Raw genomic sequence first — 57,671 nt, forward strand, 5'->3', positions numbered from 1 at the left:
CAATAGCCGCAACCGTCATTGCCTCTTTACAAAGTAATATAGATTCATCGGCTGATGGCCGTTTAGAAGCATGGTACGCGGGTATTTTGATGCTACTCGACAATCCTATATTTGGTGTGGGTATGGGGCAGTTTTTTGAAGAACACGGCTTAGTCGCACATAATTCGTTTATACACGTCGCAGGAGAGCTAGGCGTCCCTGGTTACTCTTTATGGGGAGGAATGTTAACATTTACCTTATTAACAGGATATTTTTTCATAAAAAATGGAAAAGTGCCCCAACATGAGACTGTTGACATTACTACTGAACCCGATGAGGTTGATGAAAATTTTCAAAATGAATTAACCTTAAATAAAACCTTATTCATGTCATTAATTGGCTTTATGATCACTGGTTTCTTTATCAGCAGAATGTTTACATTATTACTTTTTATCTATTTGGGTATGTTACTTGCCTCACACGTGCGCCTTGTAAAAATAAGGCCTCATTTAAAGGTGTACATGGATAAAAAAATAGCGATAAGAAGCATGGCCTATTGCTGGGTGGTTATTCTGGCAGTTTATGCTGCTTTAAAATTAGGATTGTAAACGAAATTGACTTACATGCTTCTGCATAATTCTCAGGTATGGACTAAGCTTTAAGTAGAAACAACCTAAATAGTACATAAGCATGTTGACTTATTCAAAAGCGTTACGGTTAACAACAGTTATTGACAGCAAAAACAATAATTTCAACTTAATTAGAATGGTAGCTGCTACGGCTGTTATTTTTAGTCATAGTTTTGCTTTAGCTCTCGGTGAACGAGGCTTTGAACCAATAAATAACATACTGGGGATGAGCTTAGGTGAAATAGCCGTTAATATATTTTTCATTACCAGCGGTTTACTGGTTACTCGAAGCTTATGCTTTAGAAATAATTTACGCCAGTTTATTATTGCTAGAGCACTACGTATCTACCCTGCTCTCATTGCTTGTACAGTAGTTTGTGCCACATTAGGCATAATAATATCTAACCTCAGTTTTAATGAATATATTACTGATAATAATTTCATTAAATTTATTTTTTATAACAGCACTATAATCATCACTGATTTTCAAATCTTACCCGGCGTCTTTGAGCAAGCCCCTTATGACGCTAGTGTGAACGGTTCTTTATGGACGTTACCTTGGGAACTAAGAATGTACTGTGTTCTCTTAGGAGTAGGTTTATTAATTTCAATATCTTCCCACTTTAAATTTAGAGTAAATATTATCCCATTTGCAATTATAGCTATTGCATTAATCAGTACCATTTATCACTTTCATTATCATATAAATAATGAGGTTCATTGGTTTTATAGCAAGGCATCTCGATTCTTATCCACTTTTTTCTTAGGGGCTTGCCTTTATATTATTAAAGATCACATTGTATTAAGTAAACAGGCTTTATTAGGGTGTGGGCTTTTTCTTTTGATAGCTCTGTTATTCAGTAAAGATGCTTTTTACGTATTTTTCACGCTAATTAGCCCATACATCATATTATGTGTCGCATATTTACCAAAAGGGAAAATATTGCAATATAACAAAGTAGGAGATTACTCTTATGGGACCTATATATATGCTTGGCCAATCCAACAAACATTAGCGATAACGCTTGTTGGTATTCAGCCTTTAGAAATGATGTTTGCTACTTTTATACTAACATTAATTTTTGCTATAACTTCATGGCATCTTATTGAAAAGCCAACCATGAAACTCAAGCGATGTTACACTTAGAGTATTTAGATTTTACTGCAACATTACGCTGATAAATATTTATTATAATATTGAAGAAAATTTATTAAAACTTTCCATATACGTATTTGTTAGTTTTATAGCGAGCTCATCAAGATCACCTTTAGGAGTACTCAATGCAATATTTATTGAGCTCTCCAATTCGTTAGGTAGAATTCCGTGAGGCATATGAGGTAGATCCCATGTTTTCATATAATTAATTTGTTTTCTGAGAGTTGGTAATAAAGCGACTCTCGGCACCGAGAATGACATTGAAGTAATTAGCCCGTGAAGACTTGTGCCGCAATAACATGATGTGTTACGGATAATATTCATCAAATCAAATATATTACCCGTTAAATAAGTTTTATACGTTACGTTAGGATCAAGAAATGAAATGACTTTATCAATTCCCGCTTTATCGTTATGTCCAGCAGCATTGCCTATAGCAATAAAAACAATAGGCAGTTGATTACTCTTACTTATTTTATTTAGCTCTTCAGCAAATACCTTTTCTTTTCCTCTAACGTGCGCTTGAGATATTTGAAATACTATGTATCCACCTTTTAATTCTTCAATCATTTGTAACGTTGATTGGCTCGATTTTCCATTAAGCTCTTCAATTGAAATTACTGAAGACATTATAGTTGCTGAATCGGGTGCTAGAACTGAATTCGTATAGCCAATCCTTATTAATTGTTCTTGAGAAAATGTATCACGAACAGAAACAAATTTAGCATCATTCATCGCTTCTCCTAACGACTTTATCTCTTCATCGTTAACTACACGAGAAACACCTGTTGCCCCCACAGAGTTATATATAATATTCCTCGCGGGACCTGTATTTTTTTGTTTGAGATTAAAAGGCAATTCTGAAGTTAAACCTGCCATTTTTGCCACAAGATAGTCAGTCTGCTTAGGAAAAAATCGGCAGGCGACCCGTTCATAAAAAGGAAAAATAAACGTCGGTAATAGATAACCATATGCTGATTGCCAATCACAAGCTACAACATCGCCTACAGCAAGAAGAATAGTTGCATCATCTTTACTGTTTTTAAGGGCTTTTTTGATGCTTTCAGTTTTAGGGGCACCAAAAACTGAAAGATCGCTATCAATTAACCCTGCGATAGCAATCGATTTTTCGGGAAAAGCCCTTGAGATTAGACGTTCCATTATGAGCGGGAACAATAAGTCGCCATAATTATGGCGATCAAAAGCTCCGTACAAAATAATATCATGCTTCATCTTTACAACTTCCTTATTTTTAATTAATCATTTGATTTTATAATATTTTTTAACTCAAAAATAGATTTTTTATCAAGTATAAAGAGCAGAAATAAAAACACACTTCCCCCGACAATCATTTGAATGATTAAATTAACCAATGAAATATCTACCCAAAATTGTTTACTGCCAAAAACTGCCAATAACATCAACAGACCAGCACAACAGGGTGCTATAAATAGTCTAGCAACAGTACTGAATTTAATATTAAATAACTGCGTATTACGATAAACCACAATAATAAAGGCGACTGGAAACCCAAATGCCCAAGCCATAGCTAAACCCGTAGCCCCATACTCAATGCCAAGAAAAATGCTCACTATCATAATAGCAATCATTATCCATAAGTTAATCATCATGTGCTTAACTTTTCGCTGACTTTTTAACGCAGGTCCAAAAAGTTCTTCACAAAAACGCAGAGGCATTACCAATAAAATTATCATGGTGGGAATTACAGCATCAACCCACTTTTCGCCCAATACAATAGGTATGATTAAATCAACTACCGAGGCTAACCCCCAAAAAACAGGCACCGTAATTAATAAGCTAAACTTTTGAGCTTTCAAGATATAGCTATTAATACGTTCTGGTTGATCTTGAATTTTTGAAAATGCAGGAAAAGCGACTTGCTTAAGTAGGGGTAACAATTTTTTTTGTGGCATAAGCGCAAATTGCAAACCGATGGCAAATAAACCAATTTCAACTGCCGACATATACCGACCAGCAATCGCCACATCCATATGTAAAAATATATAAGCTAAAGTAGCATGCCCAGTTAGCAATCCTCCAAATTTTAATAAAGCACTTATTTCCGAGAATTTAAAGCTGGGTAAGTATTTTATAGGGCTAATAAATAAGGTCATCGCTGTTCGTAAACTTATGGACACTATTTCACCAAAAATAAGCGCCCAAAAGCCATACCCTAAATAAGCCATAACTAACGTTGTAATAGCTGCCGAAATGTTTGCTATTGCTGAAATAATGGATACTTTTTTAAATTCCATGTTTCTTGCTAATAGTGCCGCGGGAATAATCTCAAAGGCAAGAATGAGAAAACACCAAGCATTTACTTTTAAAATACTGGCAACAATATCTGACTGATAATAAGCACCAACAGCATCTGCAATAATTATTTGTAAAACAAATAAACTGGCATGAACCATTATAATCATACCAAATATTTGCTTGAGTGTTTTTTGAGTTAACTCTTTCGATTGAATTAATGCCGGTGTGAATAAAGAGCCAATAAATAAGGTTAAGAAACTAAAAAAAACATCAGCCATGGCAACAACGCCATAGTCTTCTGGCAATAATAGACGTATTACCCAAAAGGTAATGGCCCAGCGAATCACTTGAGTAAGGACCTTACCTAATGCAACCCATTTTAATGAGTGAAGTACTTGGTTTTTAAGATTTGATGAGTCAGTCATATGTACTAAAAAATTCCAATAACAATCATTATGATGAAAACAAAATACGTTTGCTATTTTGTAATAATTTCCAAACAATATTTGGAGTCAATTTAAAAGCTATGCCTTTAACATAAAGTTGTAAATTATTTTTAGTTTGGTGCGCGCGAATAAAGGTATCTCCCGCTAAATTATAAAAACCTGAAAATATATATGATTTAGCATAACGTACATGCAAATGCTGCTTTATTAATGCCCAGTCTGCCGTTTTGTCATATTGTTTAGCTATAAGTTCAATTTTATTTAAACAAACAATTTCTGCTTCATGCATTTTTTCATCATTTAAAGAGTAATTATCCCCGTGAAATACATGAACAGCTAGATGCTCTTCAACATAGTCAAATTCGCAAACCATGGCTAATTTAAGCCATAAATGCCAGTCATCAACGCCCATGAGTGCTCTATCGTCATCAAACCCACCTACTTGCTCTAAATAAGTTTTTCGAGCAACTGCGGTACAACAAGTAAACATATTAAGTTTTACTAACTGACTAAAAACATCTCCTTTATATTTATTATCAAAGCTTGGCTTTGACTGCTTGTTATACATTTCATATTTTGCGATAGCACCACAATAAACTAAACCTATTTTAGGGTTATTGAAGAGGGGTATTTGTTTGCTCAATTTTGTTGCTAGCCATAAGTCATCTTGGTCACAAAAAGCAATAAAGTCTGCTTTCGCTTGCTTAATACCAAAGTTTCTAGCACAGGCAACGCCGCCATTTTGGTTATAAAAAGATCTTATTCTGGTATCTTTTTTTTCTAATTCCTGCATTATTTCTGCAGATTTGTCGCTAGAACCATCATCAACTAAAATCAGTTCAATATTTTGATAATTTTGGTTTAAAATAGATTCAACGGTTTTTGCTAAATATTGCTCACCGTTATACACAGGTACAACAATAGAGACTAATGATTGAGTCACAAAACTTCCTTTCTTTTGTATTAAAACTTACAAAAACATTGCATTTAGTTAAGTATTATCCTTACCATTATGAAAAAGGTAAATTAAAATAAAATACCTTTCACTATAGAATGCTGTAATCGTTTTACTTGATAGTTTCCATAGATAAACTGTTTATATTTCTAGAATACTTACTTTTAAATGGATTAGAATTTTTTTCTAAGAATAAACGTCCTAATAAAGCCGATCCTATTTCATTAAGATGGTCTTCATCTCTATATAATGGGATATCATTTAGGGTCATTAAACAATTATTACCACTACACATTAATTTATGGGGACTAATGATAATTAATTGTGGAAATTCGCTTTTCAGCGAAGTAGTTAATTCATTGAATAGCTCATTAGAGTCATGCTGTATTTCACAATTTAATTTTTCATTAAAAACTTTTTGTTTTATTGGACATTTAGGGCTTTTCCCGCGCAAAGTGGGTATATCTTCAAACATGACAGGAGTCGCACCAGAATCAATAATTGCTCTAATTGTTTGAGTAAGCTTTAACTGCAATAAAACAGCAATCTTTTGATTGTCTACTAGACGCTCATCATTAAAAATTCTACGTGTATTAAAACCAGGCCACGATGCTGCCATGATAACAAAATCAAAAGAATTTTCTTGAATATGATTTTCGGCCAATATATTTCGTGATTTACACTTTTCTGCTAAATGAATCGTTGACCCCCACTTAAGGTCAAATATAGGTAAACAACGATCTAAGGTGTAGTCTTGACCTAACAAACCAGCATCTCCAGAAAGTATTTTAATAAATGGAATCATATGGTTGGCATGTGAATCACCAAAAACAAATACATTCGTTTGCTGTTTATTTTTTGTGTTTTCGCCAAAGATACATTCATCTTCAGGTAGGTTTTTGCTATTTCTATAGGGTGAATGACAAGCCTTTCTAGATTTACTTGTGTGGGTATGTAATGCATGTTCCATCGCTACTATTGTGGTAGGAAATCTGTTTTTATATCCATCAAAAAAAACACCTAAACCAATCAATACTATTAATATTGATGATGGAACAATATATAGCTTAGTAGCAACGGCTTTGAATGAATCTGCGTTAAAATTCCTGAAGGGTTGTTCTATATAACGCCAAGATAGAATGGCGAGTATATACGTTAAAAGAATAAATGATATTTGGTTAACTAAAGTAAAGTCAACTGAGGTATATCGTGCAAAAACTAAAATGGGCCAATGCCATAGATACAGTGAATATGAAATATTACCCGAAAAAACCATCGGTTTTAAAGATAGAAGTTTATTTACTACCCCTGAAGAAGCATAAATAATTAAGGCGGTACCTATAACCGGATAAAGTGCGTTATACCCAGGAAAAGAATGATGTTCAGTTAACACTAACGCGCTAACAATAATTAAAAGTAAACCCACAATAGATAATATATGACTTGTAATTTGATTAGCTTTAGGGAGCTGGTTCCACATTAAAGCCAGGCAAGAGCCAACAAGTAACTCAAAAAAGCGAGTAGGCAATAAATAATATGCGGCTCCAATAGTTACTTCTGTACCCCACTGAGAAAACACTGTTGCAGCAATACATAAGGCAATGGATGCATATAAAGCGACTTTTTTCCCTAGATACCTATAGGCAGCTGCTAATAATAACGGCCAAATAAAGTAATATTGTTCTTCAACGGCAAGTGACCAAGTATGTAATAAAGGCGCTTCTTGTGAGCCCCCATCAAAGTAACCACCATGCTCTTTCCAGAAGAATATATTACCCGCATAAAAAACAACCCAAATAATGCTTTTATAAAATTTAACAAGGTCTTGTGGCAACATCACTAGAGTAAAAATACCCATAGTGATAAAAATAATAACAAACAGAACAGGCATTAATCGTTTAATTCGGCGGCTAATGAACCATGCAAACGAAAACGTTTTTTGTTGAATACGAGGATGAATTATGGAGGTAATAAGAAAACCAGAGATAACAAAAAAAACATCTACACCAACAAACCCGCCGGTAAAAAAGCTAAAACCCACATGATTAAAAATAACCAAAAAAACGGCAATGGTTCTTAGTCCATCTATGTCACTTCTATAATTCAATGCTAGAGTCCTTCAAGCTTTAGATATGAGATTCATCGGCCAATTACATTTTTGTAATTATTTATTTGAACGTAGTGTTTATTTACAAAACAAATTGTAATGATTTTTGATTGATTAAACAAATATTGTGTCAAGTTGTGAAACAAATAGATTCTTATCATTGATAAATTAGAAAATGGTTAACAACATGACAGTTGTCACTTCAACGAAAAGAAAACAATTCTATTCTATGGATGAAGTATATAATAAATGCGTTATCTTCTTTATTAAAATATTCCAGTTGATACTACAAAAATGTTACTTTCATTTGTATTTTTTGTTAAATTAAAGGCACTTATGCTCATTCATTCGACTTTAGGATTTTAGCAGTTATGTACGCTTTTATTTTACGACACTTGTTAATGCCTGTTTACGAAAAAATAAAAGGCAAAAATTTACTGCTTCACCTTAAAAATTACGAAAGTAATTTAGCGCTATCTAAAGAGCAACTTGCAGAGCAACAATGGCAAGCACTACAAATACTATTGAAACATTGCTTTGAACACACACAGTTTTACCCCAAAGTGTGGGCAAAAGTTGGCATACATAATACTGACGATATAAAAAGCTTGGCTGACTTTGCCAAGTTGCCCGTGGTTACTAAAACCGACATCACCGAACATTATCAAGAATTTTTAGCTGATAATTTTTCAAATAATATAAAAAAATCTACCGGTGGTTCTACTGGTCAACCGTTTAGCTTCGAATTAAACACCGACAGTAATACTAGGCGCGAAGCCATAATGTGGCGAGGCTATGGATGGTTAGGTGCGGGGTTAGGACAAAAAACACTTTATTTGTGGGGGGCTGATGTTGGCGAACCCACCCTTTTTAAAACAATTAAAACCAATCTCTACCATAAGTTTTATAATCGTAAAATGCTCAATTCATTTGCGATGAATAAAAATAATATGATTGAATATGTTAAAGAAATCCGTACTTATAAACCCAAGGCATTAGTGTCTTACGTTAACCCACTTTATGAACTAGCCTGTTATATTAATAAAAACAATACGCCTGTTTTTTCTCCTGACACTATTTTAACCGGAGCGGAGCCTCTTCACGACTTCCAGCGTACTGAAATAGAAAAGGCTTTTAACTGTAATGTTTACGACACCTTTGGTTGTCGAGAATTTATGTTAATGTCTGCAGAGTGTACCGAGTATAAAAAGTTACATACTAATAGTGATCATTTAGTGATTGAAACGCTTTCTGAACAGGGTGAATCTGTTACCGAGCAAAGTGGTGATTTAGTTATAACCGATTTGTATAATTTTGGCATGCCTCTCATTCGTTATGTGAATGGTGATAGGGCAACACTGATAAATGAACCATGTCGTTGTGGTAATCCCCTACCTCTAATGAGTAGCGTAGACGGAAGAAAACTAGACATTATAAAAACCCCCTCAGGGAAAACTATTCCTGGAGAATTATTTCCGCATTTATTTAAAGAATTTAAAGGCATTTCTCGCTTTCAAGTCAAGCAAAGTAAAATCGATGAAGTGCATATTTTTATTATCGCCAACGAGAAGTTTTCAAAAGAAGATCAAATCAGCATTACGGCTGAAATCAATAAATATGCTGCCAATGAACTTAATTTGAAGTTTGAACTGGTTGAAGATATCCCATTAACGGTCAGTGGCAAACATAGAGTGACTATTTGTGAAGTTTGATACGATAAATAAAAGGTCCTTAGTAATAATTACTAATTTATTTCCACTCCCTTGGGAACCTAATAGAGCAACCTTTAATCGTCAGCAATTCGCTCAACTTGATGAAGAGTTTGACAAAAGTATTTTAGTTCCGGTTGCCTTTCCTGAATGGTTTTCTCATAGAAAGGAAATAAAGCAAACTAAAAACTTAAGATATGTCCCTTATTTTTATTTACCTAAAGTTGGACGGCGTTTTTATAGTGTCTTTATGTTTTTGTCTATTTTGATGCACTCGTGTTGGTGGCTAATTAATAAAAAGCCAAAAATAATATTAGCTAGTTGGGCTTTTCCTGAAGCTGTTGCCGCAAGTTGGTTAAGTGAGTTATTTAGGTGTCGTTTCTTTTTTAAAGTTCACGGTAGTGATATTAACCTGCACGGAAAAATTCCCGCACGGGCTCAACAAATAGTAAAGGCAGCCGAAAGAGCATCGGGTATTTTATCCGTTTCAAAAGCACTAGCAAATGAAATGGTTGCTATGGGTATTGAGCGAAAAAAAATATCGGTTATCTATAATGGCGTCGATCACCAAAAATTCGGTGTAGAATCAAAAGCGCCATTAAACGGTGACTACCTTTTATATGTTGGAAATTTAAAGCATGACAAAGGTGTCGTCGAGCTTATCAAGGCTTTTGCAAACATCTGTGAAAATTATCCTGTGTTACATCTTGTCTATGCAGGGTCTGGCGTAGAAAAAAAATGTCTTGCTGAATTGTCAAAATCACTCAATATTGCTGATAAAGTGCAATTACTAGGCTCTGTTGAACATAATAAGTTACCCGCACTGATTACTCACGCTAAAGCATTAGTGTTACCTAGTTATAACGAGGGGGTTCCTAATGTTGTTTTAGAGGCTATGGCTTGTGGTACGCCCGTATTAGCAACAACAGTTGGCGGAATTCCGGAAGTAATAGACGAAAAAACATGTGGCAAGTTAATTAAACCTCGCTGTGAAATAGCGGTAGAGAATGGCTTAAATGACATACTCAATCAAGCTTGGGATAAGGACACTATCAAACAACACAGCAATCAATTCACATGGGAAAACAATAAACGTCAACTCATTGAGTTACTGTCGGTTAATAACTAATTTGAAAGATAAAGTTATATTGGCAAAGGTTTAATTACTGTTACAATGTTTTTATAAAGTTTCATTTTTCGACGGACTCGAAATTTAATGCGAAATAAAATTAAATATTTCATACGATCTAAGCTATTGCCCAATAGCATATTTTTGATCAATGAAAAAAGAGAATCAAAATCACTTTATTTAACTTTTGACGATGGCCCTGTTCAAGGTGTTACTGAAGGATTACTTGAATTACTTGAACAATATCAAGTAAAGGCTACTTTTTTTATTATTGGCTCTCGAATTAGCAAATCACCTAATTTACTAAAAAAAATACATGAACAAAAACATACCATTGCAAATCATTCATACAGCCACCCTAATTTCACTAAGTTATCCAGTGAAGCAATGCTTGAACAGATATTTGCAACCAATGAACTTATTAAAGAAACTACCCAACAAAATTGCCGGTTGTTTCGAGCACCCCAAGGGCGCTGGAGTATTAGGTTGATGTTTGAATTATTTCGTTTAAAAATGACGGCAGTACATTGGAGCCGTGACTCTGTAGATTTTCTTAAAGAGCAACCAGAAAAAATTGTGAAGCGCTTTATTGATAACCCAGTAAGAAATGGCGATATTATATTATTTCATGATGATAACTCTCGCTGTATTGATGCCTTAAAAATATTAATACCCCATTGGCAATCTCAAGGTTTTAGTCTCAACGCATTGGAGTGTAAATAAAAGTGAATATTCTATTTCATCATAGAACTCGCGGTCGTGGTGCCGAAGGCGTTCATATTAGAGGAGTAGTCAAAGGGTTAAGGCAGTTAGGTAATCATGTTAGTATATTATCTTTGCCCGGAGCAGAACCTGAAGCTGAAGAAGCAAAGGTGACTGATGATAAAATTAATCAAGCACCCACTAAAAAAAGTAGTTTTTCTATACTTTCTGATCTTACCAAACATGTACCAGAATTTGTTTTCGAACTTTTTGAGCTTGCTTTCAATTTAATCGCGGTAATACGTTTACGTAAAACCGTTAAAGAAAAAAAAATCACCCTTATTTACGAGCGTTATTCCTTATTTATGTTTGCCAGTGTTTGGTGGGCAAAACGTCATAACTTACCTATAGTGTTAGAAATTAACGACTCTTGCCAAGTTCAAAGAGTGCGTTCATTGACCTTTAAAAAGCTTGCTGCAAAAATTGAAAGTTGGATTTTTAAAAATGCGACCGGCCTAGTGTTTATTTCAACACGCTTTCAAGAAGTAGCTGAGCAAGCATACGGTGACATTGCAAACTCTGTTGTGTCACCTAATGGTGCTGATTTAGATAAATTTATCATTGATGAAACTTCTGGCTTAGCATTACGAAGTAAACTAGGTATTGAAGACAAAATAGTGCTTGGTTATGTTGGTGCATTCGTTCATTGGCATGGCATTGATTGGTTTGTTGATTTAGCTTGCCAAAAATTAAAGGAAACACCTGAGTTAGTATTATTGCTAGTAGGAGACGGTGTCGCTTTTGAGGGCATTAAAAGCCGTGTAATTGAAGCAGGTGTTGAATCTCAAGTTATTTTACCTGGTAAAGTCCCACATAACGAAGTTTCATCTTTTCTGTCTGCAATGGACTTGGGGATTTTGCCTGATTCAAATGACTATGGTTCACCTATGAAGTTATTTGAGTTTATGGCAATGGGCAAAGGCATGATTGCACCAGATTTCAGCCCTATTGCAGAGGTTGTTCAAGATAATGAGACCAGTTGGTTGTTTCCAGCAAGTAATAAACAAGCCTGTATAGACAAAGTTTTTAAAATTGTTAATGATAAAAAAGCCCACAAAAAAGTAGGTCTGAATGCTCGTGTCTATATTGAAAACGAGCGACAATGGAAACATAACGCCGAACAATTATTATCATTAGTTACTTCTAGTGAGAAAGATTGATGCAAAAAATAATAGCCGATTTAAAGCGTAAACAACAAATTTTTGCAGATGATGGTGCTAACGTAAGCATGTTAAGAATTTTGATGGCTGATGGCACCAGTGCAAACATAATTTATCGATGTATGCGCTGGTGTGCAACACATCGTTTAGGCCTAGTAGCCTATTTTTTTCAATGGCTAAATAAATTTATGAATGGTTGTGTGATCGGCAGTGGTGCAAAATTTTCCTCTGGTTTCGTTATTATGCACCCTGTTGGCATTGTAATTAATTCTAAAGTAATTGGTGGGCACAATATTACGTTAGAAAGTGGTGTTGTCATTGGTGATGAGAAGGGAAAGTCACCTTACTTAGAGAATAATATTTTTATCGGTTCTGGCGCTAAAATTATTGGCCAATTAACCATTGAAGACAATGTGAAAATTGGTGCAAATGCTGTCTTAACAAAAGATGCTAAATACGGCTCAACCATGCTGGGTATTCCAGCAAAAGCCTATTTAAAAAATAACAAAGGCACAAACTTATAATGGTAATTATTTTTTGGTTAAGTGTAGCTATTATCATTTACAGCTATTTTATTTACCCGCTGATTTTGATGATTTTTAGCGCAGTAAAGCAAGCGATTAGTGATACACGCTATCTTTGGAAAAAAAGCCAGCGTAGAATTGTAGACAAAAATAACCTCCCCCCTGTATCTATAATAATAGCCGCATACAATGAAGAGTCTTGCATCAAAGCAAGGGTAGAAAACTTACTTTCTCTCGATTACCCACAAGATAAATTGACTATATTAATTGGCTCTGATGGCAGCCAAGATAATACAGCAGATATTTTAACTTCGTTTGATGAGGTGAATTTAAAAGTTTATATATTTGAAGAAAATCGTGGAAAGATGAGTGTGCTCAATGATCTTGTTGAACAGGCAAACAGTGATTACATTGTTTTCTCTGATGCAAATACACATTTTAACAAAAATACCATTGATTACTTAGTCAGACACTTTAATCATGACGATATTGGCGCTGTATGTGGAGAGCTTCATCTAGTAGATGTTGATTCAGGCGATAATAAAGACAATATTTATTGGCGCTACGAACAAGTTTTAAAGTTTCATGAAGCTCGATTAAATGCATTACAAGGTGCAAACGGAGCAATTTACGCTATTCGAAAAGAACTTTTCATTCCCTTACCAGCTAACACTATTGTAGATGATTTTCAGATTGCAATGAATGTTGCTAAACAAGGGGCCCGACTAATTTATGATCCTGAAGCCATTGCAACTGAAGAGATAGCGCCAAATTTACAAGCCGAGGAAGGAAGAAGAGTTCGTATTGGCTTAGGTAATTATCAAGCATTATTCACTATGCCTTGGGCACTAAATCCTTTTTTAGGTTGGCGGTTTATAGCTTATATCAGCCATAAAGTATGCCGATGGTTTGTACCTCATTTGATGCTTATTGCCTTGGTTAGTAATTTATTACTCATTAGTAACCCTTTATATCAATTATTATTAATTGGACAAATTCTTTTTTACTCCATTGCTTTTTACGGTATTAATAAACAAAAAAAACAGCAGAACATTAGTTCAATTATAGGAATAATTGCCTTTTTTGTTTCTATGAATATAGCTTTAATGCGAGGGTTTATTCGGTATTTTAGCTCTAACGTCCAAGGCACATGGGAAAGAACAACAAGATGATTATTTTTTTTAGCTTACTTTTATTATTTCTATTACTAGTTTTTGCTTTTATATTTATTCTGAAAAAAAAGAATATGTCAGGTTGGTTGCCCCAATATATTAAACAGCGCTTAAAGAAACCGATAGAAATTAATGGCCCTACGCATATAATTTTTTCATTTGTTGATCATTATGAACCTCAATGGGGCAAACCTAATGACATTGATGTTGAGCGCTCTAGAGTTGACCGATGGTTAGCAGAATACCCTAAAATGGCAGAAAAGCACCAAGATGCCGATGGTTTTCACCCGCAACATACCTTTTATTATCCTGAAGAAGAATACCGTTTCGAGCATTTGAACAAAATAGCAAAAATGTGCCTAGATGGTTTTGGGGAAATAGAATTACACCTACACCATCATAATGATAATTCTGAAAACTTACGAGCACTTATTACTGGCTTTTGCCAGACATTGCATGACAACCATGGGGCCCTTAGTCACAACCCTGATACAGGCCAACTAAACTACGGCTTTATCCATGGTAACTGGGCATTAGATAATAGTGACCCAACCGGTAATAATTGCGGTGTAAATGACGAACTGATTATTTTAAGAGAAACAGGCTGTTATGCTGACTTTACATTTCCTTCAGCACCTCACCCTACTCAGCCTGATACCATTAATAGTATTTATTACGCAAAAGATGATCCAAATAGACCGAACTCACACAATACAGGTATTAATTGTAAAGTTGGCGGCAAACCTTGGGGCGATATTTTAATGGTTAATGGACCTTTAATGCTGAATTGGAAAAAGCTTAAAAAAGGCCTATTTCCACAAATTGAAAACTCAGATGTCCGTAAAGGAATGGAGCCCACACAAGATCGTATTGATTTATGGGTTGAAGCGAATGTCCACATTGAAGGTCGTCCTGAATGGCGCTTTATTAAAGTACATACCCATGGTACTCAAGAAAAAGATATGGACGTTTTATTAGGTAAACCGTGTGACGATATGTTTTCGTATTTAGAAAGTAAATACAATGATAGTGAGAATTATATCTTACATTATGTCAATTCAAGAGAAATGTATAACATCATAAAAGCAGCTGAAGAGGGGAATAAAGGCGATCCTAATAACTATCGTGATTACTTTCTCCCTCGTCCCCAGTTTAAAGTCGGTCCTCTATGAATATAAAGCATCAGCTCATTAAACGGCTTAATTTATCAAAGGTTTTATGGCCTTTTTTAACAAACGGTTTATATTGCTTTAACTTTCACCGTATTGGCTCATGGCAAGAAACAAGCTATGATCCTTGTGTATTTTCTTGTGACGCTGAAAATTTTGAAATCTATCTTTTTTTTATAAAAAATAATTTCAGAGTTGTTACTCTTAATGAAGTTAATAATATTGCTGAAAAAAACATTCCGATTAAAGAGAAATTAGCACTGATTACCTTTGATGATGGCTATAGTGATAATTACCATACTGCTTTCCCACTATTAAAATCGTTAGGATTACCCGCTACTTTTTTTATCACAACCAGCTTAATAGACTCTAACCTTATTCCATGGTGGGATGAAATTGCATGGTATGTAAGACAGTTAGCAAATAAAACCATTAAACTAGCACCATGGCATCATGCCTTAACTATTGATAAGAAGCCATCTAGACAAAACATACGTAATGTTTTACAACAAATAAAAATCAACCCTTCTTTAATTGAAAGTCAATTGGATGAATTAAGAGTATTGACCTCGGTAAGTATTCCTAATAATGAAAGTAATAATATATTTATGACATGGCAACAAGTTGGGGAGATGGCTAAAAATAATATGACAATTGGTGCTCATTCGCATACCCATAAAGTTTTTTCTTGTTTATCTGAGGCTGAACTGAATTTTGAACTTAAAGAATCAAAACGTTTAATAGAGCTTAATTTATCTAAAAATATCAAAAGCTTATCTTATCCCGTTGGTAGTGCGACAACTTACAATAAGAGTATGTATGGAGCTATTTCGTCTAACGGTTATAAGTTAGCATTTTCATTTAGTGCCATAATAAATAAGAGCCTTAATGAAAATCGTTTTGAAATAGGACGATTCTCAATAGATCAGCCTTTTAATGAAAGAGTCTTTAAAGAAATGATTTTAGGTGCAAAATCAAAATAACAGCTTAATGATAAATAAAAAAAGCAGGAATAAATAACTTTCCCCGCTTGTCCTGAGTTTGATATAACAACGTAAGGCGTTTAGCAAAGTCGGTGGATTACAAGTCAGAGTTGAATATGTTAGTAAAGTCCAAAACAGCTATATCAAGCAAATATTGGATGATACAGCATCTATATTTTGTATTAAAAACACCAAACCAAGTGCAAAAAAATATCAGGAGTGTAGAGACTAGCCTTAAAGTAAAGCTATCTTCCTTTACCAAATAACACAATCTCAACCGTTCGAATCAATATCAATATGTCCAAGAGAAAGCTGCGATGCTTAATGTAATACAAATCATATTTAAGCTTTTCTAATGAATCAGCTTCAGTAGCACCGTAAGGATATTTTAATTGCGCCCAACCTGTTAAACCCGGTTTAACATTATGGCGTTCGTTATAATAAGGAATATTCTTGATAAGACTTTGCACAAATTGAGGACGCTCAGGTCTTGGTCCAACAAAGCCCATATTGCCATGCAAAACATTCCAAATTTGTGGCAGTTCATCAATACGATATTTACGTAAATACTGACCAACTTTTGTAATACGGTTATCGTTTTCGCTTGCCATTTGGGCACCATTTTTTTCTGCATCTAAACGCATACTACGAAATTTGATCATATTAAACGGTTCGCCATCTAAGCCAACACGCTCTTGCTTATAAAAGATTGGCGCATTAAAACCTTCTGTAATCTTCATACACAACGCAGTAATAAGCATCACAGGCCACGTAAGTAATAACAAGATCAGTGCCATTACCGCATTAAATATCCAATCTAAGGTATTACGTAAATAATTATTAGAGGCAAAACCATTAGAATAAATGACCCAGCTAGGATAAATAAGGTTAACGGCTATTTGTCCGGTTTCACGCTCAATGAAATCCAATATATCTATAATTTCAATACCGCGGATCTTGCAAGCAAACAACTCATCTACAGGTAAGTTATTACGACGTTCATCATTAGCGACGACTATCTCATCAATATCATGGGCTAAGGTGTACTCAACTAGTGATTCATTTAAAGTGATGCGTGTTTCGCGCTGAATTCCATCAGGTGAATCACCTTGCATGATAACAAAACCATGTACAGTAAAGTCTTGCCTATCAACATCACGTCGCATACGTCTTTCTATAATTGATGCTCGTTGGCCAGAACCTAATACCAAAATATTACGCTTACCAAAACCAAAGAAATCTATTTTAAAGGTAAAATAACGAAAAGAACTGACGAGAAAAACACTAAGTAAAGAGGCTATAGCCAATAATTCTATTGGTAAATGATAAGGGCCATAAAAAGGATTGATGAGTGTTGTTGCACAAAAGCCCACAGAAACACACATCAACATGCGACGGAAAATACCTCGAAAACTTTCTCTCAGTTTTGAGTTGTACAAACCTAGCGCTAAGGCACTTAATTGATTAAGTAGCGCAAAAATAACAGCATAGAGTAATAAGAAACCATCAGATACCACCATAAAATCAACAATTTGATATTCCCCGTTCAAATGAACAGCTAACATCAAAGCACCAACAAATAAAATTTGCTCTACAATAATTAAAGATTTAGTACCTGCTGATAAATCACGAAATTTAGAACTAGACATAACTGGCTAGGTTTCCTTTAATTAATATTTGCTAATAAACAGCAACTTTTATACCGACAAAAAACAACGCTGATTCTAACAAAAAAACAACTAAAGTTAACGTTTAATTTACACACGTTAATTAACATTGCTAAAAGACAATAAAATACCATACAATTACACATCGTTTTTCAAACAAATTGTATTTAAAAAGGTATAAATTATGGATAATCGCTTTGCCAGCTCATTAAAAGTAGGTCTGCTATTGTTAGCAACTTTTCTTTCAGGCTGTAGTTCACACGATACTTTACCTAGTGCAACTTTGCATCCATCTAATACAGCCGATATAAATAGCTATAAATATTTAATCGGCTCTGGCGATGTGCTTAATATTTTTGTTTGGCGCAACCCCGAAGTTTCAGGTTCATTCGTAGTACGTCCAGATGGCATGATTACCACCTCCTTAGTTGAAGATATCGAAGTCTCCGGTAAAACCCCCACTGAATTAGCTCGCTCTATTGAAGAAATCTTAGCTACATATCTACGAGACCCTATTGTTACGGTCACAGTTGAAAATTTCGTTGGTCCTTTTAGTGAGCAAATTCGTGTTATTGGTGAGGCAGCACAGCCACGAGCTATTAATTATACTCAGCATATGACCTTACTCGATGTTATGATTCAAGTTGGCGGTTTAACCGAATTTGCTAATGGAAACGATGCAGTACTCATACGTATTGAAAATGGAGCACAAAGTCAATATCAAGTAATGATAGATCAGTTACTTAAAGATGGAGAAATAAGTGCCAATGTTGATATGTTACCGGGCGATATTATCATCATCCCTGAAGCTTGGTTTTAATATACCAAACACATAGTACATCAATAATTTAGCGCAAAATTAAAGGGTAGTAATGCAAGACATATTTGAAGAGATAATTGATTATCTAAAAGGAATTTGGTTAAAACGTCGTTATATCATCATAGCAACTTGGCTTATTTGCCCTATTGGCTGGTATTTTGTCGCTGCTATGCCCAATGTTTATCAATCAGAAGCAAGAGTATATGTTGATACCCAATCTTTATTACGACCTTTATTAAAAGGTTTAACTGTTGAGACCAATCCGAATACGCAAATTCGTCTTATGGTAAAAACACTGTTAAGCCGTCCGAATTTAGAACGTATTTCGCGTATGACAGATTTAGATGTACAGGCGAGCAATAGTGCTCAATATGAAGCAATAATCAAAAACCTAAAAGATAACATTAAAATATCAGGGGTTGGTCGACGAGAGAACATTTATACCTTAAGTATTGAAGATATAGACCCTGAAATGGCCAAGAATATTGTCCGATCAGCCTTGACTGTTTTCATTGAAAATACTTTAGGAGAAACTCGCAGTGACTCAGATAGTGCACAAAAGTTTTTAAATACTCAAATCAAAGATTATGAAAACCGCCTTTCAAACTCAGAAGCTAGACTGACAAGTTTTAAACAAAAATATAGTGGTATTTTACCTGATCAATCAGGTGGATATTATGTAAAACTTAATGGTAATAGAGAAAAATTAAAAGCAATTGAGTTAGATCTTTTAGAAAATAAAACTCGTCTTGATTCCGCTAAAAAGCAACTAGAACAATCTATTGTTGCTGACACTGGCAGTGATAATAAAATCAAAAGTGAAAGTTCAATACAAACCACTTACGATGACCGTATAAATGAATTAGAAGTTCAACTGGATAATTTAAAACTTCGCTATACCGACAAACACCCAGATGTCATCGAAATTAGCCGAAATTTAGAACATTTAAACAAATTGCGCAGCGCAGAGATTGAAAAGTACCTAGCACAAAATAATCAAAACTCTGGTAGCTTAAACCGTTTAAGTGCAAACCCTGTTATTCAAGAAGTACAAATTCAAGTGAATCAACTGGAGAACTTAATAGCCTCACTCAATGTTAGAGCTGATAATTACCGCCAGCGTATTATCGAGCTTGAAAATAGAGTGCATACCTTACCGGAAATTGAGGCTGAGTTAATTGCGCTAAATCGTGGATATGGTATTACAAAAGAGAAGTACGAAGAGTTATTATCACGTAAAGAAACTGCACAGCTAGCTCAACAAGCTGATGAAACTACTGATAAAATACAATTTCGCATTATTGACCCACCTCGTAAAGCAACTAAACCATCAGGGCCAAAACGCTTTATTCTATTTGGTGTAGTTACTCTTGTAGGTTTTGGTGTTGGCATTGGTTTGTCATTGTTAATGAGTCAATTGAACCCTGTTGCAACCTCTACAGCTCAATTATCTAAAATTACCGGCGTACCTATCTTTGGTGTTATCTCTGCCAATGAAAACTTAGGTTTACAACGATGGCACCAGAAGAAAACCTTCATTTTTATAGGCTCTAACTTGTTGTTACTCTGTTTATTATTGTTATTTGTCAGTTACTTTGTATTTCCTAACATTATTCAAGCACCATTAAAAAGGATCTTTTAGCCATGAGTACCATTGAAAAAGCCCTGGCTAAACAAAAATTAGCTCAACATGAAAAAGTCGACAATACTTCTGAACATGAAGTTAAAGCTGATAGTAATATTCAAGAAATAAGTAGCGTTTCGGCGTCTTTGGCAACAAAGAAAGTAAGCAGTAATAAAGAGAAAATAATATTAAATGGTGATAGGTTAAATGAACGTGGTTTTATTTATAGCCCTGACAGTGCTCATCATATTCAAGAAGAATTTCGCCATATTAAGCGAAAACTACTAAACAATGCTTTTGGTTTAGCTTCAAAGACACTGCATAACAGTAACTTAATTATGGTAACCAGCTCTCATCCTAATGAAGGAAAAACTTATGTAGCCATTAACTTGGCATTAAGCATCGCCCTTGAGCAGAATAAAACGGTACTATTGATAGATGCGGATGTATTGAGACCTAGCTTACATAGAGAACTAGAGTTTGAGAGTAAAAAAGGTCTACTTGAATACCTTCTTTCTGAAGTGTCATCGTTATCCGATATAATTTACAGTACTAACATCGATAATTTAAAGTTAGTTCCTGCCGGTAAGCCACATCATTTAACGAATGAATTATTGGCCAGTGAACGCATGGAAAGCTTAGCTAAAGAATTAGCAGAGCGCTACCCAGATAGAATCGTTATTTTTGATTGCCCACCAATAATTGGTGTGACAGAAACCCCTCTGTTATCTGATCTTGTTGGCCAAGCACTGGTTGTGGTTGAAGAGTCAAAAACTAAAACTGATGATGTTAAAACAGCGGTAAGTCAGCTAAATAGTGACATTGCTTTAGGCTTAGTAATGAACAAGACCATTAGATCTAAAAAGGATATATATGGCTATTATGGATATGGCTATGGCAGAAAAAATCAGTAAATTTCAACTAAAATTGCAAGGTTTTGCAATAGCGGGCTTACTTTTATCAGTCAGCTCATTTGCAGGCGAATGGCAATTTAATCCTAGTTTAGGACTTACCGAAACATATACCAATAATGTTGAACTGAATCAACTAGACAAACAATCGAGTCTAGTGAGTCAGTTCATTATTGGTGCTGATGCTATTTATAGTTCGAGAAAATTACAATTCTCATTTGCGGGCACAGAAACGCTTGCTGGTTACAGTCATAATAGTGAACTTAATGATGATTACCAGACTTTACGTGCTGATACTTCATACTCACTTTGGCAAAACAAGCTACAAATGATTGCCAGCTCAGCAATAACTAACGTTAGTCAAAACGATGGCAACAATAGTTTAGCCGATTTAGTTAGTGGTGATACCGTTCAGCAACGTAACCATTCTGCTGGTTTGCAATATAACACGGCTAACAGTGATTATTCACTTTCCTCTTCTCTCATCTACAGCCTAGTAGAAACGGAAGATAATATAGGTGAAAGTAATGGCTACACTGCATTAGTCAATAGTGAGAATGGTAATGCTGCTCGTTATGTTTTTTGGCAAGTAGATGGTTCATTTTCTAACAGAGAAAATGATGGTTTTACTAGTGAAAACTACCAATTAGAAACCAAATTAGGTGCTATAACGCCTTATAAAATAAACCCTTTTATTCGTTTATATAATGAAAGGGTCACAGGAAATTTAGCTGGTAGTAATCCTGATTCAATTCCCTCTTGGGGACCGGGCTTTCGCTATCAGGTAGCTAAGCACTTCATCATTGATGTATCGTACAACTATGTACGCGACAACACAGAAGCGAGTGATGACTACCTAGCCGCTGATATAGATTGGCAACCATCGTCACGTACATCACTAAAAGCAGGGTACTCTAAGCGTTTTTTTGGTGATTCTTATGAGTTAGACTTTTCCCACCGAACACGGCGATTAACCAATAACATTTCATATCATGAAACCATTGAAGTCTTTGACCGTAATAATTTTCAACAAAATACACCTGACAATTCACTTGAGCTAGCTGAAAACAATGAATTTTCGCTAAACAAACGCTTATCCTGGACGTCTCTGTTAGCTTTAACACGTACTACCTTTTCCCTAGACCTATCTAACCGTGATCGAGAAAGCTTAAGTACTGGTATCATTGATAATTACCTTGATGCGCGTTTTAGTGTTACTCGCCGTATGAGTACTAGAAGTGATATTACTGTCTATGTTGACTACAGCAAAAATGTTTTTGATAAAGATAGACCAGAAGGTCCAAGACAAGAAGATATTTATAAAACACTATCCACTACTTACAATAGAAGTCTAGCATCATCACTCAATGCTTTTTTAACGCTACAATATCTTGATCGAGCATCAAATGTTGAGCTTCTCACTTACACAGAAGCACGTGCTTCCATTAATTTAACAAAAGATTTCTAACATGTATGAAAGTTACTATGGTTTTAGTGAACGACCTTTTCAATTAAGCCCTGACCCTCGATTCTTCTTTGCTACTAATCACCATCAGCGTGCTTTATCTTATTTGCAATATGGCTTAGACCAAGGTGAAGGCTTTATTGTTATTACTGGACCTATTGGCACAGGTAAAACAACAATAGCCCGTAATTTATTAGCTAACATTGCCGATGAAAATATTGTAGCAGCACAATTAGTTACCACGAAATTAACACCCGACGAATTACTTGAGCTCGTTGCAGCTGAATTTAAAATTACTGTAACAGGTAACAGTAAGGCTGATGTCCTGCAAAGTATAGAAAAGTTCTTAATCAATTTGAATAAGCAAGGTAAGCGCGCTTTATTACTAGTCGATGAAGCTCAAAATCTACCCGTTGAAACGGTAGAAGAACTGAGAATGTTATCTAATTTTCAACTCGATAATAAACCACTTATCCAAAGTTTTTTGTTAGGTCAAGAAGAGTTAAAAGCCATTATATCTGCACCGGATATGGAACAATTTAGACAACGAATAATTGCTTCTGCGCACTTAAAACCACTGAATGCCGAAGAAGTAAAAAACTATATCAATCATAGATTAGCGCAAGCTAACTGCAATAGAGAAGCCTTATTCTCAGATGAAGCGTTTCAGCTTATTTTTGAAAAAACGCTAGGCGTACCAAGAAAAATAAACATCTTTGTTGACCGCTTATTATTGTTTGGTTTTCTAGAGGAGTTAAAGAAAATTGATTGTAATGCCATCAATGAAGTTGCCAAGGAAATGTCTGTTGAGCTGACCGGTTCACTGAGCGGAAGTGCCCTTGAAAATGATAACCAACACCAACCATTAGTCATAAATTCAACAGAACATGTTGAAAATATTAAAAATGTTTTACGCGAAGTAGAAGAAATATTAGAAAGTTCAATTCAACAGAAAGTTAAAATGACACGTTATATTGATAAGCTATTAAAACAAAAAAATCGTGAATTTGCTGAATTACAGAGTAAAACTGCTGATAGTAAATAACTATCAGCAACTTGGTAGTTAAACGTTAATCGCTATCTGATATTTTTCAATCAAAGAATAAAGCGTCGGTCTGGTAATACCTAATAATTCCGACGTCTTCGACATATTCCCATCCGTAAGCGCATAGGCTTTTTGAATAGCTATAGTTTCGGCTTGTTCACGCACTGCACGTAAATTTAGTGACAATTCATACTCTGCATTTTCTTTATCGAAGAAACCTAAATCAAAAGCCGTTACTTGATTACTTGTACTCATAATAACCGACGATTTAACTTTATTTTGTAATTCTCGAATGTTGCCAGGCCACTTATGGTGCCGTAAACCATATAAAGCATCATCAGCAAATGACTTTGCATTACGTTTATATTCAGCGGCATATTGCTGTAAAAAGAAATTAGCTAATATTAGTACATCTTCATCACGATCACGTAATGGAGGTATATTTAAAGTAATCTCTGTAATACGATAAAAAAGATCTTCACGGAACGTTTTTTCTGAAACCATCACTTCAAGATTTTGGTTGGTCGCACATATGACACGAACATCAACCGGTATTTCTTTTCGTCCACCTAAGCGTTCTATTATTTTTTCTTGTAAAAAGCGTAACAATTTTGCTTGCAAATGATAAGGCATATCACCTATTTCATCTAAAAATAAGGTCCCGCCTTGAGCACACTCTATTTTTCCTAAAGTTGTTTTATGAGCGCCAGTAAAAGCTCCCTTTTCAAAGCCAAATAACTCACTTTCTAATAAGTTTTCAGGAATTGAAGCACAGTTAATCGCAATAAAAGGTTTATCACTACGATCACTCACTTTATGAATAGCTTTAGCCGTAACTTCTTTACCAGTACCACTTTCACCTAGAAGCAGCGCTGTAATCTCCGTAGGAGCAATACGTTGCACCATAAGGCGTAATCTATCAATACTTTCACTACTACCAATAATGCCCGTATCACAGCCTACAATAGACTTCATACTACGGTTATCTGTCTCAATCCTTGCTAAGCTAAAAGCGCGAGAAACAATGACATTAATAACATCAGCATCAACTGGTTTTTGGTAAAAATCATAAGCACCCATTTCAATAGCTTTTAGGGCATTACTTCTATCATCGTTACCGGTAATAACAATCACTTTAGTATGGGGAGCAATTTCTAATATTTGTTTTAATGCCGCTAAACCTTCGCTAGCATTAGCAGCATCTGGCGGCAGACCTAAATCAAGTGTTACCACTTTAGGCTCATGACGTCTCACTGCAGCAATAGCACTTTCACGAGTATCAGCAAGTACTACTTCATAGTCAGCCAAACTCCATTTAAGCTGTTTTTGTATACCTAAGTCATCATCAACAATTAATAATTTTTCCATAATACTGCCATTTCCTTTATTTTTATTCTTTTTTAATCATTGTTACCACAAGGAATAACAAGTGTAAAAATACTACCTTCATTTTCAAAGCTAGTTACCTGTAAAGTGCCACCAATACTTTCAACAAACTGCTTAGCTTCGTAAACGCCAATCCCCATGCCCGCATTACCTTTGGTGGTATCAAAAGCTTTAAACAAACGGTTTTTAATAAAATCAATCGACATACCGCACCCATTATCCACAATAGCAATATGTAAATTGTTGTTTATCCTTTCTGCACTTATTTTAACCCAGCCACTTTCAATTGTCGCTTCTTGTGCATTCTGTAATAAATGATTTAATACTGAAGAAAACCTTTCCTCATCAATTGAAATCATTTGTTTGATAGCTAATTGAACACAAATATGTGGTAACTGTACATTACGCTGCTCAACTACCGTCTGAATTAACGTCTGTACGTCTGTACTCTTTTTCGTTGACTCTAGCACTTGCTTATTACGTAACTGTGTTAATACTTTATCAAGTCGCCCCGTTGCTGATTCTATGGTTTCAAAAACATCATCAATAAAATCTGGGTTATCTCTGTGACGTTTAGCATTACTATTAATTAACGCCAGCTGTGCTTGAATATTTTTTAAATCGTGAACTAAAAAAGCTGACATGCGATTAAAAGCATCAAACTGCTTAGCTTCAGCCAAACTCTCATTCGCTTCATTAAGTGACAAGTAATTACTGAGTTGTTTGGAGATAGAAAAGAGTAAATCTCTGTCTTCCCAATTTAATACGCCTTGCTCTTCGGGGAGTGCTAACAAGAAAAAACCGTAAACTGATTTATTCATAAAAATGGGAATGATTATATCAATATTCTTTTGCTCACATGCTCGAGCATCTAATTCTAAGCCAGGATAGCTATCCTCAACCATTGCCAACTCTCTAATATCGATAATCCAACCGTGTTGTTGACAGAATTCATCTACCGAAACTAAGAAATTTAATTCATTTTGCTCAAGCTCGAAGTTTTTCTGATAAAGAGGTTGAAAATGACTCGATGAGATTTTTTTGATTAATGCACCTTGATGAATGTTCAACGATGAACAAATAACATTGGTTGCAGTATGGTAGCAATCATCATTTTCACCAATTTCAAGTTGCTCAATTGACTTGAGCCATTCAACTCGATAATCATATTTATTAGCGAAAAAGTGTTTAGTGATAAACACCTTAACTTCTCTACGTAATCTATCAGTGATTAATAAGGCCGCTAAAACACAACCACCTAAAATAATGAACGCAACGCTTATAACGTCGCCCCAAGCACCACCAAAGTAATTAATCACGTAACCGGCTATAGCTAATAAGAGTAGATAAACACCTGAAATGAGTAACATTGAACTATAAAAAACCATTTCACGTGAAACGAAAACATCCACAGACCAGTCTTTAATGCGTCGAGTACTTACCAGGATTAATGGCATACCTATGGCAGTAATAAAACCCCGCGCATACCAGTAAGAAAAATCTAATTGGTTAACCATGGCCGCCTGAGCAAAAAGCACAAAGTCAAAAACAGTGGCCATGCCCAAGGCAATAATTAAAGACCAAATGGCCCATTTAACTTTAACATCGGCATTTCGGTATAACTGTTCAAGTAAAACAAGTAACCATAAGTTAAGTAATAAAAATAATGAAAACAGAAACTTCATACTTTCAGGTATAAATAGCGCAGCTCCCCAACAAAGCACAGATAAGCCGCTAAAGACTTGAAGGTATTGCTTAACTTTGGGATGGGAAATGAATGCTTTAACAGACGTGATATTTGATTGTGTACAAATAATTAATAGCGACCAAACGGCTACTTTAAAGGTTTCTATTGCCATGACGATAAGCAATGAAAAACCTTGTTTAGGTTGTAGTGCTGCACTAAGAGAGGAAGAAAAAACTAATATTGCCGCTAGTAGCATTAAACCACCGGCTAAGGTTTTATTACGTGCAGCTAAAAGCAATAAAATAAAAACTGCATAAGCACAGGCTGCTAAAAAATAACCTGAGGTGCCAATTACTTCCATTTATCAAAATCCTAAAATGTTGGTATTACTAAGGTGACATCTTTGTTGGAATAGAAATTATTATATAGTAATTCATCATGATGTCTTAGCTTTATTGGCCTAATTTATACCCATGTTACCTCAAGATACAGGATTCAGCTGGAATTAGAAGCGTCTTTAGGCAAGGTATTGATTGAAGATAATGGTTGTTCCCTTATCGAAATTAATAACGGAGCATAAAGCGTTTCTAAACCAGCCCTACGGGGATGTCTGAGAGAATAATGCTCTTCCTTGCATCTCTTTTTAAGGGAACAACCCTTAATAAAAAGATGCGCCTCGATCATAAATCGCACAGTCATCCTGAAACTCGCATCTTGAAGTATCATGGGTATAGCAATAAAACAGCCTAGCTAGCTCTATTTTCGGATGCTCTTTCGGTAAAGAGTTCAGTTAAAATAGGTACCAATAAAAAGCTCGAAAGTGCAGAAACACATAAACCAGAAATAAGTACCACACCCAGTGGCTGCCATAAACTGCCACCATATAATGTTAATGGAATTAAACCGCCTATGGTCGTTAGCGTGGTCAACAATATAGGAGTAAAACGAACAGCACTAGCCTTTAATACTGCCGAATGCTTGTCTAAACCTAAACGTAAATTAACATTGGTACTATCAATCAAAATAATGGCATTGTTAACAACAATGCCAAACAAACTGATCAAGCCTACAAAAGCCATCATAGAAAAAGATAACCCTGTTAAATACAGCCCTATAATAGAGCCTGCCATTGCAAAAGGGATTGAACTAAAAATAATCATTGGCTGCAAAATAGATTTAAACTGCAACACCAATACCGCAAAAATACCCATGGCCGTAATCAACATAACTTGTGTTAAGCCAGCAAAAGTCTTCTGTCGAGATTCTTCTTCGCCACCTAGAGTAAAATGCATACCTGCAGGCAGATCATACTGTTCAAGGTAATTAATCAATTGTTTAGTGATTTCGCCAACTGAATAACCGGTTTCAACATCGGCAGATACTTTAGCCATACGTAGCTTCTGGTAATGAAAGAAGTCACTGCCACCCTTTTTTAATTCCATGGTAGCAAGTTGCTCAAGGGGAATTGAAACCCCTTGATTATTGCTAATTTCAATGGCTGATAAACTATCAATACTGGGATTTTTTTGACGAATCATAATAGGATAATCTTCGCCGTTTATATCATTAAACTGGCCAACAGTCGTACCTGATAAAATGGTACTAATAGTTTTATCTAATCGTTCAACACTAACGCCACTCAATGCTGCCTGCTGGTAGTCAATCGTTAGCGCCAACTCAGTATTTGCCATACCAATAGGGTTATCGATATTTACAATACCTGATAACTGTCGCATTTTAGCCGAAAGATCATTGGCAACATGCTCTAAGTCAGTTAAGGATTCGCTTAACAAGCGAATAGCAATAACCTGATCGGTCACCGGACCCTGAGTAAACTCTTTAACAGTGATTTCCGCCTGCTGCCAGAGATTAAAATCATCACGTAAGCTTTTGACTAACGCCGTAACTTCATCTGCTTGATAATCCTTTAACACTAATAATGCTTGGCCAAAACGAATCATACCGCGCTTGGGTACTTCATTATAATAAATACGTGGATTTGAATTACCAATATTTAGCGCTACTTTATCAACTAAATCATACTGTTTAACATGCAGACGAACTTGCTGCAGTACCTTATCTGTATATGCTAGAGATGAATTACCCGGCGTAGTAACATTAATTAATAACATCGGCTTTTCTGCTTTAGGAAATAAGCTCACGCCTACTTGCCCAAACAAAGAAAACATAGCAACTAACATCAATAAACTAACAATAATAACAGCTGTTTTATTACGCATTAAAATCGTTAACGTATTGGTATAACTCTTTTCAGCAAACTTGTTGGCGTAATGTTGCAGGGTCTTAAATTTAACCTTTTTAGGTTTAGCGTCTTTTTCAATAACAACAAGTAATTTGCTGGCTAAAAGTGGGGTTAACGTTAACGCCACTAATAACGAGGCAAATAATACTAACACCACAGTTACTGGCATTGAGCGAATAAAATCGCCGGTATCACTTTGAATCATCAGCATTGGTAAAAAGGCTAGCATCGTAGTGATAGTGCCACTGGCTATAGCCCAAGCTACTTTACTTGTGCCCGATGCTGCGGCATCTTTTATATCTTTACCCAGCTTACTTTCTCTATGAACACTCTCGGTTACTACAATGGCGTTATCAACTAATAAACCCAACGCTATAATTAAACCAACAATCGACATTTGCTGTAAACCATAACCACTAAAATCAAGCCAACCAATAGCCATTAGGAATGAGATAGGAATAGCGAGGATCACCACTAACGCTTCTCTGAACCCCAAAAACAGTAAGGCCATCAAACCAACAATAACCAGACCTTGCGTTAAATTATCAAAAAAACCATTAACACGCACATTAACACTGTCAGCTTGTTGAAATAATTTAGCCAGTTTAAGTCCACTAGGCAAACTTTGTTTAAACTGCTCAACCTCTTGGTTTATTTGCTCAGTTAAGACAAATATATTAGTTTTTTCACGCTGCTCTACCGTAATAAATATCGCCGGTATATCATCAAAGTAAGCTAAATAACTCGGTTCGGCATCAGTAAAACTAACGCCCGCAATATCTTTAACTTTTAATACGCCATTCGCACTAGCGATGTTGTTATCACTAATAACAGTATTTTCAATATCAACTAATTGAGTAAAGTTACCACTGGCTTTAACATTAAAACGCCGTGTGCTGGCATCAACAAATCCAGGGGTTATATTTAATGCTCTACCTTGAAGTACTTGCGTAATATCAGTAAGCGCTAGGCCATAGTATTTTAATAACGGTAGATTAATATCTATCGCAACAATTTGTCTTGGATATCCCCATATGCTCGCCTTGCGAACACTTGCTATCGTTTCTAGTCGTTTTTCTAATAATTTGGCATGCAATTCCATCGTTTTGTAATTGGTCGGCTCAGACCACAAAGCCAACTGCATTATGGCAACACTGCTTGGTGTTGCTTTTAATACCAACAACTCCGCAATGCCTGCAGGTAAGTTAGGTCTTACAGTTGATACCGCCTGCTTTACTTTATTAAACGCAGCTTCACCGTCTGTGCCATAAAGAAAATCTATAGTAATTCTAACTGCACCATTATGGATTTTGGCTTCAATCTTTTTAATATTTTCAATATCAGCAATTTCTTTTTCAAGCGGATCAACCACTAAGGTTTCAATATCACTGGGTGAAGCACCAGGATAAACCACTTCAATTAAGGTGACCGGTAAATCAAACTGAGGATCTTCTGAGCGAGGCATATTCAAATAGGACACAACACCCACTAAAACCAACAATAAAAATATTGTTAAGGTGAATTGTGCATTATCTATCGCTAATCTAGGGAGTTTCATTGGTTATTTCTCTTTACTGAGCTTGATCTAGCGGCTTATTTTCAATTAACGCTAGATGTTGCCAGCCCCGTGTGACAATAGTTAATGGGGGAGAACTTGGCTGAGCAGATAAATAGATATATTCATTTGAAAGTTGTTTAATCAAAAATTCTTGCTGGCGATAACTTTTGGTCTCTGTTGAGTTCGTATCTAACACCATAACTAACGCTTTTCCTTGGCTATCAACACTATTAAGCGCCTCAAGAGGTAGTCGATAAGAAAACGTATCTGTCATAACCTCAGCTAATATATGCACTAATTGTCCAACAACAACTTGATTCACTTTTAAATTTTCCAATAATACTTCAATAGTAAATAAATGACTTTGTTGATCAGAAATAGCTGGAATTTTACTCACAGTGCCAGTAACTAAGCCATATTGCGTTAAATTCAGGTCTATTCTTTGCTGTAAATTAACTAGATTGACTTCCGATGCCGTTAAAGCGACACGTACTACTAAATTATTTTCTACTGCGGCTATTTTTAAAGCGCTTTGGTTAGGGCTTTGCAGTTCACCTAACTCAGTATATCGAGAGAGTACTACACCATCAAAAGGGGCAATCAACTGCGATTTAACAAGATTATATTGGGCAATTTTATGGCTAGCACGGGTCGTTTCAACTAAGGTTTTAGCATCATCTAGTGCTTGTTGTGAGCTTAACTTTTTACTGAGCAGCGTATTAATACGCCTAATTTCACGTTTTGCCTGTAACAAACGGGCATAACTAGCATTTTTTTCCGCGGTCAGTTCTTCGCTGTCAAGCTGAGCTAATAACTGGCCTTTAATAAAACTATCGCCTTCATCAATATTCAGTTCTTCGAGATAACCACTACTTTTAAAAGATAAATTTAACGTTCGCTTAAAAGTTAATTTGCCCGTGCGATTGATTTTCTTAACAATAGGTTCAGCTTTAATTGTTTTAGTTTCAAGTTCTTGCGCAAAAACAGGCGCACTTGAGAACAGATTGATAAAGCATAAAAAAGAAAGTAATCCGAAAAGGCGTGGTTTCATTGTAGGGTTATAACCGCAAATTTAATAAGAGATTCATAACTTTAGGCAGTTTTAGCCGTAAAGTATATAAATATTAATCATATGGTAAACATAAGTTTTACCGACCAAATAAACGGGCTAATTAATTAGCCTTTTATTGATTGATGACAGTAATATCGCGTAGCTAAAGCTTTTAACCTCAGCTACGCAGAGGGGATTCAACGACATGTTTGCCGTTAGAAATTAAAAGCTAGACCAACCACTGTACCGTGAGTGATGGTGTCATAACCAAAATATCCCTGTTGTCCTGCACTACCTTCTTCATAATCGACCCAAGTCGCTTTATATTTAAGGTCCAAAGTCATTAAATCACTAATTTTATACATAACGCCACTTTGAACAGAAGAAGTGAAGTCAGATCCAAGACCAAAACCGCCTATATCTGCTTGAGCTAAAAACGTCCACTTATCATCGATATTACTTATCCACCTAACACCAATAACAGGGTCTACCCAATCAGCCTCAACCTCTTTTTCAAAATTATTTTCAGGGCGAATTGCAAAATCAAGCGTTACGTCTATATCGTTATCCCACCACCTAACACCGGCAAAGTAATCAAGAAAGCCATCACCCAGTTTATTTCGATACAAGGCCTGTAGTTCAAGTACACCTTGACGAACGCTAACATCAGTAGAATTGCCATTAGCATCGGTTTTATCTCCGCCAAGGTCCATAAAGCCATAATCAAACACAACACCCCAACCTGAATCATGGTGAGCTTCAAAATGAACCATAGCTGCAGCGTCCAAATTATCTAATATGGTATCAAAATCAACATCCACATCAGCTTCGTTAGTACGACCAATGGTTGCATCACCTTTAATGGAAGTGACCATCAAATACGGCTCTAGTTGATAACTCCATTCTTGGGCAGACACACCGGCAGAATAAGTACCTATTGCTGAGAGTAGTAAACTTAATAAAACTTTATTTTTCATCTTATTTCCCTTTAATTTATTATCCTAAAATTTACTTGAAATTGAACTTATCCAAAGAGATGAACCTTGATGGATCATTATAGATGTTAATAATTATTAGGGATTAGATCAATTACATATCAACAGATATAATAATTAATTAGCGTGATAAAGAATTATGATGTTATGAGCGGTATGTATTATTTTTCAGTAGGTTCAGAAGATCAACAGTGAAGAGCTGCTGAAAAAGCAACCAGAGTGGGCTCACCCTGGTTACAAGAAGTTATTATATAGCTGGGCAGCCTTTCAGCATCAATGCAGTATTAACCCCAGTTTTTACCATACCGAAATAGCTGGCAGTATTTGAACTGTCGAAGTTGCTACTATCAATACCTACCATGTCAGTAATTTGTTGTAATGCGGGAAATGAATTTTTATCTTTGTCGTAAGCGTCAAAGGTCGTTTCAATTTTATCGCAAGTAAACATATTAGCCATGCCATCAGATGAGGCATTTTTAATAGCATTGCTAGTCTGGCATCCTGTCAACAACACTGCAGTTAACGCCACGATACTGAAATTCATTATTTTAATCATATTATGACTCAGCAATAGGTAATAAGGTTATCTCAACACGGCGGTTAAGCTCGCGTCCGCCAGCTGACTGGTTGTTTGCTACCGGTTGTGCTTCACCAAAGCCGACTATTTCTAAACGCTCACTAAGTATTTTTTGTCCACGTAAGTAATTGGCTACCGAGCCAGCACGATCTTCAGATAGCTTTTGGTTGTATTGAGCAGAACCGCTAGAGTCTGTATGACCAGAAACAACAACAAGTGTTTTATTATATTCTTCAAGTACTAGGGCAACAGAATTTAACACACCAGTAAAGTTGGTATTGATATTAGAGCTACTAGTAGCAAAAGTGATGTTACCTGGCATGATCAGGTTAATTTTGTCACCTTCACGTTGAATACTTACGCCACTATCTCGCAATTGCTTACGTAACTTCGCTTCTTGAGAATCCATATAAAAACCAATACCGCCACCGATAGCCGCGCCGCCTGCTGCTGCTGCAAGAATACGTTTATTACGTGTATTGCTATCTTCATCTTTATTGCTGATATAGGCGACGACGGCTGCTAGGCCAGCCCCCGTGCTTGCGCCGATAGCGGTCTTGCTGGTTTTGCTTTCCCCAGTGTAAGGGTCAAATGTTGTACAGGCTTGTAACAACAGTATGGCTGAAGCGGTGGTGATAATTTTTTTCATGAAGATTTCCTGTTTTGGCCTGATTGCTACTTATGTGAAGCTATGGCTGTTATTAATTACTATGCCCAAGCTACTTGAAGATGCTTGGGTATATATCGATGCTATTGCAGTTCTGTTTTTTTCATAGCTATTTAAGGCACAAAAAAACCCGATTAGTGTCGGGTTTAAATATTTACGAAAACGCGCATATCTATAGCGGACTAAATTTTAAAAACAACAGGTATAACATTTAAGATTCGCAATATAATTGTTAGCGTTGTGTTTTGTAATCTAGATAATAAAATTGCTCTAAATGGTCCACCCGACAGGAGTCGAACCTGTGACCTATGCCTCCGGAGGGCATCGCTCTATCCAGCTGAGCTACGGGTGGAAAATAAGAAATGGCATTCTATTAAAAGCCTCGAACGAATACCAGTACTTAATTCTTTTTGTTACGTATATTGATAAATTTATTCGAGGGTTGGATATAGACTTAATTTATCAACTTACGAAGAGCATGTTTTAGCACTTTGAAGCTCACTAATTCTATATATACTTTATTAAGTTAATTAAGAGGCTCGCTGGCAGTAATCATCATTATCTTCTACATACCTTTGAGCTTGTTTAATTGAGCCAAAATAATAAGTAAGTAATTTACCCCGTTTTTCACGTATGGTAATGGGAAAGTCGAGTTGTTGAACAACTTCAAGCCAAGTTTTAACGAGGGCTAATGGTGGTAGTTCTTGCATATTTTCATCCTTGAAAGTAATAACTAATAACACTCTACGTCAATTAATTATGTAAATCAAAGCCCAGATCCTCTTTATAATAACGCTGGGCATACCTTTTATTAAAGTGGCGGCTCTAGAAATAATATCTAAGACTGGCATAAACACTCAGCGGATAAGCCCCAAATTCAGAGCCAAAAGCGTAATCAATATTGGCGTCATTGGCATTATATTGTAAGGTATCACCATGACTTATATACACTCCAAAATCCGAGTATAAATTATCACTCCAGCTGGTCTCGCTACTGACAGTCAAAAACACAGAGCTATCACTGATATTATAAAATGCACTGGCGCTCACAGAAATCAAAGGCGAGGCTAGCCAAGTTAATGCGGGGATAAGATAGTGCTCACCATATAAATACACGCCAGCTTTCTGGTAGGGCGCTTGTGTGGCAAGTTCGGTGTAATCCTTAACACTATTACTGCCCGCACCATTATAGTGATACTCGATCATAATAATAACATCTTCATTTAACGCATAGTCTGAGCCGATTGAAGAACGCCAATAGTTATCAGTGTAGGCGCCAGCTGAGGGTAGGGTGTTAGCTGAAAAATTTTCTACCTTCTTATTTTTTATAATGTTGCTTTCTATTGAGTTATTGTCAGAAGTGTTACTTTCATAATCATTGCTGTGCTGCCAATCCATATAAGCGACTTCAAACCAAAAGCCAAAATCACCTATTGAACGCTCAATACCACCACCAAGTAACCAGGCATCATCCATAATAATAGCGATAGCTTCTATATCATTACCCTGAATAGAGTTTTTAGCCCGTAAAAATGCGGCACTGTTCTGTTTTTTACCGTCCTCTCCGATAACCAAACCCACATCTATCACAGCGAAGTCACCCACATCAGCTTTATAACGAATAGCATCAATACCAACACGATATTCTTGGTTAAGTGTTTGAATAGCGAAAGGGATAAATATATCGGTTGGATTAATAAAGCGAGCAGATCCAAATGACAAGACTTGTCTTCCAATCGTTAAATCTCCATATTGATTACTGTATTGATAATTAAATCGGTCAAGGTTTTGTAAAACCACGCCATGACTACCTACATCACTCAAAACGGCATCTAAATCTTTATAACGGTATTGATTACTAGCCGAAGAAACAGTGCCGCCAATAGCGCCTATATTGTCATTGGTATAATACCCAGCCATGTCACTGTTTGAGAAATACAACGGCTGTAGTTCGTAATCTATTTCGATATTGCCCTTACTTGTCGACAAATATGATGCCATTAAACGTAATGCATTTTGTGATTGAAAGTTACCAGGAATGGCTTGCGTTTGATTTAGACTGTTAATATTTTCAGTAGTGCTCTTTTTAGTATCATTGTTTTCAATAGAAACACTGTCTTGCGCCAGCGCATAACTTTTCACATAACCACTAAATGAAAAACTATCCGCATAACTGGTCATAGGTAAGATTAAAACACCAAATAGTTTTAACGCAAAACAAGCCTTAGCGGATAACCCTTGCACTAATTCCTGCATTAACTTCTGCGCTCATCATCAACAATGCACCCATCAACCAAACGAATAATACGTTTAGCTCGTTCCATTATTTTCGGATCATGCGTTGAAAAAACAAAGGTCATATTTTGTTTTTCATTTAATTCTTTCATCATATCAAGCAAGTCAGCGCCTGTTTTCGAATCTAAATTAGCTGTTGGTTCATCCGCTAAAATAATACTAGGCTTTGATACCATAGCTCGGGCAACAGCCACTCGTTGCTGTTGCCCGCCTGATAATTCGGCAGGGCGACGATCTCCCAGACCTTCTAAACCTACCGCATGCATAAGCCTATCTACCCGCTTGTTTCGTTCTGCTGCCGGAACGCCTTGCAGTAACATAATATATTCAATGTTTTCTCGGGCGCTTAACACGGGTATCAAGTTATACGCTTGAAAAATAAAACCAATATGATCACGTCTAAAATCTGACAATTCAGTGCCCGTCATGTGGTTAATATTTTTATTATCTAAAAACACATCCCCCGAACTGGGATTATCTAAACCACCAATTAATTGTAATAAGGTTGATTTACCAGAGCCAGAAGGACCGATAATAGCGGTGAATTCGCCTCGTTCAATAATGATATTGGCATCAGTCAGCGCTTTCACTAGCGTATCACCTTGACCAAACTCTCGACACAAATGAGTCGTTTCAATGATCGTATTTTGGCTAGCTATCACTTTATTAGGGGCACCAACAATATCTACTTGAGTTATCATTTAAATTTTTTCCTATTTACTCAGTAATTTGTTATTTATTAACGGTTAGTTAAAAAGTTAAAGCGTTTTTCGCATGGCAAAAGAAGGTTGTAAACGCGATGCATGAAAAGCAGGGTATAAACTCGCAATCAGTGTAACGGCTAAAGTCGCTAAGCCCATAGTGGCAAAACTGCTGGCGTCGAGTATTAAATATATGGGTTCATTTAAGGTCAACCCTGACATTTCTAATTCGGAGTAATCTATACCGATAATAGAGCCCCAATAGCACAAGACAAAAGCCATTAATAAACCAACGGTTACGCTTAACAATCCAATAAAAAAACCTTCCAACATTATTTGATAAAAAAGCTGCTTAGCACGTGTTCCTATGGCCAGTAAAATACCAAACTCTGTTTGTCGCTCAAAAATAGACATAAACATAGTATTTATTAAGCCTAAGCAAACCAATATATACATTATGATTGAAACGATAAGTGTCGAGTACTTGGTCATAGCAAGCATACTACTCAGTTGGGGTACTAACTCTTTCCAGCTTAAGGTTTCTATTTGATCATTATTGAGTGTTTGCCAAAAAGGTAAACTTTTATCTTCAGCTTGGTGTAAGTGTTGTAATCGTAGGGCAACTTCATGCACACCGGTAATATTTAATAATTTTTGTCCTTGTGCCAAGTTTATAAAAGCCATGCCAATATCCATGTTTCTTTCATTAAAACTGAATAAACCTGAAACACGAAACAGTGCTTGGGATAAATCGCCACCATTTGCCTCTGAAACAGTAACAACTAACCGGTCACCTAAACTAATTTCTAATAAATCAGCAAGTTGTTCTCCTATGATTATTTCACCATCAATTCCTGATAAATAATCACCTTGAGTTACCGCCAACTTTAACTTACTTACTTGTGCTTCTTTTATCGCATCTATGCCATAAACAATTGCTGAGGCAACATTTTCTGAGGAAGAGGTCATTGCGCCCGTTAACACCCTTGGTGCAAACGCTTGAATGGCTGTGGTGGTATTAAGTTGCTGATAAAGCGTCGTGGTATCTTCGATATATAGGTCTATATCGTTCGCCTCACGAAACCCCACTCGATGAATTTGTCCTTCTCCTAAGAAGGTTTGTGTGCTGATTTCCACCATGGTTTCAACCATGCCACGCACAAAAGCATCAGTAAATAAAATAGCCGCCAAGCTGCATGAAATAAGTAATACAGTTAATAATGTTCTGCGAGTATTTCTAAAAATACTGCGTTTAGCTAAACGTGAAATTAAAGTAGCTGGTGAGGATGCTTTATCTAGTTTAGGTGCCTCTGTTGCCCTAGTCATCTTTAAACCGCCTGTAATGCTTTTAACGGTGAGATTTTAGCTGCCCTAATAGCAGGAATGAAACTGACTATTAACGTACTGCTAATAACAACAATTGATGGTAATAACACCACAAACCAGCTTACTTCACCTAGCATGGTATCAAATATAATACCTCCCATATCTATTGGCTCTGGCATAGATATACCGACACCGGCTAACCAAAAACAAACAGGTAAGGCTAATGCCAATCCAATTAAACAACTGATAATAGCTAACACAAAAGACTCTAGCATTATCAAGGTAAAAACAGCTACAGGCCGAGTACCAATAGCCTTTAAGACTCCAAACTCACGTGTTCGCTCTAATGTGCCCATTAAAATAGTATTTAATACGCCAATTGAGACAATAAATATAATAATGCCCATAGAGACATAACTGCCTTTTTTATCAGCCTGCATACTCTTATAAAAAGAGGATTCAACCACTTGCCAAGGGTCTACACTTAAACTTTTATTTTTAAGCGCTAATTGAGTGTTAACCGCGAATTTTCTTGCTTCGCTTTGACTCGATAAAATTATAGCTAGCTCATGAACTTTACTGGTATCACCTTGCATTGATAAAAACTCTCGCATGGCTGATAAATGAATATAAACATTCATGCGCTCATATGAACCTACATCACCAACAATGGCGACAACTTCAAAAATATCATTGGCGATAGAGCCATCAATACCTTGAGAGATAAGTACCAATTCGTCACCTATAGTCAGTTGCAAGTTTTTAGCCAGAGTAAATCCGACCATAGCAGGGAAATAACCGTCTGTGCTTATTTGATTACCATCAAGATTAGTTACCTGATTAATTACCTCGCTAGTTAAGAAATGCCCTTCACTAATTTTATTTTCCAAACGTGTTGTTTTAGCTTCGCGATCGGGATCAATACCAATAACTTGAGCCGGAAAGGTTTTATTTTTACCATAAGCTAAAGAAGGGCTATAAATTCTAGGGGCCACACCCAATACTAAGGGTTGTTGCTCTAATTGAGTAATGATCTCGTCAGCATGGTTGATCGTTTTATATAAAGAAGGGCGCTCAAGGTAGTTTTCTTTATGAATTTGGACATGACCAGTATGATCTTGGGTAAATATATTAATAATATTGCTATAACTTCCCTCTGACATAGACAAAGTTAAGCAAAGCAAAAAGAAGCCTCCGCCCATACTCAGTAAAGTTAACAGTGAGCGGCGGCAATTACGTAATATGTTGCGAAAAGCAAGTTTTACTATCAGCATGAGTCTTTATATTTATCCTTATAAAACAAGAGTAAAATAAGCTAAAAAGCAATATATAAAGTAATTAAAAGCGCGTTTGTAAATTTCGTAGCGTGAAAACATTATCACCCAAATCAATATCAAATTCGGCTTCAACGTATTCAATAACCGTTTTATGGCCTGTTTTATTTAAAGGTATCATTGTCATAATAGCTGGCATTTTTTTACCTGAAAAATCCTTAATATTACTAAACGTCATGGTGCGTACTTTGACACCTTTTTCGTTAAAATAACTCTGTTCCAACGGTAATAAGGTTTTTTGATTAACAATAAATTCTATTTTTCCCCAAACAGTCACGGTATCTTTTTTAGGTACTAACGTCAGACGATAATTTTCACCTTCAACACTTTTCGATACTTGATATTCTTTAACTAATGAAACTTCACGCACCAAGTCATCGTTAGTAAAATCTGATCCCATCCAAGATCCCATCATCATTGATGGCGGAACTTTAATAACTTTGTTTATTTTAGGGAAAAAATTCCACATCTCTTTATCTTTTTTCAAGGTAGCCACACCACGATCTTTTCTTGGTGATAATACCCGAATAAAAGTATCGTCCATACCTATGGTCCAGCTTTGCATTTCCAGGGTACGTTGCCAATTAGGCGTGATAATTTGCATTTTCATCGTTGAAATGGAACTTTTAGAGCGAAATAACTCATCCATTTTTTGTAATAGTACTGCGGCGTCGTCATCCGCAAAACAGGAGAGACTTGTCAAAAACATAGCAAGGGATAATAGGGGGGATGAAAGCAACTTGAGCATAAGCTAATCCTTAAGCTAATTTAGACAGTTAAGACATAAATTTACTATACCAAGTAAATTTAATAAAGCTTACTAATATTAGCCACTTCTTACATTTTTTAAACAAAAAAACCAGCACTAGGCTGGTTTTTATAGAGATATATTTCACAAAGTTAAATTATCTTATTTTTGTTAAAATCTCATCTAATTTATCAAGATTGGTATAAGAAATAACTAACTTGCCCTTACCTTTTTGGTTATGGCTAATCGAAACTTTCGCACCAAACTTTTCAGCTAAGCCTTGCTCCAATTCTATCGTCTCAATAGCTTTTTCAACTTTCTCTTTTTCAACTACCGGATTTTGAATATTTTTAATTAAAGTTTCAGTTTCTCTTACTGTTAACTCTTTAGTCGCAACAGTTTGCGCTGCAGAAGTTTGTACTTCACCTTCTAATGCTAATAAAGCACGGGCATGACCCATTTCAATATCACCATTTTCTAAAAGGTTTTTTACTTCTTCATTTAATTTATTTAAACGCAATAAGTTACTCACCGTAGTACGTGATTTACCAACAGCAATAGCTACTTCTTCATGAGTTAAATCAAATTCCATTAATAAGCGTTCTAATGCAACAGCTTCTTCCATGGCATTAAGATCTTCACGTTGAATATTCTCAATAAGTGCAATTGCTACCGCTGATTCATCAGGTACGTTTTTAACTAAACAAGGAATAATATCAAGCTGTGCTAACTTAGCAGCACGCCATCGACGTTCACCGGCGATGATTTCATATTGATCCCCAGCGATCAAACGTACAACAATCGGTTGAATAATACCTTGCGATTGAATAGATAATGACAACTCTTCAAGACCTGCATCAGACATTTCACGACGCGGCTGATATTTACCAGGTGTTAACTTGGAAATAGGTAGTTTAAGCAGTTCATTATCTGTCGCTTTTACGCTATTGCTTGCTTCAGTAGTATCTGTTTGGTGCTCTACTGCTGGAATCGCTGGTGATAATAGGGCATCAAGACCACGACCTAAGCGACTAGCGCCTTTACGTTTTGCTGTACTCATAATTTTCCTTTGTGCTAGCTGGCAACACTGGCCTTAGCTTGCGGAGATTTTTTAGCATAATCATTTTTACGTAATACTTCACCGGCAAGCGCTAAATAAGCTTTGGCGCCCGTTGAAGATTTATCGTAATACATGGCTGGTGTACCAAAACTTGGCGCTTCAGCTAAACGAACATTTCGAGGAATTACACTGCGATAAACTTTATCACCAAAATGTCGTTTTAATTGTTCAGATACATCATTAGCTAAGCGATTTCGTGGATCATACATAGTGCGAAGAATGCCTTCAATATGTAATTTATCATTCACCACTGACGTTAACTTAGTAATGGTGTCCATTAGCGCCGTTAGACCTTCTAATGCATAGTATTCACATTGCATTGGCACAAGAACCGAGTCTGCTGCAGTCATAGCGTTAACGGTAAGCATATTCAATGATGGTGGACAATCTATGATGATGAAGTCATAAAAGTCTTTTACTGGCGCTAAAGCGTTTTTTAAACGCTGTTCACGAGCATATACTTCCATTAGCTTTATTTCAGCTGCTGTAACGTCAGCATTGGCCGAAATTAAATGATAAAGACCTGACGTTTCTTTAATGACAACGTCTTCAACACTTTGCTCTTCAACTAATAATTCATAACAAGTCGCGTGAACTTGGTATTTATCAACGCCACTAGCCATAGTAGCGTTGCCTTGGGGATCTAAATCGATTAATAAAACTTTGCGTTTCGTCGCCGCCAACGAGGCAGCCAAATTTACCGCGGTAGTAGTTTTACCCACACCACCTTTTTGATTTGCAACTGCTATGATTTTTCCCACAAGCACCTCTAATGTTATGTTATACCAATTACATTAAATTTATTATCAACTCAGAGCTATATTAGCGAGCTTATAACAATAAAAATTGGTTAAACATAGTTAGTCTATCTTTTATTAATTTTATGCAGTTATTAGTTTGCTAATAAGCTCCCAAAGGGCGAGTTTAAAAGGCATATATGCTGCGTTATTAATTTTGATAAGGGAATAACCATTATCATCAATTAATGCCTTGCCTCTAAGCCTTTTATTTCCCGCTGAGTGGCCAATAACTTAATGGACTTGGTATTATTTCTAGTGCAACTTCTTCAGTACTAGTACATGGCGTTCACCAACCAAGTCAGGCACGATAATTTCATGACTATCTACTAAAGTAATATTTTCAGGTAATTGTGAGATCTCATCCTGAGGATATTGCCCTTTGAGTGCAAAAAATCGTCCTTGCTCTGTGGTAATTAAGTGCTTACACCAGCTTACCATATCATTAAGAGAAGAAAAGGCACGACTTAATACCCCATCAAAAGGTTCCTCACCTTGATACTCTTCAACCCTTGCTTTGACTGGTGTCACATTAGTGAGCTTTAATTGAAAAACCACTTGTCTAAGAAAAGTAATACGCTTACCTAGACTGTCTAGTAAAACAAAATTTCTTTCTGGATACAAAATAGCCAGTGGTATGCCTGGTAAACCAGGACCCGTTCCAACATCAATAAAGTTCTTACCTATAAGAACTTCGCCCACCATTAAACTATCCATAATATGTTTAACTAGCATTTCACTAGGATCACGAACGGAAGTCAGATTATAAGCTTTATTCCATTTATTGAGTAACTCAACGTATTGAATAAGTAAATCGATTTGTTCTTGAGATACGACAAGCTGCGTTTTACTAATCAGTGTCGTTAATTGCTGTGATAAAGTCATTTTTATTTAGACGAGCCTGACTAATTAACGTTAAGTTAAAAGTTAATTAGCGGATCGCCCCTACCTATTGCTTTTACGCTAATTTGCGTAAAAGACCGTGTTTTTTTAAGTAGACCAATAATAACGAAATTGCCGCCGGAGTAATACCAGAAATTCGTGATGCTTTACCAATAGTTTCTGGACAAGCATCTTTTAACTTAGCTACAACTTCATTAGATAGGCCTGAAATTTGTTGATAATCAAAATCTCTCGGGATTTTAGTATCTTCATTACGTTTTTTCTTGGCTATTTCATCTAACTGTCTGTCGATATAACCCGCATATTTAGTTTGAATTTCAATTTGCTCAGAAGCTTGTCTATCTTGTATCGCAGGGCCTAAACCTTCGATCTTCATTAGATCGGTATAATTGACTTCTGGACGACGAATTAAGTCTTCTAAGTTAGCTTCTTTACTCATTGGTGTTTTCAGTAAGGCATTAATTTGGTCTATTTTTGTATGATCCTTTTGTACCCAAGTAGATCGTAATCGTTGACGTTCAAGTTCAACGTTTTCCATCTTTTCATTAAATCGTTGCCAGCGAGCATCATCAACTAAGCCAATTTTACGACCTTCCTCTGTTAAACGAATATCAGCGTTGTCTTCACGAAGCAATAAACGATATTCAGCGCGAGAAGTAAACATGCGATAAGGTTCTTTAGTACCTAGCGTTGCTAAATCATCAATTAACACGCCCATGTAAGCTTGATCTCGACCAAGTGTGAACTCATCACGCTCTTTAACTCTGTTAGCAGCATTAGCTCCAGCGATAAGTCCTTGAGCACCCGCTTCTTCATAGCCAGTGGTACCATTAATTTGTCCGGCAAAATATAAATTTTGAACGAATTTACTTTCTAAACTCTGTTTTAAATCACGAGGATCGAAGTAGTCATATTCAATTGCATAACCAGGACGGGTAATAAAAGCGTTTTCAAAGCCTTTAATTGAACGGACTAAATTCATTTGTACATCAAAAGGTAAACTAGTTGAAATACCATTTGGGTATACTTCATGGGTAGTTAGCCCTTCAGGCTCAACAAATATTTGATGCGAGTTTTTATCTGCAAAACGAGTGATTTTGTCTTCAATAGATGGACAATATCTTGGACCTACGCCTTCAATTACACCGGTATACATTGGAGAACGATCTAAACCATCACGAATATGTTGGTGAGTTTGTTCATTGGTATGTGTGATATAACAAGATACTTGTTCAGGATGATCCGCTTGTGATCCCATGAAAGAAAACACAGGGCGAGGTGAATCACCTGCTTGCTCTTCCATAACAGAAAAATCTAATGATCTTGCGTCTAACCTAGGTGGAGTACCGGTTTTTAAACGATCCATTCTAAACGGCATATCTCGCATTTTTGCTGCTAGATTCACACTAGCAGGATCACCTGCTCGTCCACCTTGGTAGTTATTCAAGCCAATATGAATAAGCCCTGAAAGGAAAGTACCTACCGTAAGTACCACACTTTTACCTTTAAATTTAAGGCCCATTTGTGTTGATACACCGACTACACGATCGTTTTCAAGGATCAAGTCATCACAAGGTTGTTGGAAAATAGTTAGATTTTCTTGGTTTTCTAATACGTTACGAACGTAGTTACGATATAAAATGCGATCCGCTTGAGCACGAGTTGCTCTAACCGCAGGGCCTTTGCTTGAATTTAAAGTTCTAAATTGAATAGCACTATGATCAATGGCCGTTGCCATCAAACCACCCAGTGCGTCAATTTCTTTAACCAAATGACCTTTGCCGATACCGCCAATGGCAGGGTTACAAGACATTTGGCCTAGCGTGTCAATGTTATGGGTTAACAACAAAGTTTTGCAGCCCATACGCGCAGCAGCAAGTGAGGCCTCGGTTCCCGCATGACCACCACCAACAACAATTACGTCATAAGACTCTTGATACCACATAAAATAACAATCCTGCTTGATTAAAATTAGTTAAAGTTTTTATTTAAAGTCATTTGCAAAATTTACAAGACTCAAAAATTAGGGAACGTATTTTACCGCTTTTTTCTCTTCAGGGATACGATCAAATGTGTAAAAAAGATCGGAGCTGATCCTTAATATATAAAAAGAGATCTTTAGAAAGATCTTATTATTATTACTTATTAGGATCGTTATTTTCTGTGGGTAAGTGCTTTTTCCTTTTATTTATTAATAACTAACGACAATGATAACCTTGTGATCAACCTTTGATCAATCAGCAAATAACCTTTGATCAAAATGGCAAGTTATACACAGGACGATTTATTATGTATTTAATCAACTGAATAATAATAGTAAATTAACTGGTTATTAACTGTTTTATCCACAATGGCTAAAAAACAGATCGTAAACTGTTGATAACTTATGGGTAAGTGATCACGTTAGATCGAAAGCAGATCTTTATTTGTACTGATCCACTGCTGTGCAAGATCTTCTGGATCGATATCTTCTGACATATCTAAGGTTTTAATTTGTACTATTTCTTTGCAACTCATTGATATTAATAGGCTTGATAAATCTATTGCTGCTTTACAAAATGTATCATAGCTAGAATCTCCGATCCCAATGGTTAAAAAACTAACCGTGGATAGATCTTGATCACAATTACCTAGATCACTAACAAATTGTTTGATGTTGTCAGGGTAGTCACCTGCACCATGTGTAGAGGTACAAATGATCCAAATAGGATTTTTGACAAAATTACTGTCGTTATTTTGTTCGTTATGCGCAGTAAAAGTGTTGTTGATGACGTTATTAAGATCCGGTTTAAGGTGAATATCAACGTTATGATCAAGTTTTTTTAGGGTTTCTTCACAAGCTTCTGCTACATATTCTGTGCCACCAAGCATACTTCCAACAATGATTTGAATTGCGCTCATAGAGGGTCTCTTTAGTTTATAAGGGGAATTTATAGTGCATATTTACCCTATTATATTACTTAATAATGGATAAAAATAAGCTTTTCGATCGAATATAATAAGTATATTTACTAAATTTTTACTTAATATTGTTTTGAATTACTAATACCAAGTTGATTAAGTTCTTTCTCACTCAGCGAGAGTTAAAGGGTTTAGAAACAAGGCATTGGTTGAAGATAATGGTTATTCCCTTGTCAAAATCAATAACGCAGCATCTGAACCCTTTAAACTCGCCCTATGGGAGCTTATTCAATGCCCACTAACATCGTTAAATTTATGTGGTTTAGAATGACTAGACCTAAACAAATCTGCCTTGTTATTGAACATTGAATACAGCTCTGAGTTGGGAAGAAATTTAATCAAATTGGTATAACATTTACTAGCGCGGAATAGGGCACTGTAGGCACTGTAATAAGGATTAATACGCAGGGATTTTTGGTGATAACAACAGAGGTAAAAGGCTTACCTCTGTTTATTTTAATCGAAAGGGGTATTAATATTGGCTATTTTCCAATACAAAAAGAGCTAAATATTTTACCTAGTAAGTCATCACTGGTGAATTCCCCAGTAATTTGATCTAATTCTTGCTGACAAATACGCAGTTCTTCTGCCAATATTTCACCGGCCACGTAAGATTCAAGTTGATCTAAGCCGACAAGTAAATGCTGGTGTGTATTCTCTAGTGCCACTAAGTGACGTCTTCTTGCCATAAAGCCACCCTCAGTACTACCTTGGTAACCCATAATCGTTTTTAAGTGCTCTTTAAGGCTATTAACGCCTTCACCCGTTTTTGCTGACAAAGTAATAATGGCATGTTGTGTACCATCGGTGTCGGTAAACTCGGTAAAACCAGTTTTGCTATTATTAACATCAGCTTTATTTCTGATAAGCGTTAGACCAATATTTTCTGGTAGTTTGGCAAAAAACTCAGGGTAGTAATCTTTAATATCTTGTTCATCTTCTAAGATACCGTGATCTTCACTGGCATCAACCATTAACAAAACACGATCGGCTTTATTGATTTCTTGCCACGCACGCTCAATGCCTATTTTCTCAACCACATCATCACTGTCACGTAATCCTGCGGTATCAATAATATGTAATGGCATGCCATCAATATGAATTTGTTCAGCTAGCACATCTCGAGTAGTACCTGCTATATCGGTAACTATGGCGGTTTGTTTGCCACTTAATGCATTAAGCAAGCTAGATTTACCGGCATTGGGACGACCTGCAATCACTACACGCATTCCTTCACGAATAATACTTCCTTGTTGGGCTTGCTTACGAACGTCTTCTACTTGGCTGATTATCGCTTTTAAATCGGTGACTATTTTCTTATCAGCAAGAAAATCAATTTCTTCTTCTGGAAAATCAATGGCAGCTTCCACATACATACGCAGGTGAATGATACTTTCGACCATTTCGTTGACTAGTTTTGAGAAGTCACCTTGTAAAGAGTGCAGGGCAGAACGGGCTGCTTGTTCTGAACTTGAGTTAATTAAATCAGCAATTGCTTCTGCTTGGGTTAAATCGAGTTTGTCATTCAAAAATGCCTGTTCACTGAATTCACCAGGTTTAGCCATAATAACTTTGGGTAGAGCAAGTATTGCTTTGAGTAACATATCTAAAATAACAGGACCGCCGTGGCCTTGAAATTCAATAACATCTTCACCGGTAAATGAATTGGGGGCTTTGAAATAGAGTGCTATTCCCTGGTCTAATACCTGTGTTTTATCTAAAAAGGGTAAATATTCAGCTTTTCTTACTTCGGGTAGTTTACCTAAAATAGCTTGAGCAACATTTTTAGCTTCAGGGCCTGATACTCTAATAATACCGACGCCACCACGTCCAGGTGCGGTTGCTTGTGCGGCGATTGTCGTTGTTTGAGAAATTGATGTCATAGCGAGGTAATTAATTCAAATATTGGTTGTTAACTATTTTACTTTATTTCAAAGGTAAATGCCTAAAAGTTAAATACCCAAAAATAGAAAAGGCGATTACTGTGTTATCAGTAATCGCCTTTCAATTTGTTTTTTAAGTTAGTTCTTTACAAATGTTATGCTGCTTTTTCTGCTTTTTCTGCTTTTTTCTTAGCAATACCAGCAAATATAATTTTCATTTGTGTAATTGAAATTAAGTTACTTACTAACCAGTAAAGTACTAAACCAGATGGGAACCAAGCCATGAATATTGAGAATACTACTGGCATATATTGCATGATTTTTTGCTGCATTGGATCTTGAATTGTCATCGGTTGCATTTTTTGCATTACATACATACTTATACCCATAAGTACTGGTAATACGAAGAACGGGTCCATTGCTGATAAATCTTGAATCCAGAATACAAACGGTGCATGGCGTAATTCAACACTTTCTAAGAATACCCAGTAAAGTGCTAAGAAAATTGGCATTTGTAGTATTAGTGGTAAACAACCGCCTGCTGGGTTTACCTTTTCTTTACGATACATTTCCATTGTGGCTTGTGACATTTTTTGTCTGTCATCACCAAAGCGTTCTTTTAGTTGCGCCATTTTCGGTGCTAAGTCACGCATTTTAGCCATTGAGGTATATTGCGCTTTCGTTAATGGATACATACCACCTTTAACAATTAAGGTGATACAGATAATAGCTACACCCCAGTTAATAACGAAGCTTTGGATAGTTAGTAGCAACCAGAATAATGGTTGACTGATCATCCATAAGAAACCGTAGTCTATGGTTAAGTCTAAATTCGGGGCTATTTTTTCTAATACTTCTTGGTCTTTAGGACCAGCATAAAATATTGCTGAAGTAGAACCTTGCTTACCCGCATCAATAATTACTGCTGGAGCTTTAAAACCAATGACCGCTTCAAAGTTATTACTATATGTTGTATAAATTTGGTTGCTGTCTTTTGCGTTTGGTACCCAAGCTGAAACAAAATAATGTTCAAGCATTGCAATCCAGCCGCCTGCAGTTACTTTATTTAAGTTTGCTTCTTCAATATCATCAAAATCGTATTTTTCATAACGTTCTTCTGTTGTTGAGTAAGCAGCACCGCGGTAGGTTGGTAACATGCCACCACCAGTTTCTACTACTGAAGATTGCTTAAGTTGACCATACATTTGTACAGAAACGCTGTTAGGCGTGTTGTTGTCAATTAAGTAATCAACATTAACGCTGTAGCTATTTTTATTAAAAGTAAATCGTTTAGTTACCGACATACCACTAACATCATGAAAAACTAAATCAACAATTAAATTGTCATTTGTTAATTCATAACTGCTTTGCGCACTTGTGTATATAGGGCGACCTTTGATTGTACGGTCAATACCGTTAGCGCCTGTTAAACCACTTTGAGCAATATATTTTTGATTACCATTTTGTAAAATAGTAAAAGGGATATCGTTACCTTGCTCAGTATCAAATTTTCGTAACTTAGCTTCAACAATATCACCACCTTGACTATTAATTTTTAAGATTAATGTATCAGTGGTAACCGTAATTAATTTTGCAGAAATATCGGTTGATTTTACTGAGTTTAGCTGGGCATCTGAAGATTCAGGTACGAAGTCTGCGCTGGCATTTTCACCTGACTGGTTTTGGCTAATACTTGTTTGCTCAGGAACTACGGCATTTTGTTGCTGCCATTGGCTAAACAGTAAGTAGGTAACAACCATAAGCGCAATAAAAAGTAGACTGCGTTGGGATTCCATAAAATTAACTTCTCTTCTTTGTTGGCAGGGGATTATTTTCCCGTGCATAATTTAAATTTGATAAGTGCGTGGCATATTAATATAGGTTCGCTTGATAACCTACTATCTTTTAGTCTAGGTAGGCTATTTACTCTTTTTTATTGGTGGAACCGGATCTTCGCCGCCTTCATTGAGCGGATGACATCTTAATATACGTTTGCTTGCTAACCAACTACCTTTTATTACACCAAAGCGATTAATGGCTTCGGTTGCATAGACAGAACAGCTTGGAGTGAATCTACAATTAGAACCTAGTAACGGACTAATAAAGCGTTGATAGCCTTTTATACCAGTTATTACTAGTTTTTGTGGCGCTGAATTATTTTTCGCCATATCTTCTCTAATTCCTGATTTATCGCCTTGTTATCAAGTTGATCAATACCAGATTTTACCATGACGACTATATCGATAGCAGGTAAATTATCTTGATTTAAGCGGAAACTTTCTCTGACTTGCCTTTTTACGCGATTACGCTGCACAGCAAGTTTTACTCGTTTTTTAGCAATAGCTAAGCCTAAACGGTTTTTGGCAATTGAATTATTTTTATCAGAGACGAGGGTATGAGGTTTTGGTGTTACTAATAAAGTAAAGTGGCGAGAGCCAAAGCGGATAGGTTTAGAAAAAACCGTTTGAAAATGACCGGGAGTCAACAAACGTGACTCCCGATTAAATTTGTAAGTAGTCATAGTCTGACTACCTTATATCAAATATTGTAAACAATGTTTGATACTATGCGCTAAGACGTGCACGGCCTTTGGCACGACGACGAGCTATAACAGCACGTCCGTTTTTAGTTGCCATACGAGCACGGAATCCGTGGTTACGCTTACGCTTTAATACGCTAGGTTGAAATGTTCTTTTCATTACGCTAATCCGTCGGTTGTTGTTGCCCTGGCAAAACAGCCTATTGAGCACACATGTCTAAAAAATGAGGCCGAATATTAAAGCTTACGAGAGGAATTGTCAATGACTTATGTCAGCTATTTTCACAATGATCCTCACTTTTTAATCAAGGATCATTGTGATCTTCATTGGTATCACTAATGATATTCACAGTTTTATCACATTAGCGTTTTATTATCTGAATAACTAATTCAGTTAAATGCTGGTTTAAAGTAAAATTAACTGATAAATAGTATACTTTTTTTTGTTAATATTCTTTAGTTTTATATAAGTTTAACAATAGGTTAACTTTATGTAATTAAAAAACAATTATAATAGTTAAAAGTCAATATTGCACTTGTGGATAACTCAATAGATAATAGCGTTCAGAAAAATAATAACCTAGTTACTACTGGAGTTTTGGTTGGATCATTCCCCTTGGCAAAGATGCCTATCTGTTCTACAAGAAGAATTGCCTGCTCAGCAATTTAGTATGTGGATCCGACCCTTACAATGCGTTATAAATGATAATGTTATGACGCTTTATGCTCCTAATCGCTTTGTTTTAGATTGGGTTAGAGACAAATATGTAAATCGTATAAATGAACTTCTTACAATTAACGAATCAAATAATCCATTATTACTTCGTTTTGATGTTGGTAGTAAACCGACTATTGAAAATTCCATTACCAATAGTTCAATGACTAGAAATACTGGTGGCAATGAATCGCTATTTGCCAAAGCCACTTCAGCGCCCAAAGTTGCTGAGCCAGAAAGTAATATTCCGAAGAAAACCAATGTACGCCTAAATTACACTTTCGAAAATTTCGTTGAGGGTAAATCTAATCAACTTGCTCGAGCTGCGGCTTCGCAAGTTGCAGATAATCCGGGTACTGCTTACAACCCTTTATTTATTTATGGTGGTACCGGTTTAGGTAAGACGCATTTATTACATGCTGTCGGTAATGGGATTTTGCTCAATAAACCCAATGCTAAAATTGCTTATATGCATTCAGAGAGATTTGTGCAAGATATGGTTAGAGCATTACAAAATAATGCGATGGAAAAGTTTAAGCAATACTATCGTAGTGTTGACGCATTACTTATTGATGATATCCAATTTTTTGCTGGTAAAGAACGAACTCAAGAAGAGTTTTTTCACACTTTTAACGCCTTACTTGAAGGAAATCAGCAGGTTATATTGACCAGTGATCGATATCCAAAAGAAATTAATGGTGTAGATGATAGATTAAAATCTCGATTTGGCTGGGGCTTAACTTTAGCAATAGAACCACCAGAGCTTGAAACGCGGGTTGCTATATTAAAACGCAAAGCACAAGAAAGTCAGATTAATTTGGCTGATGAAGTTGCCTTTTTTATTGCCAAACGTCTTCGATCTAATGTTCGTGAATTGGAAGGGGCTTTAAATCGTGTTATCGCTAATGCCAATTTTACGGGTCGTGCTATTACCATTGACTTCGTCCGTGAAGCTTTACGAGATTTACTCGCCTTACAAGATAAACTCGTTACTATAGATAATATCCAACGAACTGTTGCCGAATATTATAAAATTAAAATAGCAGACTTGTTATCAAAACGACGAAATCGCTCTGTTGCTCGACCTCGCCAAATTGCCATGGCATTATCTAAAGAGTTAACCAACCACAGCTTGCCTGAAATTGGTGATGCATTTGGTGGTCGAGATCATACAACGGTTTTACATGCCTGCCGTAAAGTTAAGTCCTTACGTGAAGAAACGCATGATATTAAAGAAGATTATTCAAATTTAATCAGAACACTTTCATCTTAATTATTAAAAATAAAAACAGCACTTAAGCAGGTACCAAAATGAAGTTTTCACTGAATAGGGAATTATTACTTAAACCATTATTATTGGTTTCTGGCGCAGTAGAACGTAAGAGTACGTTGCCAATTTTAAGTAATATACTTTTTGAAGTTAGTGGTCAGTCACTTACTTTGACAGCCACGGATTTAGAACTCGAGATGGTTGCTTATGCTGAAATTCAGAATCAAGGAGACGATGGTAAGATCACTATTCCGGCTCGTAAATTATTAGATATATGTAAAAGTCTACCAGATGGTTCTTTAATTTCTTTTGAAGTAATAGATGAAACTATTAAGTTATCTTCAGGTCGTAGTAAATATTTACTTTCTACGTTACCAGCTGTCGATTTTCCAAATATTGAAGAATGGAAAGGAGATGTTGAATTTCAGCTTTTGAAATCTGAATTTTTACGTTTAATTGAAAGCACTCATTTCTCGATGGCTAACCAAGATGTTCGTTATTACTTAAACGGAATGTCTATTGAAAGTGAAGGTAATGAAATTCGTTCAGTGGCTACGGATGGTCATCGTCTGGCTATTTGTAAGATTTCAAATGAAACTTTAGCATTACCAGCTAGACAAGTTATTGTTCCGCGTAAAGGTATACTTGAAATAATTCGTCTACTTGCTCCTGTTGATGAAACAGTGCAAGTGTTTTTAGGCTCTAATCACATTCGCATTATTGATAGTGAGTTCTCCTTCACCAGTAAATTGGTCGACGGTCGATTCCCTGATTACAGAAGAGTATTACCGAGAAATGGCGATAAGGTTTTTGAAACTAACAAAGATGCACTTCGCCAGGTTTTATCACGTGCCTCAATTTTATCTAATGATAAATTTAAAGGTGTTCGTTTAAACTTCTCAAATACTAATTTGAAAATTACGGCCAATAACCCAGAGCAAGAACAAGCAGAGGAAGAAATTGAAATTAATTTTCCTTATGGTGATCTAGAGATTGGCTTTAACGTTAGTTATGTACTTGATGTATTAAGTGCTATCAAAGACGAAAATGTTAAATTTACTTTAGCGGATGCAAACAGTAGTGTAGTAATAGAAGGTAGTAACAACGGTGAAGCGCTTTATGTTGTTATGCCGATGCGTTTATAGATTATATATTTTAGTGAATAGGTGTTTTTTTTACTGATGAGTGTTGCTAGGCTTACTACGTATAATTTTAGAAATTTATTATCTGTTGCTATAGACTTACACCCTAAACTTAATTTTTTCGTTGGTGATAATGGCAGCGGAAAAAGTAGCTTACTTGAAGCTATATTTTTTTTGGGTCATGGGAAATCATTTCGCACGAGTAAAGTAGAGCATCTTGCAAGTTATGAAACTGATAATTTTGTTGTTAGTGTTAAGGATGTAAACAATTTACAACTAGGCTTAAGTAAACATTTGCACACAGGTGTTACGCTCATTAAAATTAATGGAGAGCGTCATGCTCGTTTATCTGAGTTAGCCAAGAATATAGCAGTACAAATAGTCACTCCTGAAAGTTTTAAACTTTTTTTTGGTGGACCGAAAGAACGTCGTCGTTTTGTTGAATTAGGTATGTTTCACGTGAAACATGATTCATCTAAACAGTGGCGCGAATTCAACAGAGTACTAAAACAACGTAATGCTTGCATTAGACATAATTTAGATAAAGCGACATTTGATTACTGGACCAGTCTGTTTTGCCAACTTTCGGAAGACGTTGCTGAAGTTAGAAATGAATATATAACTAACTTAATTGCGGAGCTACCTTTTTGGCTAGAACTTTTATTACCTAGTATTGCTGATAAAGTTACTGTTCAATATTTGCAGGGTTGGCCACAAAAGAAGAATTTAATTGATGCGTTAAGTGATAGCCATGAAAGAGAACAAGCTTTTGGTTATAGTATTTATGGAGCGCACAAATTTGATGTGAAATTTCTCATCGCAAAGCAGGCATTAGAAAGTCAGCTTTCTAGGGGACAACAAAAGTTGTTTTTACTGGCATTAACATTTGCACAGGCTAAATTGATTGCAAGAGTTAATCGAGTAAAACCAATTTTACTTATTGACGACATAGGTGCTGAATTAGATGCTAATTCTAGAGAATCTTTGTCAACGGCTTTAAGTGTTTTGGATTGCCAAGTAATTATTACGGCAATAGAAGAGGGTGTATTACAACCTTTTATTAATAATGATTCAGTTACTAATAAAGAGAGTAGTAAAAATAAATATCACATGTTTCACGTGAAACATGGTGGTATATTACCTGTGAATAATTCAGTTAAGATTGAGTAGGCAAAAACTATGACAGTAGAAAATGAATATAGCTCGGCCAGTATTAAGGTACTAAAAGGACTTGATGCAGTACGAAAAAGACCTGGTATGTATATCGGTGACACGGATGATGGCACTGGTTTACATCATATGGTTTTTGAGGTACTAGATAACTCAATCGATGAAGCATTGGCAGGACATTGTTCTGATATTATAGTAACTATCCATTTAGATGGTTCAGTGTCAGTGCAGGATGATGGCCGGGGTATACCCACTGAAATTCATCCTGAAGAAGGTATATCTGCTGCTGAAGTTATTATGACAGTTCTACATGCCGGTGGTAAGTTTGGTGGTGAAGACTCGGGTTATAAAGTATCTGGTGGTTTACACGGTGTTGGTATTTCAGTAGTTAATGCGTTAAGTGAAAAACTTAAGTTAAACATTCGCCGTGATGGTAAATTGTTTGAACAGTTTTATCATATCGGTGTAGCTGAAGCTCCGCTAGCTGAAGTTGGCGTAAGTGATAAAACAGGTACTGAAGTTCGATTCTGGCCAAGTACTGATACCTTTACTGATGTTTTATTTCACTATGAAATATTAGTAAAACGAATTCGTGAATTATCATTCTTGAACTCTGGCGTATCAATTCGATTAATTGATGAACGTGAAGAAGGTAAAGAAGATCACTTCCAGTATGATGGCGGAATTCAAGCGTTTGTTGATTATTTGAATACCAATAAAACAGCCGTAAATGAAGAAATATTCTATTTTGATCTAGAGCGTGAAGATGGCATTGTGGTTGAAGTAGCAATGCAGTGGAATGATGGTTTCCAAGAGAATATCTTCTGTTTCACTAATAATATTCCACAGCGTGATGGTGGTACTCATTTAAGTGGTTTTAGAACAGCACTAACAAGAACACTGAACTCTTATATGACCAAAGAGGGTTTGAATAAGACTAAGAAGGGTGGCGCTACAGAAACGAGTGCTACTGGTGATGATGCTCGTGAGGGATTAACTGCTGTTATATCGGTTAAAGTTCCTGATCCTAAGTTCTCATCACAAACAAAAGATAAACTTGTTTCGTCTGAAGTAAAAACTGCAGTTGAACAAGCTATGGGTGAAAAGCTAGGTGAATACCTATTAGAAAACCCATCGATAGCACGTACCATCATCATGAAGATAGTTGATGCTGCTCGAGCTCGTGAAGCTGCCCGTAAAGCACGTGAAATGACTCGCCGTAAAGGTGTATTAGATATTGCCGGTTTACCTGGTAAATTAGCAGATTGTCAGGAAAAAGATCCTGCGTTATCTGAAATATATATTGTGGAAGGAGACTCTGCTGGTGGTTCAGCCAAGCAGGGACGGAATCGTAAAAACCAAGCTATATTACCGTTAAAAGGTAAAATTCTTAATGTTGAGAAAGCTCGATTTGATAAGATGATATCTTCTCAGGAAGTTGGCACGCTAATTACTGCATTAGGTTGTGGTATTGGTCGTGATGAATATAACCCTGAAAAACTTCGTTACCACAGCATCATTATCATGACCGATGCCGATGTTGATGGGTCTCACATCCGTACCTTATTATTGACTTTCTTCTATCGTCAAATGCCAGAAATTATGGAACGTGGACATATCTTTATCGCACAGCCGCCACTTTACAAAGTAAAGAAAGGTAAGCAAGAGCGCTACATTAAAGATGATGATGGCTTAACAGAATACTTAACAACACTTGCGCTTGATAATGCCTCTATTCATGTGAATGAAGATGCACCTGCAATAACAGGTGCTGCTTTAGAGCAATTAGTAAATCAATTCCGTAATACTATGGATATCATTAAACGCCTATCTAGACAGATTCCAGCGGATATCCTAGAGAAAATGCTTTATAGCAGTACTATCACTGCTGATGACTTTACAGATGAAGCTAAAGTGAATGATTGGGCAAAAGATTTAATTACTCAGCTTGAAAATCAAGATGGTAATGGTTCAATCTATAAAATTGAAGTGAAACATAACCAAGAACGTAATATTTATTTTCCTAACTTTATTGTAAGAAAGCATGGTATTGATAAAGAATATCATTGTAGTTATGAGTTTATACAATCAAAAGAATTCTTATCAATTATGGCATTAAATACTGCAATTAATGACTTGATGGAAGAAGGTGCTTACGTTAAACGTGGTGATAAAGTTAACCCAGTAACTAACTTTGAAGATGCGTTAGAGTGGTTGATGGCAGAATCGAAACGTGGTCAATACATACAGCGTTATAAAGGGCTAGGTGAAATGAACCCTGAGCAGCTTTGGGAAACGACTATGGATCCTGAAACACGACGTATGTTACAAGTAACTATTGAAGATGCTATCGCAGCGGATCAACTATTCACTACCTTAATGGGTGACCATGTTGAACCACGTAGAAAGTTTATCGAAGATAATGCCTTAAAAGTTTCAAACCTTGATATATAGTGATTATTAATCGTTAAATAAAATGCCCGGTCTTCATATCCGGGCATTTTTGTAGAATAAGTACTCTAAAAATGGTTATAATTAATAAGCCGAATAATATGGTAAAGAATACCGAAGTATTTTTCAGAAAGTATTCTTTGCTCAGTTAAATAATACAAAAGTGAATTTGAACACCATGACAACTTACAATAGTAAAACTTTTCAAGGCTTAATTTTGCAATTGCAAGATTATTGGTCACGTCAAGGTTGTGCACTAGTACAGCCTCTTGATATGGAAGTTGGGGCAGGTACATTCCACCCTATGACTTTTTTACGCTCAATTGGCCCAGAGCCGATTAGCAGTGCTTATGTACAGCCTTGCCGTCGTCCTACGGATGGTCGTTATGGTGATAACCCAAATCGCTTACAGCATTATTATCAATTTCAAGTAATGTTAAAGC

At 36.1% G+C, this 57,671-nt stretch carries 48 protein-coding genes and 1 tRNA gene (2 of these 49 only partly in view); 20 read left to right on the forward strand and 29 right to left on the reverse strand.

Annotation, left to right across the window (positions count from 1 at the left end):
* Positions 1–587, forward strand: the end of a protein-coding gene (locus tag ESZ36_RS05235) for an O-antigen ligase family protein (protein WP_146784484.1). 754 nt of this gene lie to the left of the window's left edge; 587 of the gene's 1,341 nt are visible here — the last part of the coding sequence; the start codon falls outside the window, past its left edge; it ends in the stop codon at positions 585–587.
* Between the two features lie 82 nt (positions 588–669).
* Positions 670–1,755 carry an acyltransferase family protein gene (locus ESZ36_RS05240; protein WP_146784487.1) on the forward strand — a complete coding sequence of 362 codons (1,086 nt, stop codon included), beginning with the start codon at positions 670–672 and terminating at the stop codon, positions 1,753–1,755.
* A gap of 42 nt (positions 1,756–1,797) precedes the next feature.
* Here ESZ36_RS05240 and ESZ36_RS05245 read toward each other — a convergent pair whose 3' ends face one another.
* From ESZ36_RS05245 to ESZ36_RS05260, 4 genes are all read right to left on the reverse strand, one after another.
* Positions 1,798–2,997, reverse strand: a complete 1,200-nt coding sequence (locus ESZ36_RS05245; RefSeq protein WP_146784490.1) for a polysaccharide pyruvyl transferase family protein — start codon at positions 2,995–2,997, stop codon at positions 1,798–1,800.
* Between the two features lie 23 nt (positions 2,998–3,020).
* Positions 3,021–4,466 carry a lipopolysaccharide biosynthesis protein gene (locus ESZ36_RS05250; RefSeq protein ID WP_146784493.1) on the reverse strand — a complete coding sequence of 482 codons (1,446 nt, stop codon included), beginning with the start codon at positions 4,464–4,466 and terminating at the stop codon, positions 3,021–3,023.
* Positions 4,467–4,494: 28 nt separating this feature from the next.
* A complete protein-coding gene (locus ESZ36_RS05255) occupies positions 4,495–5,430 on the reverse strand; it encodes a glycosyltransferase family 2 protein (protein WP_170235775.1) in 936 nt (311 codons plus the stop codon).
* Between the two features lie 124 nt (positions 5,431–5,554).
* Positions 5,555–7,549, reverse strand: a complete 1,995-nt coding sequence (locus tag ESZ36_RS05260) for an acyltransferase family protein (RefSeq protein ID WP_146784499.1) — start codon at positions 7,547–7,549, stop codon at positions 5,555–5,557.
* Between the two features lie 371 nt (positions 7,550–7,920).
* Here ESZ36_RS05260 and ESZ36_RS05265 point away from each other — a divergent pair, with 371 nt between their 5' ends.
* The 8 genes from ESZ36_RS05265 to ESZ36_RS05300 all read left to right on the forward strand — a co-directional run bounded on the left by ESZ36_RS05265 (position 7,921) and on the right by ESZ36_RS05300 (position 16,157).
* Positions 7,921–9,261, forward strand: coding sequence for a phenylacetate--CoA ligase family protein (locus ESZ36_RS05265; protein WP_146784502.1), 1,341 nt, complete (start codon positions 7,921–7,923; stop codon positions 9,259–9,261).
* The gene (locus ESZ36_RS05270) at positions 9,251–10,387 is read left to right on the forward strand and encodes a glycosyltransferase (protein ID WP_146784505.1); all 1,137 of its coding nucleotides are present in this window, start codon (positions 9,251–9,253) and stop codon (positions 10,385–10,387) included. The genes ESZ36_RS05265 and ESZ36_RS05270 overlap by 11 nt, the downstream gene beginning before the upstream one ends.
* A 144-nt stretch (positions 10,388–10,531) precedes the next feature.
* Positions 10,532–11,110, forward strand: a complete 579-nt coding sequence (locus ESZ36_RS05275) for a polysaccharide deacetylase family protein (protein WP_246128996.1) — start codon at positions 10,532–10,534, stop codon at positions 11,108–11,110.
* A 2-nt stretch (positions 11,111–11,112) separates the two neighbouring features.
* Entirely contained in the window at positions 11,113–12,309 is a 1,197-nt protein-coding gene (locus ESZ36_RS05280; protein ID WP_246128997.1) for a glycosyltransferase family 4 protein, read from the forward strand.
* Entirely contained in the window at positions 12,309–12,833 is a 525-nt protein-coding gene (locus ESZ36_RS05285) for a serine acetyltransferase (RefSeq protein ID WP_146784511.1), read from the forward strand. Before ESZ36_RS05280 ends, ESZ36_RS05285 begins: the two co-directional genes overlap by 1 nt.
* Positions 12,833–14,005 (forward strand): glycosyltransferase family 2 protein, encoded by a 1,173-nt coding sequence (locus ESZ36_RS05290; protein WP_146784514.1) that lies wholly within the window; start codon positions 12,833–12,835, stop codon positions 14,003–14,005. The genes ESZ36_RS05285 and ESZ36_RS05290 overlap by 1 nt, the downstream gene beginning before the upstream one ends.
* A gap of 74 nt (positions 14,006–14,079) precedes the next feature.
* Entirely contained in the window at positions 14,080–15,177 is a 1,098-nt protein-coding gene (locus ESZ36_RS05295) for a hypothetical protein (RefSeq protein ID WP_246128998.1), read from the forward strand.
* Positions 15,174–16,157, forward strand: a complete 984-nt coding sequence (locus ESZ36_RS05300; RefSeq protein WP_146784521.1) for a polysaccharide deacetylase family protein — start codon at positions 15,174–15,176, stop codon at positions 16,155–16,157. Before ESZ36_RS05295 ends, ESZ36_RS05300 begins: the two co-directional genes overlap by 4 nt.
* Positions 16,158–16,402: 245 nt before the next feature.
* Here ESZ36_RS05300 and ESZ36_RS05305 read toward each other — a convergent pair whose 3' ends face one another.
* Entirely contained in the window at positions 16,403–17,806 is a 1,404-nt protein-coding gene (locus ESZ36_RS05305; RefSeq protein ID WP_146784524.1) for a TIGR03013 family XrtA/PEP-CTERM system glycosyltransferase, read from the reverse strand.
* 202 nt (positions 17,807–18,008) lie between these two features.
* On the opposite strand from ESZ36_RS05305, the gene ESZ36_RS05310 reads away from it, so the two are divergent.
* The 5 genes from ESZ36_RS05310 to ESZ36_RS05330 are packed head-to-tail and all read left to right on the forward strand — an operon-like array spanning position 18,009 to position 23,689.
* Positions 18,009–18,644: an XrtA/PEP-CTERM system exopolysaccharide export protein gene (locus ESZ36_RS05310; RefSeq protein ID WP_146784527.1), complete on the forward strand. Its 636-nt coding sequence runs from the start codon at positions 18,009–18,011 to the stop codon at positions 18,642–18,644.
* Between the two features lie 52 nt (positions 18,645–18,696).
* Positions 18,697–20,286 (forward strand): XrtA system polysaccharide chain length determinant, encoded by a 1,590-nt coding sequence (locus ESZ36_RS05315; RefSeq protein ID WP_146784529.1) that lies wholly within the window; start codon positions 18,697–18,699, stop codon positions 20,284–20,286.
* Between the two features lie 2 nt (positions 20,287–20,288).
* Positions 20,289–21,182, forward strand: coding sequence for an XrtA-associated tyrosine autokinase (locus ESZ36_RS05320; RefSeq protein WP_146784532.1), 894 nt, complete (start codon positions 20,289–20,291; stop codon positions 21,180–21,182).
* On the forward strand, positions 21,142–22,647 hold the full coding sequence (locus ESZ36_RS05325; RefSeq protein WP_146784535.1) for a TIGR03016 family PEP-CTERM system-associated outer membrane protein: 1,506 nt from the start codon (positions 21,142–21,144) through the stop codon (positions 22,645–22,647). The genes ESZ36_RS05320 and ESZ36_RS05325 overlap by 41 nt, the downstream gene beginning before the upstream one ends.
* A gap of 1 nt (position 22,648) precedes the next feature.
* The gene (locus ESZ36_RS05330; protein ID WP_146784537.1) at positions 22,649–23,689 is read left to right on the forward strand and encodes an XrtA/PEP-CTERM system-associated ATPase; all 1,041 of its coding nucleotides are present in this window, start codon (positions 22,649–22,651) and stop codon (positions 23,687–23,689) included.
* 18 nt (positions 23,690–23,707) lie between these two features.
* Here ESZ36_RS05330 and prsR read toward each other — a convergent pair whose 3' ends face one another.
* The 24 genes from prsR to rpmH all read right to left on the reverse strand — a co-directional run bounded on the left by prsR (position 23,708) and on the right by rpmH (position 50,640).
* Entirely contained in the window at positions 23,708–25,057 is a 1,350-nt protein-coding gene (gene prsR, locus ESZ36_RS05335; protein WP_146784539.1) for a PEP-CTERM-box response regulator transcription factor, read from the reverse strand.
* A 32-nt stretch (positions 25,058–25,089) separates the two neighbouring features.
* Positions 25,090–27,123 carry an XrtA/PEP-CTERM system histidine kinase PrsK gene (gene prsK / locus ESZ36_RS05340; protein WP_146784541.1) on the reverse strand — a complete coding sequence of 678 codons (2,034 nt, stop codon included), beginning with the start codon at positions 27,121–27,123 and terminating at the stop codon, positions 25,090–25,092.
* Between the two features lie 385 nt (positions 27,124–27,508).
* Positions 27,509–30,583, reverse strand: coding sequence for an efflux RND transporter permease subunit (locus ESZ36_RS05350; protein WP_146784544.1), 3,075 nt, complete (start codon positions 30,581–30,583; stop codon positions 27,509–27,511).
* Positions 30,584–30,596: 13 nt separating this feature from the next.
* Positions 30,597–31,634, reverse strand: coding sequence for an efflux RND transporter periplasmic adaptor subunit (locus tag ESZ36_RS05355; protein WP_146784547.1), 1,038 nt, complete (start codon positions 31,632–31,634; stop codon positions 30,597–30,599).
* A 215-nt stretch (positions 31,635–31,849) separates the two neighbouring features.
* Positions 31,850–32,611, reverse strand: a complete 762-nt coding sequence (locus tag ESZ36_RS05360) for a hypothetical protein (protein ID WP_146784549.1) — start codon at positions 32,609–32,611, stop codon at positions 31,850–31,852.
* 265 nt (positions 32,612–32,876) lie between these two features.
* Complete coding sequence (locus ESZ36_RS05365) at positions 32,877–33,173, reverse strand: hypothetical protein (RefSeq protein WP_146784551.1); 297 nt, start codon at positions 33,171–33,173, stop codon at positions 32,877–32,879.
* A gap of 13 nt (positions 33,174–33,186) precedes the next feature.
* Entirely contained in the window at positions 33,187–33,855 is a 669-nt protein-coding gene (locus ESZ36_RS05370) for a YiaD family glycine zipper/OmpA-like lipoprotein (protein ID WP_146784554.1), read from the reverse strand.
* A 293-nt stretch (positions 33,856–34,148) separates the two neighbouring features.
* A tRNA-Arg gene (locus ESZ36_RS05375) sits at positions 34,149–34,225 on the reverse strand.
* Positions 34,226–34,403: 178 nt separating this feature from the next.
* Positions 34,404–34,583 carry a hypothetical protein gene (locus tag ESZ36_RS05380; RefSeq protein WP_041737193.1) on the reverse strand — a complete coding sequence of 60 codons (180 nt, stop codon included), beginning with the start codon at positions 34,581–34,583 and terminating at the stop codon, positions 34,404–34,406.
* A 115-nt stretch (positions 34,584–34,698) separates the two neighbouring features.
* A complete protein-coding gene (locus ESZ36_RS05385) occupies positions 34,699–36,129 on the reverse strand; it encodes a hypothetical protein (protein ID WP_146784556.1) in 1,431 nt (476 codons plus the stop codon).
* A complete protein-coding gene (locus ESZ36_RS05390; RefSeq protein WP_146784559.1) occupies positions 36,129–36,869 on the reverse strand; it encodes an ABC transporter ATP-binding protein in 741 nt (246 codons plus the stop codon). The genes ESZ36_RS05385 and ESZ36_RS05390 overlap by 1 nt, the downstream gene beginning before the upstream one ends.
* Before the next feature lie 57 nt (positions 36,870–36,926).
* Positions 36,927–38,195 (reverse strand): ABC transporter permease, encoded by a 1,269-nt coding sequence (locus tag ESZ36_RS05395; RefSeq protein WP_146784561.1) that lies wholly within the window; start codon positions 38,193–38,195, stop codon positions 36,927–36,929.
* Between the two features lie 2 nt (positions 38,196–38,197).
* On the reverse strand, positions 38,198–39,469 hold the full coding sequence (locus ESZ36_RS05400; RefSeq protein ID WP_146784564.1) for an ABC transporter permease: 1,272 nt from the start codon (positions 39,467–39,469) through the stop codon (positions 38,198–38,200).
* Positions 39,470–39,533: 64 nt separating this feature from the next.
* Positions 39,534–40,277: an outer membrane lipoprotein-sorting protein gene (locus ESZ36_RS05405; RefSeq protein ID WP_146784566.1), complete on the reverse strand. Its 744-nt coding sequence runs from the start codon at positions 40,275–40,277 to the stop codon at positions 39,534–39,536.
* Between the two features lie 157 nt (positions 40,278–40,434).
* A complete protein-coding gene (locus tag ESZ36_RS05410; protein WP_146784569.1) occupies positions 40,435–41,337 on the reverse strand; it encodes a ParB/RepB/Spo0J family partition protein in 903 nt (300 codons plus the stop codon).
* Between the two features lie 14 nt (positions 41,338–41,351).
* Positions 41,352–42,158 carry a ParA family protein gene (locus ESZ36_RS05415; RefSeq protein ID WP_011045763.1) on the reverse strand — a complete coding sequence of 269 codons (807 nt, stop codon included), beginning with the start codon at positions 42,156–42,158 and terminating at the stop codon, positions 41,352–41,354.
* Between the two features lie 291 nt (positions 42,159–42,449).
* On the reverse strand, positions 42,450–43,079 hold the full coding sequence (rsmG, locus tag ESZ36_RS05420) for a 16S rRNA (guanine(527)-N(7))-methyltransferase RsmG (protein ID WP_146784572.1): 630 nt from the start codon (positions 43,077–43,079) through the stop codon (positions 42,450–42,452).
* Positions 43,080–43,152: 73 nt separating this feature from the next.
* Positions 43,153–45,042 carry a tRNA uridine-5-carboxymethylaminomethyl(34) synthesis enzyme MnmG gene (gene mnmG, locus ESZ36_RS05425; RefSeq protein ID WP_146784575.1) on the reverse strand — a complete coding sequence of 630 codons (1,890 nt, stop codon included), beginning with the start codon at positions 45,040–45,042 and terminating at the stop codon, positions 43,153–43,155.
* 458 nt (positions 45,043–45,500) lie between these two features.
* A complete protein-coding gene (locus tag ESZ36_RS05430) occupies positions 45,501–45,998 on the reverse strand; it encodes a flavodoxin domain-containing protein (protein WP_146784578.1) in 498 nt (165 codons plus the stop codon).
* Positions 45,999–46,540: 542 nt separating this feature from the next.
* Positions 46,541–47,941 (reverse strand): tRNA uridine-5-carboxymethylaminomethyl(34) synthesis GTPase MnmE, encoded by a 1,401-nt coding sequence (gene mnmE, locus ESZ36_RS05435; RefSeq protein ID WP_146784581.1) that lies wholly within the window; start codon positions 47,939–47,941, stop codon positions 46,541–46,543.
* Positions 47,942–48,096: 155 nt separating this feature from the next.
* Positions 48,097–49,737 carry a membrane protein insertase YidC gene (yidC, locus tag ESZ36_RS05440; RefSeq protein ID WP_146784584.1) on the reverse strand — a complete coding sequence of 547 codons (1,641 nt, stop codon included), beginning with the start codon at positions 49,735–49,737 and terminating at the stop codon, positions 48,097–48,099.
* Between the two features lie 123 nt (positions 49,738–49,860).
* The gene (yidD, locus tag ESZ36_RS05445; RefSeq protein WP_146784587.1) at positions 49,861–50,109 is read right to left on the reverse strand and encodes a membrane protein insertion efficiency factor YidD; all 249 of its coding nucleotides are present in this window, start codon (positions 50,107–50,109) and stop codon (positions 49,861–49,863) included.
* Positions 50,076–50,462: a ribonuclease P protein component gene (rnpA, locus tag ESZ36_RS05450; RefSeq protein WP_146784590.1), complete on the reverse strand. Its 387-nt coding sequence runs from the start codon at positions 50,460–50,462 to the stop codon at positions 50,076–50,078. The genes yidD and rnpA overlap by 34 nt, the downstream gene beginning before the upstream one ends.
* A gap of 43 nt (positions 50,463–50,505) precedes the next feature.
* Positions 50,506–50,640, reverse strand: coding sequence for a 50S ribosomal protein L34 (rpmH, locus tag ESZ36_RS05455; protein WP_011045771.1), 135 nt, complete (start codon positions 50,638–50,640; stop codon positions 50,506–50,508).
* 442 nt (positions 50,641–51,082) lie between these two features.
* On the opposite strand from rpmH, the gene dnaA reads away from it, so the two are divergent.
* The 5 genes from dnaA to glyQ all read left to right on the forward strand — a co-directional run.
* Positions 51,083–52,468: a chromosomal replication initiator protein DnaA gene (dnaA, locus tag ESZ36_RS05460; RefSeq protein WP_146784593.1), complete on the forward strand. Its 1,386-nt coding sequence runs from the start codon at positions 51,083–51,085 to the stop codon at positions 52,466–52,468.
* A gap of 38 nt (positions 52,469–52,506) precedes the next feature.
* Complete coding sequence (gene dnaN, locus ESZ36_RS05465) at positions 52,507–53,610, forward strand: DNA polymerase III subunit beta (protein WP_146784596.1); 1,104 nt, start codon at positions 52,507–52,509, stop codon at positions 53,608–53,610.
* Between the two features lie 36 nt (positions 53,611–53,646).
* A complete protein-coding gene (gene recF, locus ESZ36_RS05470) occupies positions 53,647–54,777 on the forward strand; it encodes a DNA replication/repair protein RecF (RefSeq protein WP_146784599.1) in 1,131 nt (376 codons plus the stop codon).
* Between the two features lie 9 nt (positions 54,778–54,786).
* The gene (gyrB, locus tag ESZ36_RS05475) at positions 54,787–57,231 is read left to right on the forward strand and encodes a DNA topoisomerase (ATP-hydrolyzing) subunit B (RefSeq protein WP_146784603.1); all 2,445 of its coding nucleotides are present in this window, start codon (positions 54,787–54,789) and stop codon (positions 57,229–57,231) included.
* A 175-nt stretch (positions 57,232–57,406) separates the two neighbouring features.
* Positions 57,407–57,671, forward strand: the start of a protein-coding gene (glyQ, locus tag ESZ36_RS05480; protein ID WP_146784606.1) for a glycine--tRNA ligase subunit alpha. The gene runs 677 nt beyond the window's last position; only the first 265 of its 942 coding nucleotides appear in the window; the start codon lies at positions 57,407–57,409; its stop codon lies off the right edge, out of view.

It is taken from the genome of Colwellia demingiae, from assembly GCF_007954275.1.
In the GTDB taxonomy this organism is placed as follows: domain Bacteria; phylum Pseudomonadota; class Gammaproteobacteria; order Enterobacterales; family Alteromonadaceae; genus Colwellia; species Colwellia demingiae.

Excerpts from the sequence above, each read along its gene's own strand:
- ESZ36_RS05240 (WP_146784487.1), top strand. The coding sequence starts at position 670 with ATGTTGACTTATTCAAAAGCGTTACGGTTAACAACAGTTATTGACAGC.
- ESZ36_RS05245 (WP_146784490.1), bottom strand. The coding sequence starts at position 2,997 with ATGAAGCATGATATTATTTTGTACGGAGCTTTTGATCGCCATAATTAT.
- ESZ36_RS05250 (WP_146784493.1), bottom strand. The coding sequence starts at position 4,466 with ATGACTGACTCATCAAATCTTAAAAACCAAGTACTTCACTCATTAAAA.
- ESZ36_RS05265 (WP_146784502.1), top strand. The coding sequence starts at position 7,921 with ATGTACGCTTTTATTTTACGACACTTGTTAATGCCTGTTTACGAAAAA.
- ESZ36_RS05285 (WP_146784511.1), top strand. The coding sequence starts at position 12,309 with ATGCAAAAAATAATAGCCGATTTAAAGCGTAAACAACAAATTTTTGCA.
- ESZ36_RS05290 (WP_146784514.1), top strand. The coding sequence starts at position 12,833 with ATGGTAATTATTTTTTGGTTAAGTGTAGCTATTATCATTTACAGCTAT.
- ESZ36_RS05295 (WP_246128998.1), top strand. The coding sequence starts at position 14,080 with ATGTCAGGTTGGTTGCCCCAATATATTAAACAGCGCTTAAAGAAACCG.
- ESZ36_RS05300 (WP_146784521.1), top strand. The coding sequence starts at position 15,174 with ATGAATATAAAGCATCAGCTCATTAAACGGCTTAATTTATCAAAGGTT.
- ESZ36_RS05305 (WP_146784524.1), bottom strand. The coding sequence starts at position 17,806 with ATGTCTAGTTCTAAATTTCGTGATTTATCAGCAGGTACTAAATCTTTA.
- ESZ36_RS05310 (WP_146784527.1), top strand. The coding sequence starts at position 18,009 with ATGGATAATCGCTTTGCCAGCTCATTAAAAGTAGGTCTGCTATTGTTA.
- ESZ36_RS05315 (WP_146784529.1), top strand. The coding sequence starts at position 18,697 with ATGCAAGACATATTTGAAGAGATAATTGATTATCTAAAAGGAATTTGG.
- ESZ36_RS05320 (WP_146784532.1), top strand. The coding sequence starts at position 20,289 with ATGAGTACCATTGAAAAAGCCCTGGCTAAACAAAAATTAGCTCAACAT.
- ESZ36_RS05325 (WP_146784535.1), top strand. The coding sequence starts at position 21,142 with ATGGCTATTATGGATATGGCTATGGCAGAAAAAATCAGTAAATTTCAA.
- ESZ36_RS05330 (WP_146784537.1), top strand. The coding sequence starts at position 22,649 with ATGTATGAAAGTTACTATGGTTTTAGTGAACGACCTTTTCAATTAAGC.
- prsR (WP_146784539.1), bottom strand. The coding sequence starts at position 25,057 with ATGGAAAAATTATTAATTGTTGATGATGACTTAGGTATACAAAAACAG.
- prsK (WP_146784541.1), bottom strand. The coding sequence starts at position 27,123 with ATGGAAGTAATTGGCACCTCAGGTTATTTTTTAGCAGCCTGTGCTTAT.
- ESZ36_RS05350 (WP_146784544.1), bottom strand. The coding sequence starts at position 30,583 with ATGAAACTCCCTAGATTAGCGATAGATAATGCACAATTCACCTTAACA.
- ESZ36_RS05355 (WP_146784547.1), bottom strand. The coding sequence starts at position 31,634 with ATGAAACCACGCCTTTTCGGATTACTTTCTTTTTTATGCTTTATCAAT.
- ESZ36_RS05360 (WP_146784549.1), bottom strand. The coding sequence starts at position 32,611 with ATGAAAAATAAAGTTTTATTAAGTTTACTACTCTCAGCAATAGGTACT.
- ESZ36_RS05365 (WP_146784551.1), bottom strand. The coding sequence starts at position 33,173 with ATGAATTTCAGTATCGTGGCGTTAACTGCAGTGTTGTTGACAGGATGC.
- ESZ36_RS05370 (WP_146784554.1), bottom strand. The coding sequence starts at position 33,855 with ATGAAAAAAATTATCACCACCGCTTCAGCCATACTGTTGTTACAAGCC.
- ESZ36_RS05380 (WP_041737193.1), bottom strand. The coding sequence starts at position 34,583 with ATGCAAGAACTACCACCATTAGCCCTCGTTAAAACTTGGCTTGAAGTT.
- ESZ36_RS05385 (WP_146784556.1), bottom strand. The coding sequence starts at position 36,129 with ATGCAGGAATTAGTGCAAGGGTTATCCGCTAAGGCTTGTTTTGCGTTA.
- ESZ36_RS05390 (WP_146784559.1), bottom strand. The coding sequence starts at position 36,869 with ATGATAACTCAAGTAGATATTGTTGGTGCCCCTAATAAAGTGATAGCT.
- ESZ36_RS05395 (WP_146784561.1), bottom strand. The coding sequence starts at position 38,195 with ATGACTAGGGCAACAGAGGCACCTAAACTAGATAAAGCATCCTCACCA.
- ESZ36_RS05400 (WP_146784564.1), bottom strand. The coding sequence starts at position 39,469 with ATGCTGATAGTAAAACTTGCTTTTCGCAACATATTACGTAATTGCCGC.
- ESZ36_RS05405 (WP_146784566.1), bottom strand. The coding sequence starts at position 40,277 with ATGCTCAAGTTGCTTTCATCCCCCCTATTATCCCTTGCTATGTTTTTG.
- ESZ36_RS05410 (WP_146784569.1), bottom strand. The coding sequence starts at position 41,337 with ATGAGTACAGCAAAACGTAAAGGCGCTAGTCGCTTAGGTCGTGGTCTT.
- rsmG (WP_146784572.1), bottom strand. The coding sequence starts at position 43,079 with ATGACTTTATCACAGCAATTAACGACACTGATTAGTAAAACGCAGCTT.
- mnmG (WP_146784575.1), bottom strand. The coding sequence starts at position 45,042 with ATGTGGTATCAAGAGTCTTATGACGTAATTGTTGTTGGTGGTGGTCAT.
- ESZ36_RS05430 (WP_146784578.1), bottom strand. The coding sequence starts at position 45,998 with ATGAGCGCAATTCAAATCATTGTTGGAAGTATGCTTGGTGGCACAGAA.
- mnmE (WP_146784581.1), bottom strand. The coding sequence starts at position 47,941 with ATGACATCAATTTCTCAAACAACGACAATCGCCGCACAAGCAACCGCA.
- yidC (WP_146784584.1), bottom strand. The coding sequence starts at position 49,737 with ATGGAATCCCAACGCAGTCTACTTTTTATTGCGCTTATGGTTGTTACC.
- yidD (WP_146784587.1), bottom strand. The coding sequence starts at position 50,109 with ATGGCGAAAAATAATTCAGCGCCACAAAAACTAGTAATAACTGGTATA.
- rnpA (WP_146784590.1), bottom strand. The coding sequence starts at position 50,462 with ATGACTACTTACAAATTTAATCGGGAGTCACGTTTGTTGACTCCCGGT.
- rpmH (WP_011045771.1), bottom strand. The coding sequence starts at position 50,640 with ATGAAAAGAACATTTCAACCTAGCGTATTAAAGCGTAAGCGTAACCAC.
- dnaN (WP_146784596.1), top strand. The coding sequence starts at position 52,507 with ATGAAGTTTTCACTGAATAGGGAATTATTACTTAAACCATTATTATTG.
- recF (WP_146784599.1), top strand. The coding sequence starts at position 53,647 with ATGAGTGTTGCTAGGCTTACTACGTATAATTTTAGAAATTTATTATCT.
- gyrB (WP_146784603.1), top strand. The coding sequence starts at position 54,787 with ATGACAGTAGAAAATGAATATAGCTCGGCCAGTATTAAGGTACTAAAA.